This is a genomic window from Thiocapsa imhoffii (assembly GCF_016583985.1).
GTDB classification, from domain to species: domain Bacteria; phylum Pseudomonadota; class Gammaproteobacteria; order Chromatiales; family Chromatiaceae; genus Thiocapsa; species Thiocapsa imhoffii.
Genome location: NZ_NRSD01000010.1, coordinates 1 through 54,983, shown reverse-complemented (window position 1 = coordinate 54,983; position 54,983 = coordinate 1). Strand labels below are relative to the sequence as shown.

The following is a 54,983-nucleotide window of genomic DNA, read 5'->3' as shown; positions in this document are numbered from 1 at the left end:
GCGAGTTGTCCTGCCCGGTCAGCATGGCGTTCGTCGAGGTGTTTCACCGCTTGCCTAGCCCCCACTTCGTTGTTTAGAGCGATGCCTTGCGGCCATCTCATGGCCGCCCCAGTCTGGCTTGTGATCGATGCTGTGCGCAGCATACGCCCTTGATCCACGATTCAGGAGATCCGCATCATGATGAAGATGGCCAGTGCAGCAGCCATGGCAGAGTCGACCCACGAGGCGGTTGAGTCGTGCATCGCGCACATCTGCGCCGAGGGTGTGAGCGAGCCTGATTACCTCATGGCGCAAGCGGATGCCCGACATGATTTGCACGCGCTCGCGCAGGCCCTGCGCAATCACTGGCCGAACGCGCGATTGCATCTGGCCACCTCCTGTCATGGCAGTTTCACGGAGACCGCATTGGCGATGGGACCGCAGCCGGGCTTATGCCTGTTCGCCATTGCCGATGCCGAAGGTGACTATGGCACGGCTGGTGGCGAACTCGGTGGCGATGCTCGCGCTGCCGCTGCGACGCTCACGCGTGCAGCGCTTCGCGATGCCGGTCGATTCGGTGAAAGTCCGACGCTCGTATGGATGTCGAGCGCACCTGGCGAGGAAGAGGACCTCATCGCGGGGATTCAGGATGTGGTGTCCGATACCACGCCCATCGTGGGTGGGTCAGCGGCGGACAATGAGATTGCCGGGCAGTGGCGCATGTCCGATGGCGAGACGGTGGTGTCGCAGGGGCTGGTCTTGAGCGTGCTGTTTCCCAGTGGCAAGGTCGGCGCGGCCTTCCATTCTGGTTACATGCCAACGATGCACAGTGGTCGCATCACCGGCTGCGATGGACGCCGACTGCTTGAACTCGACCACCGCCCGGCGGCTCAGGTTTACGCTGAGTGGACCGAGGGTGCGATCGCGGTTCCGAGCACAGGGTCGGAGAATGTTCTCATGAGTACCTCGCTGTGGCCGCTTGGTCGTACCATGAGCACCCTCGGCGGGGCGGATGTCTACATCCTCTCGCACCCAGAGACCATCCGCGCGGACGGCTCGATGACCCTCTTCACCGGAGTCGCCGAGGGCGAGGAGATGGTGCTGATGCGGGGGACCATCGATGCCCTGGTCAATCGCCCGGTGCTGGTGGCGCAAGCCGCGGCTCGGGTCGGTGAGATCGCGCGTGAGGACATTGCCGGGATGATCCTGGTGTTCTGCGCCGGCTGTATGCTCACGGTGCAAGCGCGGATGGATCAAGTGCGTGCGGCGCTGGCGGAGGCGTTACCTGGGGTCCCGATCATCGCCGCCTTCACCTTCGGTGAGCAGGGACCGGCCGTGGCCAACCACAACCGCCACGGGAACCTGATGATCTCGTCGGTGGTGTTTTCGCGCTGATCCCGATCGCTCATGTCTCAGAACGAAGCGCTGCTCCTGGATGCCTTGGTCGAATTGGCCAATCTGCGTGAGCGTGATGAGCGCACGCGCAAGAGCAGCGACGCCATCGCGCTTGCCCTGCAGGATTTGGGGGAAAGCGATGATTGGGAGCACGGACCGGAGCGACTGCTCGGCCACCTGAGTCGGGCGCTGAACATTGAGGATCTGGTGCTTTGTTCGTTGAATGGGGCGTGCGAACCCTTGGCCGCTCCCGGGACCGGGCCTGGTTTGCGCGACTGCGTTCGCTCTGCCGCCTGGCTGGATTATTTGGCCCGGCGACCGTGGCGAGCACTCTCCGATCCGGAGGCCCTGAACGAGGCCCTGGGGCTGGCGCTGCCGTTGAGTGGAATGACCAGCCTGCTTTGTGGTCGCATTGGTGTGGGCGACGACGTCTTTGTGCTCTTGTGTGCCGAAACCACTGGTGATCGTCACCTGCTCTCGCCCGCGCAACAAGATCTGTTTCGTCGCTTTTTGCCGATCTTCGCCCAGGCTCTGCGACGGTGTGCCGATGGGTTACGGGCCCGTGAGAGCGCGATGCGCGAACGTGATTTGGCCATCGCCAAGGAAGCGGCCGAACAAGCCAGCCGCGCCAAATCGGGGTTCGTCTCGCGCATGAGCCACGAACTGCGCACGCCGCTGAACGCGGTGATCGGCTTTGCCGAACTCTTGCTGGCCGAGCCTCTGACCCCGTCGCAGCAGCATTATGTCGACCTGATTACCGTCTCGGGCAAGCATTTGATGGACCTCATCAACGCGGTGCTGGATCTCGCCAAGATCGAAGCCGGCGGTATGACGTTGGAGCACATTGCATTCGACCTCGACGAGACCCTCGAATCCGTGCGTGGCATGGTTCTCGAACGCGCCGCGGCGAAAGGTCTGGACTTCAGGATCGATCGCTCGCCCGAGGTCCCCCAATTCATCTTGGGCGATCCAACCCGATTGCGGCAGGTTCTGATCAATCTGATCAACAATGCCATCAAGTTCACCGAAACGGGCGAGGTTGAACTGCGGGTGACCCTGGACCGTTCGGAATTGGGGTTCCAGGTCCGTGATACCGGGATTGGCATGGATGCGGAGACCCTGGCGCGATTGTTCCAGCCGTTCACCCAAGCCGATGAGAGCATCACCCGTCAATACGGCGGGACGGGCTTGGGGCTGATGATTTCGAAGGAACTGGTGCACGCGATGAACGGACGCCTAGAGGTCGAAAGCGCGGTTGGCGAGGGGTCTTGCTTTCACTTCCAGCTTCCTCTGCGGGAGGCAACACAACCGCCTGCTCTCGCCAAGACCGCCGTCAGTGCCGAGCACCTTGAGCCTGTTCGATGTCCGTTGAACGAACTCGTTGGCGGGCGCGTCCTGCTGGTCGATGACAATCGCATCAATCAGCAGATTGGCGCGGCCATGCTCGGCCGCTTGGAATTGGACTTTGCACTGGCCGATCATGGTCGCCATGCGCTGGAGCGGCTCGCCGCGGAATCCTTTTCACTGATCTTGATGGATATGGAGATGCCCGAGCTCGATGGTCTGAACGCGACCCGTGCGATTCGTGAACGGGAACGCGAGTTGGGCCAGCCTCGTCTGCCCATCATTGCGATGACCGCCAACGCCCTGAGTGAGGATCGTGCCCGTTGTTTCGCGGCCGGGATGGATGGTTATGTCGCAAAACCCATGAGTCTCAATGCGCTGGAGTCCGAAATCCGGCGCTTGTTCGCGTCACCCCCGTCGTCTTGAGCGCCCTTGTGCTGATGGCCTCGCAAGCAAACAGCGGGACGGTTGCGCCGGGTTTCGAGGGGGGCAGGCGTGGTACCTTGACTGAACCCGTGCCCCTTCGCTAGCCTCCTCTCGCCAGTCAGACCGCTCCATCCCATGCCCCCGCGAACTAGCCTCAGTGGATTTCACGCGGTGGGCTCCAGATACAGTTGCAGTCCGTTGGGAGATCCCGTCCCAGTGCTGCTCCCGCCCTGGACCGCTCAACCAACCCGATATGAGGTGATCCCATGCGCACCACCACTGCTGCCCTGATCCTATGCGCCGCGGCCGTCGCGGCCCCGGTCTCCGCGCTCGCCGAAGTCCGCTCCGAGATGATCGAATATCTGTCCGATGAGGTGCCGCTCACCGGCTACCTCTACTGGGACGACAGCATCGAGGGACCACGACCGGGCGTGTTGGTCTTTCACGAGTGGTGGGGTTTGAACGATTACGCCAAGGCACGGGCACGGATGCTGGCGGAGTTGGGCTACGTCGCTTTTGCCGCCGACATGTATGGGAACGGACAGGTGACGGATGATCCAGGTCAGGCCCGGGATTGGATGCAGGAGGTGACCTCCGAGTCCGAGCTCTGGTTGGAGCGCATCGGGCTCGCGCTCAGCCAACTGCAGGATAGCGAGTTGGTAGACCCCGCCAAGATCGCCGCGATCGGTTACTGTTTCGGTGGTGGCACGGTATTGCAACTGGCCTATGCCGGTGGCGAGAACGTGCTCGGAGTGGTGAGCTTCCACGGTTCACTGCCCGCCGCACCGGAGGAGTCATTCGGTGCGATCGGCCCGAAGATTCTGGTGCTGCACGGTCAAGCGGACAGCTTCATCCCACCAGAGGTGGTCACCAATTTCCAGAACAAGCTCGAGGAGGCGGGCGCGAACTGGGAGATGGACATCTATGGTGGGGCGCGCCATGCCTTCACCAATCCTGATGTCGGGGCCTATGGGATCGAGAATCTCCAGTACGACGCACAGGCCGACGCCCGCTCCTGGGCACGGATGCAGGCCTTCTTCGACGAGCTGTTCTCGCACTGAACCGCATTCTCGTGGGCGAAACCGAAGGTGTCGCGATGGTCGGCGCGATGCCGTTCGGCCACGGCCAGTTGCTCCTCGGTCATGTCGACGCCGACCGCTCGAGCGCTCGCGCCCACGAGTTGCGACAGAACATAGATATCGCGACCGCAACCAGGGTGCGCCCAACTCGGATGGGCCAGATAGGAGCGAGACACGGATCTCGCCGGCGCACTTACGAGGCTCGCCATCACAGCGACCGGGCCATTACAGCCCCAGTCCAGGACAGCGCCTGCTCGTCGGCCGCGCGCTGATCCTCCGTCATCGGCCTTGACCCTCACTGCGGGATGCGAAGCACCTGACCGGGATAGATCTTGTCGGGATGGGTCAGCATTGGGCGGTTGGCCTCGAAGATCTCGTTGTAACGGTTGGCATGGCCCAGGGTCTTCTGGGCGATGGCCGAGAGCGTGTCCCCTTTGACCACGGTGTGAAAGACCGGCTCCGGGCCCTCGGTCACCTCTGCCTCGACCTCGGAGACGCCCTCGATGTTGCCGACTGCGAGGATGATCTTCTCCTTCATCTCGGCGCTGACGGCCTGGCCTTCGACGACCACTTTGTCACCCTCGACCTTGATCTCGACGCCGGTCGCGTCGAGGCCGAGATCCGCGACCTCCTGTTGCAATGCCGAGGGATCAGGCGAGGTGGCGGCTTGGGCGTTTCCACCGAACACTTTCTTGCCCGCCGATTTTGCAAATGACCAGAGTCCCATTGCGATGTCCTATTGATGAGTGATGAGGAGGCGTTGCCGAGAGCTCGACATGAGACCGAGCCAACTCAATCTTGACTTGGTTTCAGAAGGTTAGCCAGCACCCGTGGGTGGGTCAAGGCGCGAGACTGCCGTCTCGCGGCTCGGCGAGCCGGCAAGCAACCTTGGTCGATTCTGATTCGGTTCAGTTTGGCTGACCACTAACCACTAACCACTAACCACTAACCACTCGATCAGCTCTAGGCGCGCGGGGCGTCGCGGGCATGAGGTTGGTGACTCCCGCGCGCCCGGTGCGCGCCAAGCGCCTCCTCGGCGAGGCGTCGGCCGAGCTCGATCAGCTCGGTCGCCCGGTGGAACTCATGCGCCGCGCAGGCGTCGCGTGGCACATCGATCACGATGTCTGGTTGATAGGCGGCGAGCTTTACTGCCGCGATGGCGTTCTGCATGGTCTCGAACGAGCGGAGCGTGAGATCGAAGATCCCGACCTGATCCTCCTCGCGGCCGGTGAAATTCTCGCCGATGGCCTCCCAAAACTCGCGGATGCGGTCCTGGTAGCCCAATCTGTCCGCGCTCCCACCGTCCGCTTGCGGTGCTTTAGGCTCTTCCGTGCGCGCGTTCGGGCCGGGCGCCGAGGCGACGAACACGCGCGCTCGGGAGGTGTTCGCGTTCAGATTGACCGCGACCGTGAGGTCCGAGAAATCGCGGAAGGTCGGGGCGATCGGGACGGGATTGAGTAGGCCACCGTCGACCAAGGTCAACCCCCGATAGGGGTGCGGTGTAAACACGCCAGGCACGGCGATCGAGGCCCGGATGGCGTCGAAGAGCGGGCCTTGTGAGATCCAGATCTCGCGTTGTCGGTCAAGATCGGTGGCGACGGCGGTGTAGCTCATGTCGAGGTCTTCGATCGCATGCTCGCCGACCATGGCGCGCAAGGTCTCGATGATCCGATCCCCCTTGATCAGACCCGCGCCACTGAATGCAAGGTCCACGAAGCGCAGGACATCACCACGGCTCAGCGCGCACACCCATTGCTTGTAGGTTTCGAGTTCGCCGGCGGCATAGATCCCGCCCACCAAGGCACCCATGGAGGAGCCACTGATCGAGCTGATCCGATACCCCTGCTCGGTCAGCCACTCGATGATCCCGATATGGGCGATGCCACGGGCGCCACCGCTACCGAGTGCCAGGGAGAGAGTCGGAAGGTCGTGCTGAGCCATGCTGGATCACCGCTGTCGCAGTCGCTGCTGAGGATCAGGTTGAGAACAAGGTCCGGGCGCCATCCGGACCGTCAAGAAGGCAGGGTGCCTCTGTTCACGAAGGCTTCTCCCGGGAACGCGCCGGCTGCCGTGCGCAGGTGATGCGCGCGTGGCCCGCGAGGTCGGCGTGGGTGGTCACGGCCCGGAATCCCGCGGCGGCGAGGAGTTGGCGCACCGGTCGCGCTTGGTCCGCGCCATGCTCCAGGGCGATGAGGCCAGCGGGGCGCAGGCAGCGCCCGGCGTCCTGGAGCATGGCGCGATAGGCGTCGAGGCCGTCGCCACCGGGGGTCAGGGCAAGGGGTGGCTCGAACCGTAGGTCGCCTTGGGTGAGGTGTGGGTCCTGCGCGGGGATATAGGGTGGATTGCTGACAAGTGCATCGAGGCTCTGATTGGCGAACGGGCGCAGCCAGTCGCCCTGGACGAGGGCCACCTGGGTGAGGCCGAGACGCTGACAGTTGGAGCGAGCGACCGCGAGGGCCGCGGACGAGCGATCCGTGGCGATCAGCTGCCAGTGCGCTCGCTCGCTGGCGAGCGCCAAGGCCACCGCGCCGCTGCCGGTGCCCAGATCCGCCACGCACAGCGGGGCATCGGCAGGGAGTTCCGCCAGGGTGGTCTCGACCAGATGTTCGGTTTCGGGGCGCGGGATGAGTGTTGCCGGCGTCACCCTGAGTTCCAAGGTCCAGAAGCCTTGTCGTCCCAGCAGATAGGCGATGGGTTCACCCTGCAGCCGACGGGTGAGGAGCGCGACAAAGGCGGCGCGTGCGCGCGGCTCGAGGCACTGGTCCGGCCATGCGAGCAGGCGGGTCTGCGCCCAGCCGGTCGCTTCACTGAGCAAGCGGCACGCCTCCAGGTGGGGCGTGGCATCGGGACGGTGGGCGAGGGCGGCGGTGGCGTTGCGCAACAGCTCGCACACCCGCCAGCCGAGTGTGTCGGAAAGCCCCCGCGGGTCGCCGCTCGCCGGCAGGTCGGGCGCGGGCCGGGTCGATTCAGTCATGCATCATGGCGGTGAGCTGTTCCGCCTGATATTCCTGGATCAGTGGATCGATGACCTGGTCGAGTTGGCCGGTCATGATGTCGTCGAGCTTATAGAGCGTCAGATTGATGCGGTGATCGGTCAGACGATTTTGCGGAAAATTGTAGGTCCGAATGCGCTCGGAGCGATCGCCGCTGCCGACTTGGAGGCGCCGTGATTGGGACTGCTCCGATGCTTGACTGGCGCGTGCGTCCGACAGGAGTCGGGCCTGCAGCAACGACATGGCTCGGGCTCGGTTCTTATGCTGGGAGCGCTCTTCTTGGCATTCGACCACGATCCCGGACGGCAGATGGGTGATGCGAATGGCCGAGTCTGTCTTGTTGACATGCTGTCCGCCCGCGCCGGACGAGCGATAGGTGTCGATGCGCAACTCGGCCGAATTGATGGCGATCGAGTCGATGACGTCGGCCTCGGGCAGCACGGCGACCGTGCAGGCCGAGGTATGGACGCGGCCTTGGGATTCGGTTTCGGGGATCCGCTGTACCCGGTGAGCGCCCGGTTCGAACTTGAGACGCGAGAAGACCCCGGTTCCGGTGATGCGGACCACGATCTCCTTGTAGCCACCGAGATCGCCGGGGCTCTCGGAGATGGGCTCGACCTGCCAACGCATGAGTTCAGCATAGCGCAGGTACATCTTGATGAGATCGCCGGCAAACAGAGCGGCCTCGGCACCGCCGGTCCCGGCCCGGACCTCGAGGAAGACATTGCGTTGATCGTCCGGGTCGGGTGGGATGAGCAGCCGATAGACGTCCGGTTCGAGACGGTCACGCGTGGTGGTGGCCGCGTTGAGTTCCTCGCGCGCCAGCGCCGCCATCTCCGGGTCGCCTAGCATTTCCTCGGCGGCGGCGATATCACGCTCGGCGGCGCAAAAGCGCTGATAGACCTCGATGAGCGGTTCGAGCTGAGCGTATTCGCGGCTCAGTTCCCGGAAGCGATCTTGATCAGCCTGGGTTTCGGACTCGGCCAGCAAGGCCACGACTTCGCCGAAGCGCTCGGAGGCGCGCTCCATCTTGCGCCGAATCGACAGATTCATGGGTTGGCGTGAGTGCGACTCGGGTCGAGTTGGAAGAGTTCGTTCGCGGCCACCAGGATCTCCGCCTCGCCCTCGCGCGCGGCCTGACGCAGCCGTGAGCTGGGTGCGTGCAGTAACTTATTGGTGAGGGTATGCGCGAGATAGTTGAGCACTTCGGCGGGTGGTTTGCCGGCGTCGAGCTGGCGTTGTGCGCGGGCGAGGACGTCGTCGCGGAGTTCCTCGGCACGCTGGCGATAGTCCTGAATCAGACCGGCGGCATCGAGCGAGCGCAGCCAGGCCATGAATTCATCGGAATGGAAGGCGATGATGTCCTCGGCCTGGGCCGCGGCGGCTTGCCGGGAGCGCAGCCCTTCGTCGATGACACCCTGGAGGTCGTCGATGGTGTAGAGATAGACATCGTTCAGCTCGCGCACCTCTGGCTCGATGTCGCGTGGGACAGCAATGTCCACCATGAACATCGGGCGGTGTTTGCGTTTCTTCAGTGCCCGCTCGACGGTCCCTTTCCCGAGCACCGGCAGTGGGCTGGCGGTGGAGGCGATGACGATGTCGCCCTCGGCGAGGTGGTTGCCGATCTCGGCCAGGGAGATGGCGAAGCCATCGAACTGCGAGGCGAGTTCGTGCGCACGCTCGACGGTGCGGTTGGCCACGATGATGCGGCCAATCCCCGCGCGGTGCAGATGGCGCGCGGCCAGCTCGATGGTTTCCCCCGCGCCGATCAGCAAGGCGGTCTGCTCGGAGAGATCGCTAAAGATCTGACGCGCCAGATTGACCGCCGCGAAGGCTACGGAGACCGGACTGCTGCCGATCGCGGTCTCGGTACGCACGGTTTTGGCCACCGAGAAGGCATGCTGGAAGAGGCGTCCGAGTAATTTCCCCGTGGCCGTACAGTCGGTGGCGGTTTGGTACGCGGTTTTCACCTGACCGAGGATTTGCGGTTCTCCGAGGACCATCGAATCCAGTCCACTGCAGACGCGCAGCAGATGCACGACGGCATCGCGCCCGATGTAGGCGTAGAGGAACGGACTCACGCGTTCGTGCTCGATCCCGTGGAAGCGACTCAGCCAATGCCGGACCGCCTCCTCGGCGCAGTCCTGAACGGCGCAATAGATCTCGGTGCGGTTACACGTCGAGAGCACCACGCCCTCGGCGATCCCGTCGCAGTTCGTCAGATCGCGCAAGGCGCCGACGATGATATCGGGTCCGAATGCAAGCCGCTCGCGGACATCGACCGGCGCCGTCTTGTGATTGAGTCCAAGGATGAGCAGCTTCATAGTTCGCTGGATGTCAGTTGCCGTGGGAGGGGATTGTCCGACTTTCCTCGCTGGATGAAAACCCATGATGCGCGATCTCGTGCGTTTTCACGTGGTATTTGGGTGAGGAACTGCTTGGGTATACTAGGCTCTTACGATCAAACTGATCGTTTTATGTTGGCTCTTGCCGGATCATATTGACCATGCACCCCCGACGTTTCTCCCGTTTTCGCACCACAGCCTCTGTACCCGCTGGACTTCTGGTCCTAGCCCTCGTCGGCGGCATGGCTCCCGCGCAGTCCGAACCGGTCAGCGAGCGCGCCCCCCCCTCCGAGACGCCACCCGTGGAGATGGTGGGGCTGACCGCCGACCAGGTGTTCATGATCCTCGCCGCGGAACTCGCCGCCCGGCGCGGTGAGACCGAAGTGGCTTTCGCCTACTACATGGATGCGGCCGAACTCACCCAGGACGCACGCATTGCCGAGTTGGCGGTGCGCAGCGCGATCAGCGGTGATGACTCAGCGGCGATCGATAGCGGCGTTCAGCTGTGGCTGGAGCTCGATCCAAGCTCGCTTAGCGCGCATCAGGTGGGCGCCTTCTCGCGAATCAAGGCCTCGGATCACGAGGGGGCCTTGATTCATCTGATGCGGCTGGTCGATCTGACGCCGGATGATCCGGACGCGGCCTTCGCGCACGCCGCGGCCATCATCACGCGTGCCCCCACTGCCGAGACCCGCCTCGGTCTGATGCAGGCGCTGGCCGATCAATACCGCGAGAGCGCGCACGCGCAACACTCGCTGGCCATGGTTGCCGCGAGTGCCCGACAGATCGAGATCGCGGACGCCGCGGCGCGGCGCGCGCTCGAACTGAGTCCACAGTGGAACAAGCCGCGTTTATTCCTCGTCAAGCTCTTGATCTCGGAGGATCGCCGCGAGGAAGCCCGTCTCCTGCTCGAGGAATACCTCGGCGAGAATCCCGACGATCAGTCGCTGCGACTCCTGTACGGCCAGTTCCTCGTCGAGGAGGAGGAGTTTTCCAGCGCCCGGGATGTCTTCGAGCGGCTCTTGCGCAACCGGCCGAAGGAGCCGGATGTCCTCTTCGCGGTTGGGATCCTGTCCTTGCAACTCGATGATCTCGAGGGTGCGCGTCTCTATTTCACGCGTCTCTATGACACGGGCGAGCGTCGTGACGAGGCGGCCTACTACCTCGGGCAGACCGAGGAGCGCGCCGAGCAGACGGACCTCGCGCTGCAATGGTACGAGCGCGTGGAGGGCGTGAACGCGATTGACTCAGCGATTCGGATCGCCTTCCTGAAGGCGAGCAGTGGAGACATCGCCGGGTCGCGCGAGATTCTTCAGGGTCTGCGCAATCAGGGTCCGGAGAATGCCATCCTGCTTTATCTGATCGAAGCCGAGGTGCTCGAGTCCGTGGGGTCGGACGAGGATGCGATGGCGGTCTATGACCGGGCGTTGGCGACCTATCCCGACGACGAGACCCTGCTCTATGCCCGCGCCTTGGCTGCCGTGAAGCGTGATCGGATCGAGCAGGCGGAACGTGATCTTCGGCGCATCATCGAGATCGACCCGGATCATGCCGATGCGCTCAATGCGCTTGGCTACACGCTCGCGGATCGCACCGATCGCTATGAGGAGGCGCTGGTCTTGATCGAACGAGCCTACACCCTGAAGCCGGACGAACCGGCGATCCTCGACAGTATGGGGTGGGTGTATTTTCGCCTTGGCCAGTATGAGCTGGCCTTGGACTATCTCGAACGCGCCCTGGAGGCGATGAGTGATGGTGAGATTGCCGCGCATCTCGGCGAGGTGCTGTGGGCGATGGATCGTCACCCCGAGGCGCTCGCGGTGTGGAATGCCGCACTCCAGGAGCATCCTGAGCACCCCTATCTGAACGAGGTGATTCAGCGTTACCGGGCGCAGAGTGCCCCGGGCAGCGAGACGCGGGTGCAAGAGGCGGAGGGGCGACCATGACCGCGCCGGTATCGCCTGACGCGACCCCGCCGCAGCCCCAGGCGTGGCCCGCGCCCGCCAAGCTCAACCTGATGCTGCGGATCATCGGGCGTCGTCCCGATGGCTACCATGAGTTGCAGACGGTCTTTCAGTTCATCGATCGCTGCGACTGGTTATGGTTTTCCGTCCGCGATGACGGGCAGCTCAGGCTCCAGGAGCCGCTGCCAGGGGTCGCGACCGAGGAGGACCTGACGATGCGCGCCGCGCTGGCCTTGCAGCAGGCGACCGGATGCCCTCTCGGGGTAGAGATTCGGTGTCAGAAGCATCTTCCCATGGGGGGCGGTCTAGGGGGCGGGAGTTCGGATGCCGCAACCACCCTGGTGGCCTTGAACCACCTCTGGAAGACGGGCCTCGACGAGGATGCGCTCGCCGCCCTGGCCTTGCCGCTGGGTGCCGATGTTCCGGTGTTCATTCGCGGGCGGGCCGCTTGGGGCGAAGGGGTCGGCGAGCGATTAACGCCCGTGGATCTGCCGGAACCCTGGTACCTGGTGCTCTCGCCCCCCTGCTCGGTATCGACCCGAGAGGTTTTCTCGCATCCTGAGTTGACACGCGACTCGTCGCCCGCCACACTAGCTGACTTCATTGCAGGCGCGTCGCCGAATGACTGTTTTGATGTCGTTCGCCGCACCTATCCTCCTGTCGCGACCGCGCTCACCTGGCTTGATGGCTGGGGAGGTGGGCGGTTGACAGGGACAGGAGCCTGCGTGTTTGCGGTGTTCGAGAACGAAAAACTGGCACGAGAAGCACAGGCGCACTGCCCGACGTCCATGCGATCATTCGTTGCGCGTGGATTGAATCAATCGCCTTTGCTCGCGCGGGTGCATCAATGCGCGTAGTTCTTTTGTTGCCAGGACGATTCGGCCATGAATCGTCATGCGTGTGTTCACGAAAGCCAACGAGCGACTCATTTGGGGCGTAGCCAAGCGGTAAGGCACCGGGTTTTGATCCCGGCATCCCCAGGTTCGAATCCTGGCGCCCCAGCCACACCTCGCCAGCGCGTGCGTCATCCCGTCTGATGGCATGCGAAGAGGCTGCATGTCGTCCCGGCCCTCGACCACGTCGTTCATACCGAGGCCTGTTCATCGGCACCGACGTTAGGAGCGGTTGCCTGGTGACGCCGCGATGCCCGACCCTGCCTGTTCCGGCGCGTCGAGCAGATGTTCATCGGGCGGAGTTCGGTGCGCGACAGCGACGCAGGCTGGGCCTCGAGTGCTGGCCCGATCCGCCTCACAGATCCTGAGTCGACGCTAGGAAGATCCCGTGCCTGCAAGTCAGTTGATGGTCTTTTCCGGGAATGCGAATCCCGCCCTTTCCATCGAGATTGCCGGTTATCTGAGCGTCCCGCTCGGCAAGGCCGTCGTGGGTCAATTCAGTGACGGCGAGGTCATGGCCGAGATCCAGGAGAACGTGCGTGGCCGCGACGTCTTCGTTGTGCAACCCACGGGTGCGCCGACGAACGACAATCTCATGGAACTGTTGGTCATGATCGATGCCCTGCGCTGGGCGTCGGCAAAGCGAATCACCGCTGTCATCCCCTACTTCGGCTATGCCCGCCAGGATCGTCGACCACGCTCCGCGCGCGTGCCGATCACGGCGCGACTGGTGGCGAAGATGATCGGTCAGTCCGGCGCGAATCGGGTCCTCACCGTCGATTTGCACGCCGATCAGATTCAAGGGTTCTTCGACATTCCAGTCGACAACGTCTATGCCTCGCCCATCCTGCTCGGGGATGTCTGGCGCAAGAAATATGACGACCTCATGGTGGTTTCGCCCGACGTCGGTGGGGTGGTGCGGGCACGGGCGCTGGCCAAACGGCTCGATGACGCCGACCTCGCGATCATCGACAAGCGCCGTCCGCGGGCCAACGAAGCGAAGGTCATGAATATCATCGGGGACGTGCGTGATCGCACCTGCGTGATCATTGACGACCTAGTCGATACCGCGGGCACCCTGTGCCGTGCGGCCGCGGCGCTGAAGGATGCCGGCGCCTGTCGGGTGTTGGCCTATTGTACGCATGCCGTGTTATCTGGCCCGGCGGTTGACAATATCGCCGGGTCGCAGCTCGATGAGCTCGTGGTGACCAATACCATTCCGCTCCGTCCGGCCGCGCAAGCCTGTCCACGGATCCGTCAGCTCAGTATTGGCGAACTGCTCGCCGAGACGATGCGACGGGTCTCCAATGAAGAGTCGGTGAGCTCTCTCTTCATCGACTGACGCCCTGCATGGCGCGCCGACCCTGGTCGCGGGGTCCGAGTGCCATGTCCAAAAATCATCGAGTCAATCAGCAATCGGAGAACGCCCATGAGCGTCAATTTTGAGATCAAAGCGCAACCTCGCGCGGCGTCAGGTACGGGTGCGAGCCGCCGCCTGCGTCGTTCGGGTCAGGTTCCCGCCATCGTGTATGGCGGCCACCAAGAGCCCGAGATGATTTCGGTTGGGCACAACGAACTCCTCAAGCATTTGGAGCACGAGGCATTCTACTCTCATGTGTTGGATCTCGAGGTTGATGGGCGTTCCGTGAAGGTGGTGCTGAAGGATCTTCAGCGTCACCCCGCGAAGCCGTTCATCCAACATGTCGACTTCATGCGGATCACACAGGGTGAGAAACTGCGCATGATGGTGCCCTTGCACTTCCTCAACGAAGAGCGCTGCAAAGGCGTGAAGATGGGGGGGCAGGTCTCGCGCAACATCAACGAGATCGAAATTATCTGCCTGCCGCGAGATTTGCCCGAGTTCATCACGGTGGATATGGGCGATCTCGACATGGGTCAGATCATCCATTTGTCCGAGATCCAATTGCCCGAGGGAGTCAGTCTCGCCCATGCGCCGGATCCGGATGAACCTGTTGTCATGATCTACGGCCCGCGTGGTGGTGACGATGCGACGGAGTCCGAAGAGGACGAGTCCTAACGGGCGGGCAGGACGCAGTGGGCCTTCACAATCATCGGCCGCATTCGCTGGCGGCGGCGGGGCGCTTGGCCGTCCCGTCCCCCCACTGCGCCGCGTTCTCCCCCGCCACGATGCGCGCAGCCCTTCGCGAACAGGGCCGGACGTTACGGGTGCCCGGCGCTGAGATCGTCCCCCGAACCGGTCCCGCTTGGCGGACGCCCGCCTATTGGGAGTGGGGTGGTGCGCGGCGATGAGCGGGAGTGGGCGCGGGATCCGTCTCCTCGTGGGACTGGGTAACCCTGGGGATCAGTATGCGCTGACCCGGCATAACGTCGGGTTCTGGTTTGCCGACCGCGTGGCGGCCGAGGCGCGGGCAACCTTCCGGGCCGAGGCCAAATTCCAGGGGCAGCTGTGTCGCGTCACCATCGGCGGCGAGGATGTGCGCATCCTGAAGCCGTCGACTTACATGAATCGAAGTGGGCAGTCGATTGCCGCTGTCGCCCGCTTCTATTCGATTCCTGCCGAGGAGATCCTGGTTGCGCATGACGAACTTGATCATCCGGTCGGTCAGATCCGCTTGAAGCAAGGCGGAGGGCACGCGGGGCACAATGGGCTGCGTGATACCATCTCCGCACTCGGAACACGGGACTTTTGGCGGCTGCGAATCGGGATCGATCATCCTGGGGATCGTGCCCTGGTAACGGGGTATGTGCTGGGCCGTCCCTCGAAAGTGGATGGCGAACAGCTTTTGACCGCACTGGACGCGGCGCAGCGCGGTCTCGAGGATGTGGTCGCGGGCCGCTTCCAACTCGCGATGAATCGTCTGCATTCTTCGCCCTAGCGTGACCCCGCCACCTCGCGGAGACGGGCTTGTGTCGGTCCTGCGCGGACTCTGGCATCCCCCACCCATCGTGTTCTCCTCGCGCCTGTCCTCTGTCGATCAGGGTGCCCTAGGCGCTGTGTTTTGATTGACAAAACGCAATCATCCATCGAAGATCTGCGCCGTCGTCGGCGATGAACCTGGTCAACCATACCTCTGCGTCTTGCGCCTCCGCGTCATCGATTCGGTGCGTCAGTGTCCCTGACCGACCATTCCTTCGATTGAGATCGAGCCAACATTCCGATTGCATGCGTCGATTGCCGACGGTTGCGATCCCTTCGTTCCGCGTCTGTCCTGGCGCTTGAAGAAACCTGGCTCGAGGACGCTTGCAACGAACCGCTCCAGTGGCGCGGGTTAGCCTGAGCGCGGGGCGCTAGAGCCGCGCGCGCCGGATGGTGCTGTGAACGGGTTCCAGGGGGCGGCGATGGACCGACGGTAGACGCGAGATCACACAATAACGAGCCGGGTTTTCGGTTCACGATTGGAGGATGTCTTGACATGAATGTAGCCCTGAAATGGCCGTTAGCCGTCGCTGTGGCCGCCTGCGCATCCGTGCCGACGCTTGCCGTCGCGACGAACGGTTACTTCTCCCATGGCTGGGGAACCAAGTCGAAGGCCATGGCAGGGGTGGCGACCGCCTTGCCGCAGGATACGTTGGTGGCTGCAACCAATCCGGCGGGAATGGCATTCGTGGGGAATTCGCTGGATGTGGCGCTCGCCTTCTTTCGCCCGATCCCCCGTGGATACGAGGCCAATCAAGATTTTGCCGTCGACGGGACCTCAGGATTCCCACTCGGTCCCTTTATCACTCCGGGCCGCTATGACAGTGACGGCGACTGGTTTTTGATCCCGAGCTTTGGTTTCAACTATGAGATCGACGCACGCCAGACCATTGGCATCGCCGTGTTCGGCAATGGTGGGCTGAATACCGAGTATCGGTCGCGTCCGGTTTGGGAGAACTTTGCCGCGGCGCCGAATCAGGTCGGCATCGGTCCGGGGATGTCGCCCCCGCCGGGCACGATCGCGAGCCCACAGGGTCTTCTCTTCACCCAGACCAATCCGCCACAGCCGGTGACGGATCCCAACATGCCACCGCCACCGAATGGGGGGAATGCCAATCCGGGTGGTGTCCTGACCGCGACCACCCCAACCGGCGTAAGTCTGGAGCAGTTGTTCATTGAGATACCCTACACGCTGAAGATTGGTGATGGACGCCAATCCATCGGCATCGCGCCGGTCTTTGCGGTGCAGAGTTTCGAGGCGAAGGGGCTGCAACCATTCCGCGCCGCCTCCTTCTATCCCGATCAGGTCAGCAACAACGGGAAGAATTGGTCCTATGGCGGGGGGCTGCATCTGGGATGGTACGGTGAGATCAATGATCAGTGGGCGCTGGGGTTGTCGTATCGCACTAAGATGTGGATGACCGCGTTCGATGATTACAAGGGCCTCTTCGCTGACGGAGGCTCATTTGACATCCCGGCCATGCTCAACGTCGGGGTGGCCTGGAAGGCGCGGCCCGATCTGACCCTGGCCTTCGACTATCAGCGGATCTTCTACGATGAGATCGACGCGATCGCCAATTCGAACGACCAGGACCTCACTCCCTGCTTCACCCAGACACCCAAGCCGGTGTTCTGTCTCGGCGGCAAGGATGGGCTTGGTTTTGGCTGGAGCAGCATGGATGTCTTCAAGCTCGGCTTACGCTATGACGCCAGCGAGCAGTTGAGCTTGATGGCCGGGGCGAGTTACAACAGTGAATTCGCGACCAATCGCCAAGCCCTGTTGAATATCCTGGCGCCGGCCACGGTGCGCTGGCATCTCGCCCTCGGGGCCGCCTATCGCGTCACGGAGCGGGATGAATTTGCCTTCTCCTTCGCCTACATGCCTAGGGAAGAACTCAAGGGGACGAGCCCCAGCATCACGCAAACGCAGACTGGATCCATCTACATGGAGCAGATGGAGATCCAGATCGGCTGGAATCATCGTTTTTGAGGGCGTGACGCTCCACCCCGCTCGCCGGTGACCTGGGTCACCGGCGAGTGGTGACTTCAGGTGCTCGGTCGCATGGGTGCCCGCCCAATTGAGATATAGGTTAGTCCCGAGGCCGTTGCGAGGCGCCCGTCAAGGATATTGCGACCATCGAAGACGACTCTGTCCTTGAGTCTGGACTGGATGGCGTGAAAATCCGGGCTGCGGAACTCTGACCATTCGGTGAGCACGGCCAGGGCGTCAGCACCCTCGAGGGCGCTGTGTGCGTCATCGACGAGCACCAGATCGGGCCGCTCCCCGTAGATCCGCTGCGTCTCATGCATCGCGACCGGATCATAGGCGCGCACCGTGGCGCCCGCGGCCCACAGCGACTCGATCAACACGCGGCTCGAGGCCTCGCGCATGTCATCGGTATTGGGTTTGAAAGCAAGGCCCCAGATCGCGATCGTGCGCCCGGCGAGATCGTCGTTGAAATACGTCTTGATCTTATTGAAAATCAAATCCTTTTGTCTGAAATTGACCTCCTCGACCGCCTGGAGCAACTGCGGCTTGTAGCCGAGTCCGCGGGCCGTCCGCTCCAGCGCGCGCACATCCTTCGGGAAGCAGGAGCCGCCATATCCACAGCCGGGATAGATGAATTGGTAACCGATGCGGGGGTCCGACCCGATACCGATTCGGACCTTCTCGATGTCGGCACCGACCGCCTCGGCAATGTTCGAGAGTTCGTTCATGAAGCTGATCTTGGTAGCGAGCATGGCGTTCGCGGCATATTTCGTCAGCTCCGCGGAGCGTACGTCCATCAGCATCAGACGGTCATGACTGCGATTGAAGGGGGCGTAGAGCGCCCGCAAGAGTTCGCCGGTGCGGGGATTGTCGGTACCCACGATGATCCGATCGGGGCGCATGAAATCCTCAATCGCCGCGCCCTCCTTGAGGAATTCGGGATTCGACACGACGTCGAACTCGACCTCGGCGTCGCGCGCGCGCAGTGCCTCGGAGACGGCCGCGGCAACCTGGTCCGCGGTGCCGACCGGCACGGTCGACTTATTGACGATGATGCGATAGCCATCCATATGGCTACCGATACTGCGTGCGACGGCGAGGACATACTGGAGATCCGCCGAGCCGTCTTCGTCGGGTGGGGTGCCCACCGCGATGAACTGAAAGAGTCCATGCCGAACGCCTTCCGCGGCATCGGTGGAGAAGCTCAGGCGGCCCGCATCCCGGTTTTGTTTGATCATCTCTTCGAGCCCAGGCTCGTAGATCGGCACTCCGCCGCTGTTGAGTAGGTCGATCTTGCGGGGGTCGACGTCGATGCACAGGACCCGATTGCCCACTTCAGCCAGGCAGGCGCCCGTGACTAACCCGACATATCCACTACCAAAAATCGTTACATCCATTCTCGGCCCCCAGGCGCGTGTTCACGAGAGTTCGTTTGAGATGATGACAATCGCGGCCGGTCTCATGGCCGCAACCATCATTCAGATGGCTCGTCGGGTTCGTCGGCAAGCGGTCTGCGCGGCGCGAACGGGACCCGCGCACTGATTTTAGCCTCAGTGTATGACTTCTTTCAGAAGAAAACGCCAACCAGGTGCTGTGGAGACGGTCATCGCGTGGCGTGAACGAGATGCGCCTGCGTGTTGACGCTTGGGTGAGGACGCCCTATACTGCAGCGCTCTCTTGGAGGGGTTCCCGAGCGGTCAAAGGGATCAGACTGTAAATCTGACGGCTCAGCCTTCGGAGGTTCGAATCCTCCCCCCTCCACCAAAGATGAAAGACCGTGCGGGTGTAGTTCAATGGTAGAACCTCAGCCTTCCAAGCTGATGGTGTGGGTTCGATTCCCATCACCCGCTCCATTCGATAGCCCCGTTTCAGGCTTCGATCAGGAAGCGGGTACGATTTGGCTTCGGTTGCGTGATGAAGTTTGGTCATCGCGCTGATCTGGCCGATCAGGCCGCCGCACAGCGTTCGGTCATGCAGATCAGGCCCATGTAGCTCAGCTGGTAGAGCACACCCTTGGTAAGGGTGAGGTCACCGGTTCAATTCCGGTCATGGGCTCCAAATGCCTTGAGTTCGTGTAGTGTGTCGTCCAGCGTCGATCGTCCTCTTAACTAGCGTCCAGCGTGACGTGTCGAATTGAACCATGCGGGGAGACGTTCATGTCCAAAGCAAAATTCGAGCGTAGCAAGCCACACGTGAATGTGGGCACGATTGGTCATGTAGACCATGGTAAGACGACGTTGACGGCGGCGATCACGACGCATCAGGCGAAGAAGTTTGGTGGTGAGGCGCGGGCGTACGATCAGATTGACAATGCGCCGGAGGAGCGGGAGCGTGGGATCACGATTGCCACGGCGCATGTGGAGTACGAGACGGAGCAGCGTCATTACGCGCATGTGGACTGTCCTGGTCATGCGGACTACGTGAAGAACATGATCACGGGTGCGGCGCAGATGGATGGAGCGATTTTGGTGGTGTCGGCGGCGGATGGTCCGATGCCGCAGACGCGTGAGCACATTTTGCTGTCGCGTCAGGTGGGGGTTCCGTACATTGTGGTGTATTTGAACAAGGCGGACATGGTTGACGATGCGGAGTTGCTGGAGCTGGTGGAGATGGAAGTCCGCGAGCTGTTGGACAGTTATGACTTTCCGGGTGATGACACGCCGATTGTGACGGGTTCGGCGTTGAAGGCGCTGGAAGGGGATGAGAGTGAGATGGGTACGCCGTCGATTGATCGGTTGATGGCGGCGTTGGACAGTTACATTCCGCAGCCGGAGCGGGCGGTCGATGGTGCCTTCCTGATGCCGATTGAGGATGTGTTTTCGATTTCGGGTCGGGGCACGGTGGTGACGGGTCGGATTGAGCGTGGGGTGGTCAAGGTCGGCGAGGAGGTGTCGATTGTGGGCATTCGCGCGACGGTGAAGACGACCTGCACCGGTGTGGAGATGTTCCGCAAGTTGCTCGATCAAGGTCAGGCGGGTGATAACGTTGGGGTGTTGCTGCGCGGCACCAAGCGCGAGGATGTGGAGCGTGGTCAGGTGTTGGCGAAGCCGAACACGATCACGCCGCACACGCACTTCGAGGCCGAAGTCTATGTGTTGTCGAAGGAGGAGGGTGGTCGTCACACGCCGTTCTTCAACGGCTACCGTCCGCAGTTTTACTTCCGTACGACCGACGTGACCGGCGCCTGCGAGTTGCCGGAGGGCATCGAGATGGTGATGCCGGGTGACAATGTGAAGATGACGGTGAAGCTGATCGCGCCGATTGCGATGGAAGAGGGGCTGCGTTTTGCGGTGCGCGAAGGTGGGCGGACGGTCGGCGCCGGCGTCGTCGCAAAGATTATCGAGTAAGCTAGACCCTAAATGACCAGTGGGTGGTGCCTGGTGCGCTGCCCAACGGTCATAGTGAATAGAACGATCCTAGGCCAGTAGCTCAATTGGCAGAGCAGCGGTCTCCAAAACCGCAGGTTGGGGGTTCGAGTCCCTCCTGGCCTGCCAAATAACCCTTCGCTCAGGCGATATCCAAACCCATGAATTCACGTGCAGAGGCCCGCGGGTCCGGCTTGGATACCGCCAAGCTGTCGATTGCCGCGTTGCTCATCGTCGCTGGTATTCTCGCTTTCTATTTCTTCGAGGGCTACTCGGTCCTCCTTCGCGTGATCGGTTTGCTGGTGATCGTCGGCGCCGCAGTCGCTGTTGCGTACCGCACCGAGCCCGGCCGGACACTGTGGCAATTTGCCATGGATTCGCGCATGGAGGTCCGTAAGGTCGTGTGGCCGTCCCGTCAGGAGACGCTGCAAACAACCTTGATCGTGATCGTGATGGTCCTGATCGTTGGCCTCATCCTGTGGTTGTTCGATATGGTCCTGATGGCCATTTTGCGCTTCCTGACCGGCCAAGGGGGTTAGACACGTCATGCGGTGGTACGTCGTTCATGCGTACTCCGGCTTCGAGGGGCAGGTCAAGCGCTCGCTCGAGGATCGGATCAAGCGTGCGGGTCTGAGTGAGCGCTTCGGGCTCATCCTCGTTCCAACGGAAGAAGTCGTTGAGATGCGTGGTGGGCAGCAGCGCAAAAGCGAGCGGAAATTCTTCCCCGGTTACGTCCTGGTTCAGATGGAGATGACCGACGAGACCTGGCACCTCGTCAAAAGCATTCCGAAGGTGATGGGCTTTATCGGTGGCACCGGCGATCGTCCGGCACCGATCCCGGATGCGCAAGCCGATGCCATCCTCACCCGGTTGCAAGAAGGTGGCGAGAAGCCGCGTCCAAAGGTGCTCTATGAGCCGGGCGAGGTCGTTCGTGTCGTCGATGGACCCTTTACGGACTTCAATGGCGTCGTCGAGGATGTGGATTACGACAAGAGTCGAGTTAAGGTCTCGGTCCTGATCTTCGGTCGCGCGACGCCGGTCGAACTCGAGTTCGCGCAGGTCGAGAAGGCATAAGCAGGCCACTTGTCTCGGCAGCCCGATCACGGGTCGCGCCATGCGAGCCCTCGCGCACCGCACCACACGCTCGTCGCCTCTGCGCGACGATCATACCCTGTCCCTGCGGGGACCTTGACGCGGGGGAGCCAGGTCGCATGCCCTGGCGCGATGACCCCACTGGAGAAACATCGTGGCGAAAAAGATCAACGCCTACATCAAGCTGCAGGTGAAGGCGGGCGAGGCGAATCCCAGCCCTCCCGTCGGCCCTGCGCTTGGTCAGCACGGCGTCAACATCATGGAGTTCTGCAAGACGTTCAACGCGCGCACCCAGGAACTCGAGAAGGGGATGCCGATTCCGGTCGTGATCACCGTGTATTCAGATCGGAGTTTCACCTTCATCACCAAGACGCCGCCCGCGGCGGTTTTGTTGAAAAAGATCACAGGGATCCCGAAGGGCAGCCCAAATCCGAATACGAACAAGGTCGGGACTGTTACGCGCGAGCAGCTCGAGCAGATCGCCAATACCAAGATGCCCGATCTTACGGCGGCGGATCTCGACGCGGCAGTGCGGACTATCGCAGGCAGTGCGCGGGCCATGGGTCTTGATGTGGAAGGGGTAAACTGATGGCACGCATCTCTAAACGCATGCGCGAGATTCATGAACGGATCGAGCATGGGAGGCTGTACCCAGCCGAGGAGGCCTTCGCGCTTCTGCATGATCTCTCGCGTGTCAAATTTCCTGAGAGTGTCGATGTCGCCGTCAATCTTGGCGTTGACCCGCGCAAGTCCGATCAGGTGGTGCGTGGCTCCACCGTCTTACCACACGGGATCGGAAAAACCGTGCGCGTGGCCGTGTTCGCACAGGGCGCAGCAGCCGATGCCGCCACCGAGGCGGGCGCCGATCGTGTGGGGTTCGATGATCTCGCGGAGGATATCAAAGCGGGTCAACTCGACTTCGATGTCGTCGTTGCCTCACCGGACGCCATGCGGCTCGTCGGTCAGCTTGGGAAGATTCTGGGCCCGCGAGGCCTGATGCCCAATCCAAAAGTCGGCACCGTGACGCCCGATGTTGCCGAGGCCGTTCGCAATGCCAAGGCAGGCCAGGTTCGCTACCGCACCGATAAAGCAGGCATCATCCACTGCCCACTGGGTAAGGCCGATTTCGAGCCGGTGAAGCTGCGCGAGAACCTTGAGGCCTTGCTTGCCAACCTGATGCGAGCGAAGCCGAGCAGTTCGAAGGGCGTCTATATGCGTAAGGTGACGGTTTCGACCACCATGGGGCCCGGCGTGACGGTCGATCATGGTGCGTTGAGTTTCTAGTGCGCTGGCGGCCAGCATGGCTGCCTGATGCCCAACATCTTTGGGGTCCTGGTGCACGCCGGGAGCCGTCAAAGACCGCAGGTGTCTCGAGCGTGACAGGGCGTTGTGCGACGAGACTTAATGACCGGTGAGCCTGCGCAGACGGTGCTCCAGAATCAGTCATTCCGCTGATGACGGTGCACAGGTTTGTTGTCGAATGCGTGCCAGGACGGTGCGGGATTCGACAGCCCCGGTTCAGGCCGGGTCTCACGATAACAGGTGACGAACATGGCGCTGAATTTTGCGCAAAAGCAAGCAATCGTCGCCGAAGTCGCGGAAGTTGCCAAGAGTGCCTACTCGGCGATCGGAGCCGAGTACCGAGGGTTGACGGTCGAGCAGATGACCCGTCTGCGTGTGGAAGCACGCAAGGCGGATGTCTATGTTCGCGTCGTCAAGAATACCCTGGCCAGGCGCGCGCTGAAGGACACGGACTTCGAATGCATGAGTGCCGGTCTGACCGGCCCGCTCATGCTCGCATTCTCGCGGGAAGATCCGGGTTCGGCCGCGCGTGTCATGGAGGCCTTTGCAAAGGACCACAACAAGGTCGAGGTGCGCTTGGTCGCACTCGGCGGAAAGCTGCTCGATCCGTCGGAACTTGGCAATCTCGCCAAGATGCCGACTCGCGATCAGGCATTGAGTACGCTGATGGCCGTGATGAAGGCTCCGGTGCAAAAACTCGCGGCAACGATCAACGAGGTGCCGGGTAAGTTGGTCCGGACGATCGCCGCGATTCGCGATGCCAAAGAAGCCGCCTAGGCGGGATATATCGGCCCGCTATTCAACGATTTGATTGAGTTCAGGAGCATAACCATGTCCGTCTCGAAAGACGACATCCTTGAAGCCATTGGGAACATGACCGTGCTGGAGGTTGTCGACCTCATCAGCGCAATGGAAGAAAAGTTCGGTGTGACGGCCGCCGCCGCTGTTGCCGCTCCGGTTGCCGGGGCGGGTGCGGCAGACGCTGCGCCGGTCGAGGAGCAAACCGAATTTGACGTGATTCTTGCCTCGTTCGGTGCCAATAAGGTCGCGGTCATCAAAGCGGTTCGTTCGCTGACGGGCCTGGGCCTGAAGGAAGCGAAGGACGCGGTCGAAGGAGCTCCGACGACTCTGAAGGAGGCCATCTCCAAGGGTGAGGCCGAAGAGGCGAAGAAACTCCTCGAAGAGGCGGGTGCCACGGTCGAAGTGAAGTAACGGCGCTTTGCGTCGTCGCGAACTTGGTCGGATCATGGGGCTGGCGGCGAGATGCCGCCGGCCTTTCGCCGTTGTCTCGCTGGAGCGCTCGCGGTGATGGAACGGCACGCGTTCCTCGTAGGGCGTCGCCCCGGGGTGTTTCGAAATCCGTGGCTGCGGGTCTTGCGATGGCCGCGGCTGCGCGCACTGGACGCGACGTTGGTCGGGAGATGCCGGGATGCACGCGCCACGACGGATCTGGAGTCGCGAGGCGGCCCGGTGAACCCTGGATCCAATATCGTGTCGCCCTGTCGTGACGAGCGCTGATCCACCTCGCGCCTGGCGAGCATCCAAGGCAGCGCGGGACCAGATGACTCATCGTTGACGTGGACGCCAGATGCAGCATCACCTCGTCCTGGACACAAGCACGTACTCTTGAGGGTAAGGCATAATGGCTTATTCGTTCACCGAAAAAAAGCGCATTCGTAAAGACTTCGGCAAGCGTCCGAGCATCCTGGATGTCCCCTTCCTGCTAGCGACTCAAATCGAGTCCTACCGTGAATTTCTGCAGGCCGACCTGTCGCTCGCCGAGCGGCGCGACGTCGGGCTGCATGCCGCGTTCAAAACCGTCTTTCCGATTGAGAGCTACTCGGGTAACGCCGTCCTCGAGTATGTGCGGTATCGTCTCGGTGAGCCGGTCTTCGACGAGCGCGAATGCCACCTGCGCGGCGCGACCTTCGCCGCGCCCTTGCGCGTGCTGCTGCGATTGGTGATCTACGATCGTGACGCGCCCGCTGGCTCGAAGATCGTCAAGGACGTCCGTGAGCAAGAGGTCTACATGGGGGAATTGCCCCTGATGACCGGAACCGGCACCTTTATCATCAACGGAACCGAGCGGGTCATCGTCTCGCAGTTGCATCGCTCGCCCGGTGTCTTCTTCGATCACGACAAGGGGAAGACGCACTCCTCGGGAAAGCTTCTCTTCTCCGCACGGGTCATTCCTTACCGTGGGTCCTGGCTCGATTTCGAATTCGACCCCAAGGACAACGTGTTCGTGCGCATCGACCGGCGTCGCAAACTGCCGGCGACCATCCTGCTGCGTGCGCTCGGTTACGGCGTCGAGGACATCCTCGGGCATTTCTTCGAGACGGATACCTTCCGCATCCAGGACGGTTCGCTCACCCTCGATCTCGTGCCCGAGCGTTTGCGGGGCGAGACGGTCGGTTTCGATGTCATGCTGGGCGAGGAGGTGCTCGTCGAGGCGGGCCGACGTGTCACCGCGCGTCACATTCGTGAACTGCAGAAGGCCGGCATCGAACGATTGGATGTGCCGACCACCTTCTTGATCGGGCGCGTGCTGGCCCACCCGCAGGTCGATACCGAGACCGGCGAGATCATCGCCGAGGCCAATACCGAGATCACAGCCGAACTCCTCGAAGTCTTGCTCGACAAGGGTGTCGAGACCCTCGAAACCTTGTTCGTCAATGATCTCGACCATGGTCCCTACATCTCCGACACCCTGCGGATCGATCCGACCACCAGTGATCTCGAGGCACAGGTCGAGATCTATCGGATGATGCGCCCGGGCGAGCCGCCGACGAAGGAAGCGGCGCAAAATCTCTTCCACAATCTCTTCTTCACGCCAGATCGTTATGATCTCTCTGCCGTGGGACGGATGAAATTCAATCGCCGACTCGGCCGGGCCAGCGAAACGGGTCCGGGGGTGGTGTATGACGGTTGCTATTTCAGCAACCGCAATGACGAGTTCTCCAAGCGGCTCTACGAGGAGCATGGCACCTCGTCGGACATCATCGATGCCTTGAAGGTCTTGGTGGAGTTGCGCAATGGGCGTGGCAGCGTCGACGACATCGACCATCTCGGGAACCGCCGGATCCGCTGCGTCGGTGAAATGGCCGAGAATCAGTTCCGGATCGGTCTCGTCCGCGTCGAGCGCGCGGTCAAGGAGCGACTGTCCCTAGCCGAGTCAGAGGGGTTGATGCCGCAGGAGCTGATCAATGCCAAGCCGGTCTCCGCGGCCATCAAGGAGTTTTTTGGCTCGAGTCAGCTCTCTCAGTTCATGGATCAGAACAACCCGCTCTCGGAGGTCACGCACAAGCGTCGGGTCTCGGCCTTGGGGCCGGGCGGGCTCGCGCGGGAACGGGCAGGCTTCGAAGTGCGTGATGTGCACCCGACCCACTATGGCCGTGTCTGTCCGATTGAGACGCCCGAGGGACCGAATATCGGCTTGATCAATTCGCTCGCGGTCTATGCGCGGACCAATTCCTACGGGTTCCTGGAAACACCCTACCGCAAGGTCGAGGGTGGCCGGGTGACGTTTGAGATCCAGTATCTCTCGGCGATCGAGGAGGGCAATTACGTGATTGCCCAGGCTAACGCAACCCTCGACGGTGAAGGCAATCTGGCTGATGCCCTGGTGTCGTGCCGTCACGCCAATGAGTTCACGATGCGCGCGCCAGACGAGGTCCAGTTGATGGACGTCTCGCCACGTCAGATCGTCTCAGTTGCCGCCTCCTTGATCCCCTTCCTGGAACATGACGACGCGAACCGCGCGCTCATGGGATCGAACATGCAGCGCCAAGCCGTGCCGACGCTCCGGGCCGAGAAGCCGTTGGTGGGCACCGGCATGGAGCGCGTCGTGGCGAAGGATTCGGGGGTCTGTGTCCTGGCCCGCCGCGGCGGCGTGATCGAGTCGGTTGATGCCGCTCGCATCGTGGTCCGGGTCAACGATGACGAGGCGGTGGCGGGGGTGCCGGGTGTCGACATCTACAACCTGACGAAATACACGCGCTCGAATCAGAACACCTGTATCAATCAACGGCCATTGGTGCGTCCGGGTGATGTGGTTGCGTGCGACGACGTCCTGGCGGACGGACCCTCGACCGACATGGGCGAGCTGGCGCTGGGGCAAAATCTCCGCGTCGCCTTCATGCCCTGGAATGGTTATAACTTCGAGGATTCGATCCTGATTTCGGAGCGTCTCGTCCAGGAAGACCGCTTCACGAGCATCCATATCGAGGAACTCGCCTGTCTCGCGCGTGACACCAAGCTCGGTCCCGAGGAAATCACCAGTGATATTCCCAATGTGGGCGAGTCCGCGCTGGCGAAGCTCGACGAGTCGGGCATCGTCTATGTGGGCGCCGAGGTGCGTGACGGCGACATTCTGGTTGGCAAGGTGACACCCAAGGGCGAGACCCAACTCACCCCGGAGGAAAAGCTGCTGCGCGCCATCTTCGGTGAGAAGGCCTCCGACGTGAAGGACACCTCCCTGCGTTTGCCCTCGGGGATGAATGGGACGGTTGTCGACGTCCAGGTCTTCACCCGCGATGGCGTGGAGAAAGACAAGCGGGCACTCGAGATCGAGGACATGGAGCTCGACCGTGTTCGCAAGGACTTCGCCGATCAGCAGCGGATCATGGAGAACGACACCTTCCAACGGGTTGAGCGTCTGCTCGTCGGCAAGATCGCCGATGGGGGGCCGCGCAATCTGGCGCCTGGTGCGAAGGTCACGAAGGCCTATCTCCAGGATCTGGCCTCGCAGGGTTCACGTGATCAATGGTTCGAGATTCGGATGCGTTCCGAGGAGATCGCGCTGCAACTCGAAGCCGTTGCGACCCAGATCAAACAGCAACGCGAGGAGTTCCGCGATCGCTATGAGGTGAAGAAGCGGAAGATTTCCAGTGGCGATGATCTCGCCCCCGGAGTCCTGAAGATGGTGAAGGTGTATGTCGCCGTCAAGCGTCGGGTCCAGCCCGGGGACAAGATGGCGGGTCGTCATGGGAACAAGGGTGTGATCTCGAAGGTGGTCCCGATCGAGGATATGCCGTTCTCCGCGGATGGCGAGCCGGTCGACATCGTGCTGAATCCGCTCGGCGTGCCCTCGCGGATGAATGTCGGACAGGTGCTCGAGACCCACCTCGGCTGGGCCGCGCATGGGTTGGGGGTCAAGATCGACCAGATGCTGCGCTCGCACGTCGCGGTGCAGGAGCTACGGACCTTCTTAGACCAGATCTACAACGCCAGTGGCAAGACTGAGTCGCTCGGCGACTTTTCGGACGAGGAGATCCTCGAACTCGCCCGCCATCTCACGGCTGGGGTCCCACTCGCGACCCCCGTTTTCGATGGGGCGACGGAAGACGAGATCCGGGCGATGCTCAAGCTTGCCGATCGCGACAACTCCGACGTGGGCATTCCGAGTGGTCAGACTCAGTTGTACGACGGTCGCACCGGCGACCCGTTCGAGCGGCCGGTCACCGTCGGGTACATGTACATGATCAAGCTCAACCACCTTGTCGACGACAAGATGCACGCACGCTCGACCGGGCCTTACAGCCTCGTGACACAGCAGCCGCTGGGAGGCAAGGCGCAGTTCGGTGGTCAACGCTTCGGGGAGATGGAGGTGTGGGCGCTGGAGGCCTATGGCGCGGCCTATACCCTTCAGGAAATGCTCACAGTCAAATCCGACGACGTCAATGGGCGGACGAAGATGTACAAGAACATCGTCGATGGTGACCATCGCATGGAGGCCGGGATGCCCGAGTCCTTTAACGTGCTGGTCAAGGAAATCCGCTCCCTGGCTATCAACGTGGAACTCAAGCAGGACTGATCGGAACGCGAGCGCTGGGGCGGATGCCGTTGGATGCCAGCGGCCTGTCCCAATCCCAGCGCGACCGTGCAAGCGGGCTAGGCAAGATGGACTGGCGCTCATTACTGGGTTTGGCCCGGTGCGCCGAGCCGCCATGGGTTGATGCCGGACCATTCCGGTCGTGCCCGGCTGATCGCCGATAATTGTCATCGCAGGCAGGAGAAGAAGATCTTGAAAGATCTATTGAACATCATCAAGCAACAGGGCCAGGCACTGGAATTCGACGCGATCAAGATCGGACTCGCCTCCCCCGAGATGATCCGTTCCTGGTCCTACGGCGAGGTCAAGAAGCCAGAGACGATCAACTATCGCACCTTCAAGCCCGAGCGTGATGGGCTCTTCTGCGCGAAGATCTTCGGCCCCATCACCGACTACGAGTGCATCTGCGGCAAGTATAAGCGCCTGAAGCATCGCGGCGTCGTGTGCGAGAAATGCGGTGTTGAGGTCACCCTGGCAAAGGTGCGCCGTGAGCGTATGGGGCACATCGATCTCGCCAGCCCGGTGGCACACATCTGGTTCCTGAAGTCACTGCCCTCGCGGATCGGTCTGCTCCTCGATATGACGTTGCGCGACATCGAGCGCATTCTCTACTTCGAGTCCTTCGTCGTGGTCGAGCCGGGGTTGGTGCAAGAACTCGAGCGTGGTCAACTCCTGAACGACGAGCAGTATCTGGAGGTGCTCGAGGCGAACGGTGACGAATTCGACGCACGCATGGGCGCCGAAGCGGTCTATGAGTTGCTGCGCACCATTGATATGGAAGCCGAGATTCGGCGCATGCGCGAAGAGATCGAGAGCACCAACTCCGAGACCAAGATCAAAAAACTGTCGAAGCGGCTCAAATTGATGGAGTCGCTGCTGGCTTCGGGGAATCGTCCCGAGTGGATGATCCTTACGGTGCTGCCGGTCCTGCCGCCAGAGTTGCGCCCGCTCGTGCCGCTCGATGGCGGGCGGTTCGCCACCTCCGATCTCAATGATCTCTATCGGCGCGTGATCAATCGCAACAACCGGCTCAAGCGCTTGCTCGATCTGGTGGCGCCCGACATTATCGTGCGCAACGAGAAACGGATGCTGCAGGAATCGGTCGACGCGCTGCTCGATAACGGGCGGCGCGGTCGCGCGATCACCGGCACCAACAAGCGCCCGCTGAAATCCCTGGCCGACATGATCAAGGGGAAACAGGGCCGGTTCCGCCAGAACCTGTTGGGCAAGCGCGTCGATTATTCCGGCCGGTCGGTGATCGTGGTCGGCCCGACCCTGATGTTGCACCAGTGTGGTCTGCCCAAGCGGATGGCGCTCGAGCTCTTTAAGCCATTCATTTTCAGCAAGCTGCAATTGCGTGGACTCGCCGCGACCATCAAGGCCGCCAAGAAGATGGTCGAACGGGGTACGCCCGAGGTCTGGGACATCCTCGACGAGGTCATCCGCGAGCATCCGGTCATGCTCAACCGTGCTCCGACCCTCCATCGGCTTGGCATCCAGGCGTTCGAGCCGGTGCTGATCGAGGGCAAGGCGATCCAACTGCATCCGCTCGTCTGTACCGCATTCAATGCCGACTTCGACGGCGATCAGATGGCCGTGCATGTCCCGCTCTCGTTGGAGGCGCAGTTAGAGGCGCGCGCCCTGATGATGGCCTCCAACAACATCCTCTCGCCGGCTAATGGGGAGCCCATCATCGTTCCTTCACAGGACGTGGTCCTCGGGCTGTATTACATGACCCGCGAGCGCGTGAACGCCAAGGGCGAGGGCTCTGTGTTCGTCGACATCGACGAGGCGCGCCGCGCCTACGAGACCGGACACGCTGACCTCCACGCACGGTGCAAGGTTCGTATCCGCGAGGTGATCAAGCAGAAGGATGGCTCCATGGTGGAGGGCATCGCGATCCGTGAGACCACCGTCGGGCGCGCCCTGGTGTTTGCCATCGTGCCGGATGGCCTGCCCTTTGAGCTCGTTGATCAACCGCTGGGGAAGAAGCAGATCTCGCGCCTGATCAACACCTGCTACCGGCAGCTCGGTCTGAAGGATACGGTCGTGTTCGCGGACCAGGTCATGTATCTGGGGTTCCGCATGGCGACGCGCGCCGGTGTCTCGATTGGGTTGGAGGATATGGCGGTGCCCGACGAGAAGGCGACGATCCTGGCCGGCGCTGAGAAAGAGGTCAAGGAGATTCAGGACCAATATTCCTCCGGGTTGGTCACCAACGGTGAGCGGTATAACAAGGTCGTTGATATCTGGTCGCACACCAATGACCGCGTCGCCAAGTCGATGATGAGCAAGCTCGGCAAGGAAAGCGTCCTGGATCGCGATGGCAATGAGGTGACGCAGGATTCGTTCAACTCCATCTACATGATGGCGGACTCCGGTGCCCGCGGCTCCGCCGCTCAGATCCGCCAATTGGCCGGTATGCGTGGACTCATGGCCAAACCGGATGGCTCTATCATCGAGACCCCGATCACGGCCAACTTCCGTGAGGGTCTGAACGTCATCCAGTACTTCATCTCGACGCACGGCGCTCGCAAGGGACTGGCCGATACCGCGCTGAAGACAGCGAACTCGGGTTATCTGACCCGACGTCTCGTCGACGTGGCGCAGGATATGGTGGTTCTGGAGGAGGATTGTGGAACCGAAGGCGGCTTGATCATGACCCCGATCATCGAGGGTGGTGATGTCGTCGAACCATTGCGTGAGCGGATCCTGGGTCGGGTGACCGCGGTGGATATCTACCATCCGCGCACCGAGGAACTGGTCTGCTCGGCCGGAACCCTGCTTGATGAATCCTGGGTCGGTCGCTTCGAGGAGTTCGGGATCGACCAGGTGCGGGTGCGCTCACCCATCACCTGCGAGGCGCGTCTCGGCGTTTGCGCTCAGTGCTATGGGCGTGATCTGGCGCGCGGTCATCGCGTGAATCTCGGCGAGGCGGTTGGCGTCATCGCTGCCCAGTCGATCGGCGAGCCTGGCACCCAGTTGACGATGCGGACCTTCCATATCGGTGGGGCCGCCTCCCGTGCGGCGGCGGTCAACAGCATCGACATTAAGAATGCCGGCTCGGTGCGCCTGCACAACCTCAAGGTGGTCGACCACCACTCGGGCAAAAACCTGGTGGCCGTGTCGCGCTCCGGCGAACTGACGGTGGTCGATGATCGTGGCCTTGAGAAAGAGCGCTATAAAGTCCCGTACGGGGCGAGTCTTCACGTGCCCGATGGTGCATCCGTGCAGCCGGGCGATGTGGTGGCGAACTGGGATCCCCATACCCATCCAGTCGTCACCGAGGTGGCGGGCACGCTGGCGTTCGAAGACTTCATCGAGGGGGTGACGGTGCAGGCGCAGGTCGATGACCAGACGGGTCTGACTTCGCGTGTCGTCATCGATCCGAAACAGCGCCCGGCGGTTGGCAAGGATTTGCGACCCATGGTCAAGCTGCTCGACGATGAGGGCAACGAGCTGAAGATTTCAGGGACCGATTTGCCCGCGCGCTATGCCTTGCCCTCGGGCGCGATCGTGGGGGTGGAGGATGGGGCGAGTGTTGGCGTTGGCGACGTGCTTGCGCGCATCCCGCAGGAATCGACCAAAACGCGCGACATCACCGGCGGTCTGCCGCGGGTGGCCGACCTGTTCGAGGCACGGAAACCGAAGGAAGCGGCACTCCTCGCCGAGGCGAGCGGCACCATCGGATTTGGTAAGGATACCAAGGGCAAGCAACGTCTGATCATCACCAAGGACGATGGCGAGACGGTTGAGGAACTGATTCCGAAATGGCGGCATGTCAACGTGTTCGAGGGTGAGCGCGTGGAGCGCGGCGAGGTGATTGCCGACGGCGAACTGGCCTTGCATGACATTCTGCGTCTCAAGGGCGTGACCGCGCTGGCGGAATATCTGGTCAAGGAGATCCAGGACGTCTATCGACTGCAGGGCGTGAAGATCAACGACAAGCATATTGAAGTCATCGCGCGTCAGATGTTGCGCAAGGTCGAGGTGAGTTCGGCTGGCGACACCCGTTTGCTTCGTGGTGAGCAAGTGGAATACGCAGTGTTGCTTGACGAGAACAAGCGCGTTATGGCCGAGGACAAACAGCCTGCCCTCTTCGAGCCTTTGCTGCTGGGGATCACCAAGGCCTCTTTGGCAACCGAGTCCTTCATCTCGGCGGCATCGTTCCAGGAGACGACACGCGTGTTGACGGAAGCAGCCGTGCGCGGTTCGACTGACCGCCTGGTCGGACTGAAAGAAAACGTCATCGTCGGGCGGTTGATCCCGGCTGGCACCGGGCTGGCGCACCATCACGAGCGCCGCCGTCAGCGCCAGCTGGAGCTGACGAGTTCCGGGAAGATCGAGATGGCACCCGAGGACCTTGAGGAGGCGTTGAAGCAGGCGCTCAACACCTCCGAGGCGGAGTGAGTTCACTCGCCGGACCCCGCGGGTGTTGCTAACCGCTTGAGATCCTGTGGCCCGGTTGACACCACCGGGCTCGCTCCCTATACTGCTCGGTCTCAGCTAGCCGGCCTTGTGCCGGCTAGCCTCTTTTCCCTAGGTCTGGTTCCCCGGTCTGGGCGCATGTCAGCCTGGTCCCCGAGTCGATCGAGTGCCTTCGTGCGGATCATCCGGCTATCGAGGCGGTTGCTCTTCGCGCAGGAATCGCTTCGCTCGAGTTTTCGGCGCCGCGGCGCCTTTGGAGACTGATTGAATGGCAACGATCAACCAATTGGTGCGCAAGCCGCGTCGGCGCAATGTCGCGAAAAGCACGGTGCCCGCGCTTGAAGCCTGCCCGCAACGTCGTGGGGTCTGCACGCGCGTCTATACGACGACGCCGAAGAAACCGAACTCCGCACTTCGTAAAGTCGCTCGGGTTCGCCTGACTAACGGTTACGAGGTTGCGTCTTATATTGGTGGCGAGGGGCATAACCTCCAAGAGCACTCGGTGGTGCTCATCCGTGGCGGGCGTGTCAAGGACTTGCCGGGTGTTCGGTATCACACCGTTCGTGGAACGCTGGATACATCGGGTGTCGAGAAGCGTCGTCAAGGTCGATCTAAGTACGGCGCCAAGCGACCGAAGAGCTAGCGCCCGTTTCAAGGGTGCGTGCATGACATGGTCGGATCGCGCCTGGTGCGTGGGTCTGAATCCCATGCCTCGTCAGAAATGAGTTGAAGTCGGAGTCGAAACCAACATGCCGAGAAGACGCGTTGCAGCCCGTCGTCAGATCCTGCCTGATCCGAAGCACGGTAGCGAGCTGTTGACCAAGTTCATCAATATGATGATGGAAGACGGCAAGAAATCGGTCGCCGAGCGGATTATTTATCGGGCCCTTGATCAGGTGGCGGAAAAGAAGGGTGGGCGCCCGGTTGAGTTGCTTGAGCAGGCGATGGACAACGTGCGTCCGGCGGTGGAGGTCAAATCCCGGCGGGTTGGTGGGGCGACCTACCAGGTCCCGGTCGAAGTGCGCACGACGCGCCGCAATTCCCTTGCGATGCGCTGGTTGATCGACGCGGCGCGTAAGCGCTCCGAAAAGTCGATGTCGCAGCGCTTAGCGGGAGAGCTAATGGATGCGGCTGAGGCACGTGGGTCGGCCGTGAAGAAAAAGGAAGACACGCACCGGATGGCCGAAGCAAATAAGGCGTTTTCGCACTACCGCTGGTAACGGCGGGGACCGAGCTCCATTCAATCAAGGCGGATATAGTCGTGGCACGTAGCACCCCTATCGAGCGGTATCGAAATCTCGGCATTATGGCGCACATCGATGCCGGCAAGACAACGACCACCGAGCGCGTCCTGTTCTACACGGGTGTTTCGCACAAGCTCGGTGAGGTGCACGATGGCGCCGCGACCATGGACTGGATGGAGCAGGAGCAGGAGCGCGGGATCACCATCACCTCGGCCGCGACAACCTGTTTCTGGCGTGGCATGAGTCGTGAGCGCCCGGAACACCGTATCAACATCATCGATACCCCCGGGCATGTCGATTTCACCATCGAGGTCGAGCGCTCCTTGCGTGTTCTCGATGGTGCCTGCGCCGTATTCTGTGCCGTGGGTGGCGTTGAGCCGCAGTCTGAGACGGTCTGGCGGCAGGCTGACAAGTACGGTGTTCCGCGCATCGCCTTCGTGAACAAGATGGATCGTGTTGGGGCGAATTTTTTTCGTGTCGTCCAGCAGGTTAAGGACCGGCTGGGCGGCAATGCCGTACCGATCCAGGTGCCGATCGGAGCGGAGGAAAACTTTCAAGGCGTCATCGATCTGGTGAAGATGAAGGCCGTCTTCTGGGACGAGGCCTCGCGTGGAATGGAGTATGAGCTGCGCGATATTCCTGAGGATCTCGAGGAATTGTGCCAGAGCTGGCGCGAAACCCTCGTCGAGGCAGCCGCCGAGGCGAACGAGGAGCTCATGGAGAAATATCTCGAGGGCGAGGAGCTGAGTGAGGCCGAGATCATGGCGGGGCTGCGTGCGCGGACCCTCAAAAGTGAAATCGTGCCCATGATGTGCGGTTCGGCCTTCAAGAATAAGGGCGTGCAGGCGATGCTGGATGCCGTCATCGATTACATGCCATCGCCGGTCGATGTGCCGCCGATTACCGGTATTCTGGATGACAAGGATGAGTCGGAGGGGCAGCGGGCCTCGTCTGACGAGGAGCCCTTCGCGGCGCTGGCCTTCAAGATCGCGACCGACCCCTTCGTTGGGACGTTGACCTTCTTCCGGGTTTACTCCGGGGTGCTGAAGTCGGGCGACACCGTCTACAACCCGGTCAAGTCGAAGAAAGAGCGTGTCGGGCGGATCTTGCAGATGCACGCCAACGAGCGTCAAGAGATCAAAGAGGTGCGAGCGGGCGACATCGCCGCCGCCGTTGGTCTCAAGGATGTGACGACCGGCGATACCCTGTGCGATCTCAGTCAGGTCATCACGCTGGAGCGGATGGAATTTCCTGAGCCGGTGATTTCGGTCGCGGTCGAGCCAAAAACGAAGAGCGACCAAGAGAAAATGGGCGTTGCGCTCTCCAAGCTGGCGCAAGAGGATCCCTCTTTCCGTGTGCACACGGATGAAGAGTCGGGGCAGACCATCATCTCTGGCATGGGCGAGTTGCATCTCGAGATCATCGTTGATCGGATGCGGCGCGAATTCAAGGTCGAGGCAAATGTCGGTGCCCCGCAGGTTAGCTATCGCGAGACCATTCGAAAAGCGGTCGAGCAGGATACCAAATTCTCCCGTCAGACCGGCGGTCGCGGCCAATACGGTCATGTCTTGATCAAAATCGAGCCGCAGCCGGAGCAGGGCGTCGGTTATGAGTTCGTCAATGCCATCGTGGGGGGTACGGTACCCAAGGAATACATCCCGGCTGTTGACAAAGGCATCCAGGAAGCGATGAAGAATGGCGTGCTCGCCGGGTTTCCGATGGTCGACATCAAGGTCACGCTCTACGACGGCTCGTATCACGAGGTCGACTCGAGTGAAATGGCCTTCAAAATTGCCGGCTCCATGGCTTTCAAGGAGGGTTCGGCCAAGGCGAAGCCTGTGCTGCTCGAGCCGATCATGAAAGTCGAAGTCGTCACCCCCGAGGAAAACATGGGTGACGTGATGGGCGACCTCAACAGTCGACGCGGCATGATCCAGGGGATGGATGACGCGCCATCAGGAAAGATCATTCGTGCAGAGGTCCCCTTGTCCGAGATGTTCGGCTATGCCACGGACCTCCGGTCGGCCACCCAAGGGCGGGCGACGTACAGCATGGAGTTCTGTAAATACAACGAAGTCCCCGCCAGCATTGCCGAAGCGGTCTCCAAGAAACAGTAACGAGTGACAGGGGTAGAGTGGGATGTCCAAAGCAAAATTCGAGCGTAGCAAGCCACACGTGAATGTGGGCACGATTGGTCATGTAGACCATGGTAAGACGACGTTGACGGCGGCGATCACGACGCATCAGGCGAAGAAGTTTGGTGGTGAGGCGCGGGCGTACGATCAGATTGACAATGCGCCGGAGGAGCGGGAGCGTGGGATCACGATTGCCACGGCGCATGTGGAGTACGAGACGGAGCAGCGTCATTACGCGCATGTGGACTGTCCTGGTCATGCGGACTACGTGAAGAACATGATCACGGGTGCGGCGCAGATGGACGGAGCGATTTTGGTGGTGTCGGCGGCGGATGGTCCGATGCCGCAGACGCGTGAGCACATTTTGCTATCGCGTCAGGTGGGGGTTCCGTACATTGTGGTGTATTTGAACAAGGCGGACATGGTTGACGATGCGGAGTTGCTGGAGCTGGTGGAGATGGAAGTCCGCGAGCTGTTGGACAGTTATGACTTTCCGGGTGATGACACGCCGATTGTGACGGGTTCGGCGTTGAAGGCGCTGGAAGGGGATGAGAGTGAGATGGGTACGCCGTCGATTGATCGGTTGATGGCGGCGTTGGACAGTTACATTCCGCAGCCGGAGCGGGCGGTCGATGGTGCCTTCCTGATGCCGATTGAGGATGTGTTTTCGATTTCGGGTCGGGGCACGGTGGTGACGGGTCGGATCGAGCGTGGGGTGGTCAAGGTCGGCGAGGAGGTGTCGATTGTGGGCATTCGCGCGACGGTGAAGACGACCTGCACCGGTGTGGAGATGTTCCGCAAGTTGCTCGATCAAGGTCAGGCGGGTGATAACGTTGGGGTGTTGCTGCGCGGCACCAAGCGCGAGGATGTGGAGCGTGGTCAGGTGTTGGCGAAGCCGAACACGATCACGCCGCACACGCACTTCGAGGCCGAAGTCTATGTGTTGTCGAAGGAGGAGGGTGGTCGTCACACGCCGTTCTTCAACGGCTACCGTCCGCAGTTTTACTTCCGTACGACCGACGTGACCGGCGCCTGTGAGTTGCCGGAGGGCATCGAGATGGTGATGCCGGGTGACAATGTGAAGATGACGGTGAAGCTGATCGCGCCGATTGCGATGGAAGAGGGGCTGCGTTTTGCGGTGCGCGAAGGTGGGCGGACGGTCGGCGCCGGCGTCGTCGCAAAGATCATCGAGTAAGGGCATGAATAACCAAAGAATCCGTATTCGCTTGAAGGCTTTCGACCATCGCCTGATCGATCAGTCGGCGCGTGAGATCGTTGACACGGCCAAGCGCACCGGCGCTCAAGTCAGAGGTCCGGTGCCTCTGCCATCGAAGAAAGAGCGATTCACCGTGCTGATCTCGCCGCATGTCAACAAAGACGCGCGCGATCAGTACGAGCTGCGGACGCACAAGCGCTTGATGGATATCGTCGACCCGACAGATAAGACGGTCGACGCCCTGATGAAATTGGATCTGGCCGCGGGCGTTGACGTCCAGATCAAGTTGAGCTGAGGACGAGAACCCATGGCGATCGGAGTGATTGGGCGGAAGGCCGGAATGACCCGGCTGTTCACCGAGGACGGCAACAGTGTTCCTGTGACCGTTATCGAAGTTCAGCCGAATCGGGTCAGTCAGGTCAAGACCGTGGAAACAGACGGCTATAGCGCGATCCAGGTCGCCTTTGGGAATCGACGTGCGTCACGGGTCACGAAGCCGATGGCTGGGCACTACGCGAAAGCGGGAGTGGAGGCTGGCGAGTGTCTGCGCGAATTTCGCTTGGAGCAAGGTGAGGATACTGAGCTGTCGGTCGGCGGCGAGGTGACGGTGTCCATCTTCGCGCCAGGCCAGAAGGTCGATGTGCGTGGGGTCACCAAGGGACGCGGGTTCGCTGGGGCGATCAAGCGTCATCACTTTAGTGGTCAAGATGCGACGCATGGTAACTCCCTGTCACACCGCGCGCCCGGTTCGATCGGTCAGAACCAGACGCCGGGACGGGTCTTCAAGGGCAAGAAAATGGCGGGGCATCTGGGCGCTGCAAACCGTTGCACGCAAAACCTGGAGGTCGTGCGTGTGGATCCCGAGCGGCAGTTGTTGCTGGTGCGCGGCGGTGTGCCAGGTCCGACGGGTGGGCGGCTCGTGGTGTTGCCTTCGGTGAAGCAGAAGAACAAGGGTTAAGCAGTCATGGAGCTCACCATTCGAAAGAACGCCGGCGATGGCAGTCTGCAGGTTGCGGAATCCGTTTTTGGCGTTGAGTACAAACCTGGCCTGATCCATCAGGTGGTGACTGCCCATCTCGCCGGGGCGCGTGCAGGCACGCGGGCTCAAAAGTCACGTTCCGAGGTCTCGGGTGGCGGGGCAAAGCCGTGGCGTCAGAAGGGCACGGGACGTGCGCGCGCAGGAACCTCGCGCAGTCCGATCTGGCGCTCCGGTGGCGTCACGTTCGCCGCGAAACCGCAAAACTACAGTCAGAAAGTCAATCGCAAGATGCATCGCGGGGCGGTGCGCTCGATCCTGTCTGAACTGGTGCGGCAGGAGCGGCTGATGGTCGTCGACGACATCCAACTGACAGCGCCGAAGACCAAGGAATTGCTGGCTTGGCTGCGGCAGTACGACCTGACGAATGTGCTGATCTTGACCGACGGCTTCGACGATAACCTCTACCTCGCGTCCCGCAACATCGCGAACGTCGATGTCATGGCAGTGGAGGACGTCGATCCGGTTAGTCTGATTGCATTCGAACAGTTGGTCGCGACCGAGGCGGCGGTGAAGTACCTGGAGGAGCGTCTGGCATGAACGAAGAGCGGCTCATGAAGGTTTTATTGGCGCCTTTGATCTCGGAAAAGACCTCACGTGCGGCGGCGCAGGCGGGTCAGTATGGATTTCGTGTCGCGACCGACGCGAACAAACACGAGATCGCGAGCGCCGTTGAACTTCTATTCAACGTGAAGGTGTCAGGCGTTCAGGTGTTGAATGTCAAAGGCAAGAAAAAACGCCACGGTCAACGCTTAGGCAAGCGCAACGACTGGCGCAAGGCCTATGTGCGTCTCGCGGACGGGCAAGACATCGACTTTGGCGGCGGCGCCTGAGCAGGCCAGCCCATCGTAATGGATAGAGCAAAATGGCAATCGTAAAGACCAAACCGACGTCCGCCGGGCGGCGATTCGTCGTCAAGGTGCAAACGCCTGAGTTGCACAAAGGCGCCCCCTATGGGCCGCTGGTCGAGAAGAAGGCAAAGCACGGTGGGCGGAACAATCAGGGACGCATCACCGTCCGCCACCAAGGTGGCGGTCACAAGCAACGCTATCGGATCATTGACTTCAAGCGTAACAAGGAAGGGGTTCCGGCCGTCGTTGAGCGGCTCGAATATGACCCGAATCGCACGGCACATATCGCCCTGCTGAAATACGCTGACGGGGAGCGCGCCTATATCATCGCTCCCAAAGGTCTCGGGGTCGGATCGGTGGTCGAGGCTGGCGAAGCCGCGCCGATCAGTGTTGGCAATTGCATGCCGCTACGCAATGTCCCCGTTGGCTCGCAAATCCATTGCATCGAGATGCGCCCGGGTAAGGGGGCACAGATCGCGCGAGCGGCTGGCAGTTCGGTGCAATTGGTGGCGCGCGACGGGAAGAATGCAACCGTCCGGTTGCGTTCCGGTGAGATGCGCAAGATCCATGTCGATTGCCGTGCCGTCATCGGCGAAGTCGGCAATGCCGAGAACAGCCTGCGCAAGCTAGGCAAAGCCGGTGCGACGCGATGGCGGGGCGTTCGTCCAACGGTGCGTGGTGTCGTCATGAACCCGGTGGATCATCCACACGGCGGCGGTGAGGGCCGAACCTCGGGTGGTCGGCATCCGGTCACGCCATGGGGCGTCCCCACCAAAGGGTATAAGACACGCAATAACAAGCGGACTGACGCCATGATCGTGCGTCGACGCGGACGCAAGTAATTTAGACGAGGTTGAGCACGTGCCACGTTCGATTCGAAAAGGTCCCTTTGTCGACCACCATCTGATTAAAAAGGTCGAGGAGGCGGTAAGCCAAAATAGCAAGCGCCCGATCAAGACTTGGTCGCGTCGCTCCATGGTGCTTCCGGAGATGGTGGGTCTGACCATTGCGGTCCACAACGGGCGTCAGCACGTGCCGGTGCTCGTCAACGAGAATATGATCGGTCACAAACTCGGCGAGTTCGCATTGACTCGGACCTACCGAGGACACGCGGCCGACCGCAAGGCCAAGAAGCGCTAATCGGAGATTGGGATGCGAGCGGAAGCAACGTTTAAATACGCGCGAGTCTCGGCACAGAAGGCTCGGCTCATCGCCGATCTGATCCGCGGTCGCGATGTCGAAGAGGCCCTGAATACCTTGACCTATAGTCCGCAGAAGAGCGCGCGGATCATCAAGCAGGTCTTGCTGTCAGCCGTGGCGAATGCGGAGAACAACGAAGGTGCCGACATTGATGAATTGAAGGTCTCCGCCATCCAGGTCGATGAAGGGCCGACCATGAAGCGCGTTCGTCCGCGCGCGAAAGGGCGTGCGAATCGAATCATGAAACGGACCAGCCATATTCGGCTGACCGTCGCGGAAGGCTAGGGGAAGCAGCATGGGTCAAAAAGTTCATCCGAATGGCATCCGCCTCGGCATCGTTAAGGATTGGACATCCAAGTGGTTCGCAACCTCCAAGGATTATGCGAACTTCCTGAACACCGATCTTGAGGTTCGGAGTTTCCTCCGTAAAGAGCTTGCTAAGGCGTCGGTCAGCCGTATTCAGATCGATCGGCCCGCGAAGAACGCGCACATTACGATTCACACCGCCCGGCCAGGCGTGGTGATCGGCAAGAAAGGCGAAGACATCGACAAATTGCGCACCCGCGTCTCTCAGATGATGGGGATTCCCGTCCACATCAGCATCGAGGAGATCCGCAAGCCCGAATTGGATGCGCAGTTGGTCGCCGAGGGAATCGCGCAGCAACTCGAGCGGCGCATCATGTTTCGTCGTGCGATGAAGCGTGCGATTCAGAGCACGATGCGGCTGGGTGCGGAAGGGGTGCGAGTGAATGTCGCTGGTCGGCTGAATGGCGCCGAGATCGCCCGTACCGAATGGGCGCGGGAAGGCCGCGTTCCGCTTCATACCCTGCGGGCGGATATCGATTATGGATTCGCCGAAGCACGCACGACCTATGGTGTGATCGGCGTGAAGGTGTGGATCTTCAAGGGTGAGGTGTTCGGTGATCAGGTCCCCGAAGAGCCCGCACCGAAGGCGGCTGCTAGAAGGGGTTAAACCATGCTGCAACCAAAACGTACAAAATTTCGAAAGCAACACAAAGGTCGCAATCGCGGTCTTGCGCAAAGCGGAAATAAGGTGAGCTTTGGCGATTTTGGCCTAAAAGCGGTCGGACGTGGACGCCTGACGGCTCGCCAGATCGAGGCGGCGCGGCGGGCCATCACCCGCAAGGTCAAGCGCGGTGGGAAACTCTGGATTCGGGTTTTCCCCGACAAGCCGATCTCGAAGAAGCCGCTGGAAGTCCGGATGGGGAAAGGCAAGGGAAATGTCGAGTACTGGGTCGCGTTGGTGCAGCCGGGTCGCGTTCTCTACGAGATCGAGGGGGTCACCGAGGAATTGGCTCGGGAAGCCTTTGCCCTGGCGTCCGCGAAATTACCCGTACAGACCACCTTTGAACGACGGATGATTCTGTGATGAAGGCGAACGACCTCAGGAAGCAGACTCAAGAAGAGCTGCAAAAGGAACTGATGAATCTGCTGCGAGCGCAATTCAACTTGCGGATGCAGCGTGGGACGGGCCAGTTGTCGAAGCCGTCACAGATCAAGGCGGTTCGTCGGGACATCGCCCGCGTCAAGACAATCATGGCCGAGCAGAAGGCGGGCGCGACATCATGAGCGACGAAACGAAAAGTAATCGGACACTTGATGGGCGGGTGACCAGCCATGCCATGGACAAGACCATCACGGTGCTGGTTGAGCGCAAGGTGAAACATCCCTTGTACGGTAAGTTTATGCGCCGCTCGACGAAGATTCATGCGCACGACGAGGCCAACGAGTGTAACGAGGGTGATCTCGTTCGTGTCGAGCAATGTCGCCCCTTGTCGAAAACTAAGACGTGGCGCTTGATCGAGATTCTTGAGAAGGCGCGGTGATTGATTGGGCAGACAGCCAATCCAGGCGTGCCACGACACTCTAAGTACCTTGCATGACGGTGTATGCGCATGCACTCAGGGGAATCCCGCGACACAGGGGTCGTGATCGAGGCGGTGGCAGCGAGACAACACAGGTTTTTAGGTAAACAGCAATGATTCAGATGCAGACCGATCTCGGTGTGGCCGACAACAGTGGCGCGCGGCGGGTGCAATGCATCAAGGTGCTTGGCGGATCGCATCGGCGCTACGCAGGCATCGGCGATGTCATCAAGGTCACGGTGAAGGATGCAATCCCTCGCGGCAAGGTCAAGAAAGGTGATGTCTTCAACGCGGTGGTGGTTCGTACCCGTAAAGGCGTGCGCCGTCCGGATGGTTCCTGCGTGCGATTCGATGGGAATGCGGCGGTGCTTTTGAATAACCAGCTGCAGCCGATCGGGACCCGCATCTTCGGCCCCGTGACGCGAGAGCTGCGCGGTGAGCGCTTCATGAAAATCATCTCGCTTGCGCCAGAAGTGCTCTAGGGGGCCGTTCATGCTGAAGATCAAAAAAGGTGATGACGTGATCGTCATCACAGGCAAGGACAAGGGGAAACGTGGCACCGTGTTGCGGGTTGTCGACCAGGATCGCGTGGTCGTCGAGAATATCAACATCGCCCGCAAGCATCAGAAGGCGAACCCGCAAGCCGGTGAACCCGGCGGCATCATCGACAAAGCCATGCCGATCCAAGTCTCGAATGTCGCGCTTTACAATCCGAGAAAAGGCGGTCCGGACCGAGTGGGCTTTAAGTTCCTCGAAGACGGACGGAAAGTGCGTGTGTTCAAGTCGGACGGCGAAGTCGTCGACGTGTGACGGTTAGGATGACGAGATGCCCAGACTACAGAAAGATTATCAGGATCGGATCGTCGGATTGCTGCAGGAGCGCTTTCAGTTCAAGAGCGTCATGCAGGTTCCGCGCATCGAAAAGATCACGCTCAATATGGGCGTCGGTGAAGCGATTGCGGACAAGAAGGTCATGGACAACGCGGTTGCCGATCTCCGACTGATCTCCGGCCAGCAGCCAATCGTGACCTTCGCCCGGAAATCCGTTGCGGGTTTCAAGATTCGTGAGGGTTGGCCGATCGGGTGCAAGGTGACCCTGCGCCGGGTGCGTATGTATGAATTTCTTGATCGCCTGGTCTCGGTCGCGATTCCGCGAATTCGCGACTTCCGGGGTTTGAGCGTGAAATCCTTTGACGGGCGTGGCAACTACTCGATGGGTGTTCGGGAGCAGATCATTTTCCCGGAGATCGATTACGACAAGGTCGATGCTCTGCGAGGGCTGGACATTACCATTACGACGTCGGCGCGGACGGATGAAGAAGGGCGTGCGCTGCTTGAGGCGTTCAACTTTCCATTTCGAACCTGAGGTCGAAACAATGGCGAAGAAGAGTATGATCGCACGCGATCACAAGCGCACCCTAATTGCCGCGCGCTACGCCGCGAAACGGGCGGCTTTGAAATTGGTGATCAACGATCGTTCCGCGAGTGGTGAGCAGATCGAGGAGGCGCTGGCGAAACTGCACCGCCTGCCGCGCGACGCCAGTCCGAGCCGTCAACAACGGCGCTGCCGGGTCAGTGGACGTCCGCATGCCGTTTATCGCAAGTTTGGTCTGTCGCGCAATAAGCTGCGCGAGGCGGTGATGCGCGGTGATACCCCCGGGGTCGTTAAGGCCAGTTGGTAGACCCTCGCTTCGGGTCAGTCCGTCATGCCCTCTGGCGGCTGCCGGCCTGACCCCGAATTTGAATTCAGTACGCGCCAACCGAAGGGTTGGCGTGGATCATTGGTACGACAGGGTATCGCGTCGCAAAGGCGGTCTGACCCACGGAGAAGCTCATGAGTATGTCGGATCCGATTGCGGATATGCTGACGCGTATCCGCAACGGTCAACAGCGTGGCAAGATCACCATCGCAATGCCGTCCTCGAAGCAGAAGGTCGCCATCGCGCAGCTTCTGAAGGCCGAGGGTTACATCGCGGATGCCTCGGTGGAAGCGAATGGCAACAAGCCGATCCTGGTCATCAAGCTCAAGTATTTCCGCGGTAAGCCGGTGATTGAGCAACTGACTCGCGTGTCGCGTCCGGGTCTGCGGATCTATCGCGGCAAGGATCAACTGCCGAAGGTCTGGGCTGGGCTCGGGGTTGCGATCGTGTCGACCTCCAAAGGTCTGATGACGGACCGTGCCGCGCGTGAAGCCGGTCATGGTGGCGAGATCATCGCCTACGTCGCATAGGGGTCAGGATCATGTCACGAGTCGCAAAAGCACCGATCAGTGTCCCCAAGGGGGTCACGATCGAGATTGCCGGACAGGATGTTACGGCGAAAGGAAGCAAAGGGACGCTGAGCTGGAGTGTACATCCGAGTGTGGTCGTTGAGCAGGTCGACGGCGAGTTGCGCGTCAAGCCACTCGACGGACACGACAACGGCTGGGCTATGGCCGGGACCACGCGCGCGCTGCTCAACAATATGGTGATCGGCTGTGGCACGGGTTTCGTGCGCAAACTGTCCCTGGTTGGTGTCGGCTATCGTGCGCAGGCGAAGGGTGATGTTCTTACTCTGAGCCTGGGTTTTTCGCATCCGATCGACTATCCAGTGCCGGACGGAATCACCATCGAAACGCCCACCCAGACGGAAATCGTTGTCACCGGCGCCGACAAACAACGAGTCGGTCAGGTTGCCTCGGAGATCCGGGGATTCCGGCCACCGGAGCCCTACAAGGGTAAAGGTGTGCGCTACGCGGACGAAAACGTCCTGCGTAAGGAAGCCAAGAAGAAATAAGGGTCTCAGAGCATGGATAAGAAACAAGCGCGTTTGCGTCGTGCGACGCGGGCACGGGCCAAGATCCGCGAACTCGGTGTCTATCGGCTCTGCGTTCATCGGACGCCTCGCCACATCTATGCGCAGGTCATCGCACCTGAAGGGAATCGGGTGGTTGCCAGCGCATCAACCGTTGAACAGGCATTTCGGGAGTCGATCCCAGGGCATAAGGGGAATATCGGTGCGGCCAAGTTGATCGGTCAAGCCATTGCCGAGCGCGCCCGTTCTGCCGGCGTCGAGAGCGTTGCCTTCGATCGTTCCGGATTTCGCTATCACGGTCGCCTCAAGGCGCTGGCGGATGCCGCGCGTGAAGGCGGACTGAAATTCTAGGGGAAAGGGTATGGCGAACTTCAATCCGAAAAACGACGGGGATGACCTCCTCGAGAAACTGGTCGCGGTCAATCGGGTCGCGAAAGTCGTGAAGGGCGGCCGTCAGTTCGGCTTTGCCGCACTCACCGTGGTCGGTGATGGGAAAGGCCGAGTTGGCTTTGGTCGTGGCAAGGCGCGCGAGGTTCCCGTGGCCATCCAAAAGGCGATGGAGAACGCGCGCAAAAACATGATCGAGGTGAAGCTAAACGGCACCACCTTGCAGTATCCGCTCAATGGTCGTCACGGCGCGGCGAAGGTCTTCATGCAGCCGGCCTCTGAAGGAACCGGGATCATTGCGGGCGGGGCGATGCGCGCGGTGTTCGAGGTTCTCGGCGTTCAGAACGTTCTGGCGAAATGCATCGGGACCAACAATCCAATCAATGTCGTGCGGGCAACGGTTCAGGGTCTGCGCGCGATGAATGATCCCGAAACCATCGCTGCCAAGCGTGGCAAAACGGTTGCGGAGATCTTGGGGTAGAGCATGTCCGAGAAGAAGATGATGAAAGTGAAGCTGGTTCGCAGCTTTCACGGGCGGCTTGCCAATCACAAGGCGTGCGTACGCGGGCTTGGCCTGCGCCGGATGCATCAGGTGGTCGAGGTCGAGGACACCCCCTGCACGCGCGGCATGGTGAATCAGGTCTCATACATGGTCAAGGTCGTGGAGGACTCTCGCGATGCGGCTCAATGATCTTAAGCCCGATCCAGGCAGTCGCCCGAGCGCGAAACGTGTTGGTCGCGGGATCGGAAGTGGACTCGGTAAGACCTGTGGTCGCGGCCACAAGGGGCAGAAGTCTCGCAAAGGCGGCTTCCATAAGGTCGGTTTCGAAGGCGGTCAAATGCCGTTACAGCGGCGGTTGCCCAAGGTCGGCTTCCGTTCGCGCAAGGCGGCGAGCCGGGCTGAAGTTCGGTTGAGCGAACTGAGCCTTGTGCAAGGCGAGACCATTGATCTGCGCTCGCTCGTCGAGGCCCGGGTCATCGGTCAGTCGATCAAGGTCGCGAAGATCATCGCCTCGGGCGAGATCGACCGGGCTGTGATCGTTCGTGGGATTGGCGTGACCAAGGGGGCTCGGACTGCAATCGAGGCGGCCGGTGGCCGGATCGAAGACCTCGCCCAGTAGAGACCTCGCAGAGCAAAGGCGCGATACGGATGGCTAAAAACGTCGGATCAATGGGTCAGGCCATAGGTGGCATGGGTCGGCTGACCGAATTGCGAGCACGCTTGTTATTCGTGCTCGGCGCCCTCCTGGTGTACCGCATCGGAACCTTTATCCCGGTCCCCGGGGTGAACCCCGAGGCACTGGCGATCTTATTCGATCAACACCAGGGCTCCATCCTCGACATGTTCAACATGTTCTCGGGTGGTGCACTGGAGCGCGCCAGTCTGTTCGCGCTGGGCATCATGCCGTACATCTCGGCGTCCATCATCATGCAGTTGATGACGGCGGTGGTGCCGAAACTGGAGCAGTTGAAGAAGGAAGGTGAATCGGGTCGTCGCAAGATCACCCAATACACGCGTTATGGCACAGTGGTCCTCGCCACGTTCCAAGCTGTGGGGATTTCGATGGCCTTGCAAGGCCAGACGGCGGGCGGTTCCGCGCTCGTGACTCAGGCTGGCTTTGGGTTCGTCTTCACCGCGACGGTCTCACTGGTCACGGGCACCATGTTCCTTATGTGGCTCGGGGAGCAAATCACCGAGCGCGGCATTGGTAACGGCATCTCGCTGATCATCTTCGCGGGGATCGTGGCCGGGCTGCCCTCCGCGCTGGGTGGGACGCTGGAGTTGGCCCGAACCGGTGAGATGAACTCATTGGCGGTATTGGCCTTGTTTGCCATGGCGCTGGCTGTCACGGCCTTCGTGGTCTTTGTCGAGCGTGGTCAACGGCGAATCACCGTGAACTACGCCCGGCGACAGCAGGGCCGAAAGATGATGCAGGCACAAAGTACACATCTGCCACTGAAGCTGAACATGGCGGGAGTGATCCCTCCCATCTTTGCCTCCAGTATTATCTTGTTTCCTGGCACCCTCGGGCAGTGGTTCGGCAGCAGTGAGGACATGCGTTGGCTCGCGGATCTCACGGCGAAACTCTCACCCGGCGAGCCGGTTTACGTGATGCTGTATGCCGCGGCCATCATCTTCTTCTGTTTCTTCTACACGGCCCTGGTCTTCAACGCGAAGGATACGGCCGACAATTTGAAGCGGTCCGGAGCCTTCATTCCTGGGATTCGTCCTGGGGAGCAGACCGCCCGTTACATTGATACGGTGATGACGCGGTTGACCGCGGCAGGGGCCATCTACATCACGGGCGTCTGCTTATTGCCGGAATTCTTGATCGTGGGCTACAACGTACCGTTTTATTTTGGCGGAACTTCGTTGCTGATCGTGGTGATCGTGGTCATGGATTTCATGGCTCAGATTCAAGCCCACCTGATGTCGCATCAATACGAAGGTCTGATGCGGAAGGCCAATTTGAAGTCGCCGGGCGCCGGCATGTTGCGCTGAGTAGCGCTCGAGCCTGAGGGAAGAGAACAATGAAAGTGCGTGCATCCGTGAAGAAACTGTGCCGGAACTGCAAGATCATCCGACGCAATGGTGTCGTTCGGGTCATCTGTAAGGATCCGCGCCATAAGCAACGCCAGGGCTGACCCTTGGGGTTGACGGATCATCTTGGTTTGTTAAACTGCGCGGTTTACCCGCTTGGCAACTTAGATTTTAGGGGTTTTTAAGTTATGGCCCGTATCGCCGGCGTCAACATCCCGGATAAGAAGCACGCCGTCATCGCGTTGACTTCCATTTATGGTATCGGCCGCGTGCGCGCCGCTTCGATCTGTGATGCCGCGGGCGTGCCGCGCGACACAAAGATCCAGAACCTCACCGAGGAAGAAGTCGATAAGATTCGCGCAGAGGTCGGTAAGTTCACGGTCGAAGGTGATCTGCGGCGCGAAGTTTCCATGAACATCAAGCGGTTGATGGATCTCGGGTGCAATCGAGGTATCCGGCATCGGCGTGGACTGCCGCTGCGTGGGCAGCGGACACGTACCAACGCGCGGACTCGCAAGGGTCCTCGTCGTCCCATCAAACGTTAAGCGCCTGGGCGCAGTGACAGGGCTGGATTACCTCGAATGGCAAAACCGACTCGTAACGTCAAGAAGAAAGTTAAGAAGCAGGTCGCGGATGGGATCGCACACGTCCATGCCTCCTTCAACAACACGATCATCACGATCACTGATCGGCAGGGCAACGTCCTCTCCTGGGCGACCGCTGGCGGCTCAGGTTTCCGCGGATCGCGCAAGAGTACGCCATTCGCTGCTCAGGTTGCGGCGGATCGGGCAGGGCAGGCCGTCAAGGATTACGGACTGCGGAATCTCGATGTGAATGTGAAGGGTCCCGGGCCAGGGCGTGAATCGGCTGTTCGTGCCCTCAATAACGCCGGATTCAAGATCACGAGCATCACCGACGTGACTCCGATTCCGCACAACGGCTGCCGTCCGCCTAAGAAGCGGCGCGTCTGATACAGGAACAGGTAGAGACATGGCACGTTACACAGGCCCAACCTGCAAACTCGCCCGGCGCGAAGGAACCGACCTCTCACTGAAGAGCCGGGCCCGGTCGCTCGATACGAAGTGTAACCTCGAGAAACAGCCGGGGCAGACGACGGATCGCCGTCGCCGCCTGTCGGACTACGGGGTGCAGCTGCGTGAGAAGCAGAAGGTCAGGCGAATCTATGGGTTGATGGAACGTCAGTTCCGCAACTACTACAAGAAAGCTGCGCAGGCCAAGGGCGCGACCGGCGAGAACCTCCTGCAGTTGCTCGAGCGCAGACTCGACAATGTCGTCTATCGCATGGGGTTCGGTGCAACCCGGGCGGAAGCGCGCCAATTGGTCAGTCACAAGGGTATCCTGGTGAACGGTCGGGTGGTCAACATCGCCTCCTACCAGGTCGGCGTCGATGACCATGTCGAGGTCAGAGAGCCCGCGAAGAAACAGGTTCGGGTGCAAAATGCGCTCGCGCTGGCCGAGCAGTACGGGTTTCCGGACTGGGTGGAGGTCGATACAAAGGGGCTTCGTGGCGTCTTCAAGCGGGTTCCCGATCGCTCAGATCTTCCGGCCGACATCAACGAATCACTGATCGTCGAGCTGTACTCCAAGTGAGGCGCGTCCTGAGAGGCATTGCATGACTGACGCTACTGGCGAATTCCTCAAGCCGCGCATCGTCCGTGTCGAGGAAGTCGACGATACTCCAACGCGGGCTCGGGTCTCTCTTGAGCCACTTGAGCGTGGCTTTGGGCATACGCTCGGGAACGCATTGCGCCGGATCCTTTTATCCTCGATGGATGGATTCGCTGTGACCGAGGTCGAGATTCAGGGTGTGCTGCACGAATACACCACGATCCCGGGCGTGCAGGAGGATGTGCTCGAAATCCTGCTCAACCTCAAACAGCTAGCCATCACCCTGCGCGGTAAGGACGAGGCGACTTTCACCCTGTCTAAGACCGGCCCCGGAGTGGTGACCGCGGCTGATATCGCGATCGATCACACGGCCGTCATTGCTAACCCCGATCTGGTGATCGCAAATCTCACCGAAGGTGCGTTGAGCATGACCATGACGATCCGACGCGGTTGCGGGTATGAGCCTGCAACGCAACGGGAACTCGAAGACAGCGAGGATCGCCCAATTGGTCGGCTTCCACTGGATGCCTCCTATAGTCCGGTGAGGCGCGTGGCGATCGAGGTTCAGTCAGCGCGCGTTGAGCAGCGCACCGACCTCGACCGTCTGGTGATCGATCTGGAGACCAACGGAACGATCGATCCGCGCGATGCGATTCAACGTGCGGCCGGTATCCTGCGAGATCAGTTGTCGAGCTTTGTGGCACTCGAAGGGTCATCACAGCCTGATTCTCCGACCACCGACAAGCCTGTGGAGTCGCCCTATGACCCCATTTTGTTGCGTCCGGTTGATGACTTGGAATTGACCGTTCGTTCGGCGAACTGTTTGAAGGCAGAGAATATCTACTTGATCGGTGACCTCATTCAGCGGACCGAGGTCGAATTGCTGAAGACCCCGAATCTTGGCAAGAAGTCCCTGACAGAGATCAAAGACGTGCTCGCGACTCGCGGCCTATCGCTCGGCATGCGGCTTGAAAACTGGCCGCCCGAGAATATTGCCGAACTCGGGATTCGCTGACACTCTTGCACCCCAGAACATATCGGAAATAGGACCATGCGCCATCGCAATGCCGGAAGGCAGCTCAATCGTACCAGTTCGCACCGTGAGGCCATGTTCCGCAACATGGCGTCGTCCCTGTTTCGGCATGAATTGATCAAGACGACTCTGCCGAAGGCAAAGGAATTGCGTCGTGTTGCAGAGCCACTGATCACCTTAGCGAAATCAGACTCAGTCCACGCACGCCGCCTCGCCTTCGCGCGTCTGCGCGATAAAGAGGCCGTCGGGAAGCTGTTCGTCGAGCTGGGACCACGCTATCAGGCCCGTCCTGGTGGCTATCTGCGCATCCTGAAGTGTGGTTTTCGCCCCGGCGACGCGGCGCCCATGGCGTACGTCGAACTCGTCGATCGTCCAGTCAAGGCGGTTGAAATCGATGATGATGACGAGGATTGATCGAACAGATCGGATCCTTGACACGAAAACCGGCCACTTGGCCGGTTTTTTTATCTCGATCAAAAAGGATCTGCTGTCGCAGACAATCACAAGCTCGCACGGCTCGGTTCTGGAATTGATTCGACTGAAACCGCTACGCTGTCGATGTGGCCATGAGCAATCCGCAATTTTGAAACACGTCCAGGCTCAAACTGGAAAGGACTGCGTCCGGGAACTTCTTTGCCATTCGATGGAGGAAAAGACGGTTCGCGTGCGGAGCATGATGTCTTGCGGCGCTATCCGACGGTCGCGCCGGCGCGCAGGTGCAGCAGGTCGAGGATGGCGGGCGGGATGGCCAGCATCACCGAGCCGCCGACCTTTCGCAGAGTGGTCTGATGCATGTTGCACCTCCGCTGGTGAGGTTATATCAACATATCACTTTTGATCGCCCGAACCGCAAGCCCGCGCCTCTCGGAAAGACGACTGCTTTTCTGGTTGGGGGACGACAGACCAGTCCCTTATAGACCGGCCGGATTCACGTCTTGATCGGTCGAGCCACCAATTTGACGCCCAGCGCATGACAGACGCGGTTGATCGTCTCGAAGCGCGGCTGTGCGTCGGGGCGCAATGCCTTGTAGAGCGCCTCGCGCGCGATCCCGCTCGCCTTGGCAATCTCGGTCATGCCGCGTGCCCGCGCGGCGGTGCCGAGTGCCTGCGCCAGGGCCGCCGGGTCGTTTTCTTCCAGCACAATGGACAAATACTCGGCAATCGCCTGGTCGTCTTCCAGGTGCTCGGTGATGTCGAATTCGGACAGATCGGCGATTCGGATGTTCTCGCTCATGACTCACTCCTCCAGGGTAGACGCCAGCGCAATGGCACGGGCGATGTCGGCCTGCTGAGTCGACTTCTCGCCGCCGCCCAGCATCAGGATCAGCACCGGGCCGTGTTGGACGTCATACATCCGCCAACCGGGGCCAAAGAATTCGCGCATCTCATAGACCCCGCCGCCGACGGGCTTCACGTCGCCTAGGTTGCCGAGCTGAGCCTTTTCAAGGCGGCGCGCGAGACGCCGGCGCGTTATTCCGTCCTTTATGCCGGACAGCCAAGTCGCGAACTCAGCGGTTTGTTTGATCGTGAACATGGGAAAAATGTAATCGAACGATTACATAAAGGCAAGCTCAGAAGCACGCATTGCTGAAGCCGGGTCTGGTGCGGTCAGCGCGCTGATCCGCCTATTCTGTCGGCAAGGGTCCCGACCTCGAATACACCCGATCCGCGGCGACGTCATCCGCCGGGCGGTGATATCCTCGCCCCCCTGTGTCCGCACAAAGCCACCCCGCCGACCCGGATCTCCGATGCGTTCACGACTCTCCTCATTGCGCCACAGCATCGACCTCGGCTTGTTCCTGCCCACGGCCGGGCTGTTGCTCATCGGCCTGATGGTCGTCGGCTCGCTGAGACTCAGCGACCTTGACCCCGTGGACGCGTGGAAGTCGACCTTGGTCTGGGGTCATCTCGTGCGCACCGCTATTGCACTGGTCCTGATGGTCGGTGTGATGTCGGTCCCCCTCGAACGCATTCAGCGCGTCGGGCTGTTGTTGTGTCTGCTCGTGCTCGGCGTCCCGATCATCTCTGAATTCAACGCCTTCCATTGGATCGGGATCGCCGTGTGGCGACCGACCTGGTTGTATGTCGATCTCCCGCTGTTCGGGGGGCGCAGCGTCAACTGGCTGCACTGGGTCCTCTTGGCCATCCCGCTCGCCTTGGCCTCCTGGATGGCCTGGGTCGAGCGGGAACGCTGGCCCATCGCCCTGGTCACCGCCGTCGGTCTCTTGGTCCCGGTCTTCCTCATTCTTGCAGATCGCGGCGCGCGCGCAGGGCTTCGCGCGCTTCGCGGCGGTCGGACTATCGGTCACGCTGTTCGGTGCGGCCTTCCTGCACATCGCGAGCGTGACCCATCTGCTCGACGCGAGTGTGCTCGGGGGTCACTGGAGCCCGCGCGGCCTGCCCCTGCCGCTGGTCGGCGTCGGCGGCAACGCCATGGCGATCAACCTGATCGCCATCGGGCTGCTCTATCGATTCGGGCGTACCGCGCCGCCGCCCGCGCCCGGTCGCACCGCGCCGGCGGCGACGCGCAACCGGGCCCTGCCGGTGGTCGCGGGCCTGGAGATCGCCAGCCTGCCCCGACACGGCGGCTCCCGTCTGGTCGCGGTCGCCTTTCCGGACACTGGCCCGGACACCAGCCCGACCTGCGGCGACGGCGCTTGCCGTACCCCGACACTCCTGTATCGCGTGACCACCGCGCCCGATGGACAGGAGACGCCGACGCTGATCCTGATCTCGACGCAGGATTGGTTTGAAATCGGATCCTGGTCCATCGGCAGGTTCGACCTGTTCGCCTACGGCCAACGACCCGACGGGGTCGATGCGCAGATCGACAGCGTCGAGGTCTACCGGTGCGATCAGGTCTGCTGGCCGAGGTGCAATTCGCCACCGCGTCCAGAGCGAGATGCTGAATGGTCGACGCGGAGGGCGACCTCGGCGTGGCGGATTGAACGGGAGGATGACGCCAAGACAACGCTGGCCAATGGCGAGGCTGCCGCGCCGGTCGTCGGCGGGGTCCGGCGCGGCGGGCGACCAACCACGGTGCTATGCTCCCCCTAGCCCTGCTGCCGACGAGTCCGCCCGATGCGCTTCTTCAACACCGAAGGCCCGGTCCGCGCCGACGACCACTACAGCCTACCGCCCCTGTCGCGCTGGGATCTCGACGAGATCCTCTCCCTCATCGACCAGAAGAAGAACTTCCTGCTGCATGCGCCCCGCCAGACCGGCAAGACCACCTGCCTGCTAGCGCTGATGGAGCATCTGAATCGGGAGGGGCGCTATCGGGCGGTCTATGCCAATCTGGAAGGTGCGCAAGCCTGGCGCGAGCGCATCGCCGACGCCATGGCAACCATCGTCACCGATATTGCCAACTCGGCCCAGGTCTGGCTCGGCGACGACGCACGTCCCAGCCATCGGGGACGGCCCTGGGTGACGTCCCCGACGACGACATCCAATAATACCTGCTCGACCTGGGTCTGCTGCGCCAGATCGGCGGCAGCGGCCTGGTGGTGGCCAATCCCCTCTACCGCGAGGTGCTGCCGCGCATGCTCGCCTTCACCCCCCAGGCCTCCCTCCCGCGGATCAGCCCCACCTGGCTCAACACCGATGGAACGCTCAACCCATCTGCGTTGCTGGACGCCTTCCTCGCCTTCTGGCGCCGGCACGGTCAGCCGCTGCTGGGCAGCGCCCCCTATCACGAGATCGCC

At 61.2% G+C, this 54,983-nt stretch carries 61 protein-coding genes, 5 tRNA genes and 1 pseudogene; 57 read left to right on the top strand and 10 right to left on the bottom strand.

Going from position 1 to position 54,983, the window contains the following annotated elements; genetic code table 11:
* The first annotated feature begins 177 nt into the window (after window positions 1-177).
* The 3 genes from CKO25_RS10950 (at window position 178) to CKO25_RS10940 (ending at window position 4,205) form a co-directional block, all read left to right on the top strand.
* Window positions 178-1,374, top strand: coding sequence for an FIST signal transduction protein (locus CKO25_RS10950; protein WP_200387974.1), 1,197 nt, complete (start codon window positions 178-180; stop codon window positions 1,372-1,374).
* 12 nt (window positions 1,375-1,386) lie between these two features.
* Complete coding sequence (locus CKO25_RS10945; protein WP_200387973.1) at window positions 1,387-3,144, top strand: ATP-binding protein; 1,758 nt, start codon at window positions 1,387-1,389, stop codon at window positions 3,142-3,144.
* A 266-nt stretch (window positions 3,145-3,410) separates the two neighbouring features.
* Window positions 3,411-4,205: a dienelactone hydrolase family protein gene (locus CKO25_RS10940; RefSeq protein ID WP_200387972.1), complete on the top strand. Its 795-nt coding sequence runs from the start codon at window positions 3,411-3,413 to the stop codon at window positions 4,203-4,205.
* 313 nt (window positions 4,206-4,518) lie between these two features.
* On the opposite strand, the gene lysM is transcribed toward CKO25_RS10940, so the two are convergent.
* The 5 genes from lysM to hemA all read right to left on the bottom strand — a co-directional run bounded on the left by lysM (window position 4,519) and on the right by hemA (window position 9,540).
* Complete coding sequence (gene lysM / locus CKO25_RS10935) at window positions 4,519-4,950, bottom strand: peptidoglycan-binding protein LysM (RefSeq protein WP_200387971.1); 432 nt, start codon at window positions 4,948-4,950, stop codon at window positions 4,519-4,521.
* A 236-nt stretch (window positions 4,951-5,186) separates the two neighbouring features.
* On the bottom strand, window positions 5,187-6,164 hold the full coding sequence (locus CKO25_RS10930; RefSeq protein ID WP_200387970.1) for a patatin-like phospholipase family protein: 978 nt from the start codon (window positions 6,162-6,164) through the stop codon (window positions 5,187-5,189).
* A 94-nt stretch (window positions 6,165-6,258) separates the two neighbouring features.
* Window positions 6,259-7,197: a peptide chain release factor N(5)-glutamine methyltransferase gene (prmC, locus tag CKO25_RS10925; RefSeq protein ID WP_200387969.1), complete on the bottom strand. Its 939-nt coding sequence runs from the start codon at window positions 7,195-7,197 to the stop codon at window positions 6,259-6,261.
* Window positions 7,190-8,269, bottom strand: a complete 1,080-nt coding sequence (gene prfA / locus CKO25_RS10920; RefSeq protein WP_200387968.1) for a peptide chain release factor 1 — start codon at window positions 8,267-8,269, stop codon at window positions 7,190-7,192. The genes prmC and prfA overlap by 8 nt, the downstream gene beginning before the upstream one ends.
* Window positions 8,266-9,540, bottom strand: a complete 1,275-nt coding sequence (hemA, locus tag CKO25_RS10915; protein WP_200387967.1) for a glutamyl-tRNA reductase — start codon at window positions 9,538-9,540, stop codon at window positions 8,266-8,268. The genes prfA and hemA overlap by 4 nt, the downstream gene beginning before the upstream one ends.
* Before the next feature lie 182 nt (window positions 9,541-9,722).
* Here hemA and CKO25_RS10910 point away from each other — a divergent pair, with 182 nt between their 5' ends.
* The 7 genes from CKO25_RS10910 to CKO25_RS10880 all read left to right on the top strand — a co-directional run bounded on the left by CKO25_RS10910 (window position 9,723) and on the right by CKO25_RS10880 (window position 17,307).
* The gene (locus tag CKO25_RS10910; protein WP_200387966.1) at window positions 9,723-11,507 is read left to right on the top strand and encodes a tetratricopeptide repeat protein; all 1,785 of its coding nucleotides are present in this window, start codon (window positions 9,723-9,725) and stop codon (window positions 11,505-11,507) included.
* Window positions 11,504-12,382, top strand: coding sequence for a 4-(cytidine 5'-diphospho)-2-C-methyl-D-erythritol kinase (ispE, locus tag CKO25_RS10905; RefSeq protein ID WP_200387965.1), 879 nt, complete (start codon window positions 11,504-11,506; stop codon window positions 12,380-12,382). Before CKO25_RS10910 ends, ispE begins: the two co-directional genes overlap by 4 nt.
* A gap of 73 nt (window positions 12,383-12,455) precedes the next feature.
* Window positions 12,456-12,530 (top strand) — tRNA-Gln (locus tag CKO25_RS10900).
* A gap of 276 nt (window positions 12,531-12,806) precedes the next feature.
* A complete protein-coding gene (locus CKO25_RS10895; protein ID WP_338115107.1) occupies window positions 12,807-13,760 on the top strand; it encodes a ribose-phosphate diphosphokinase in 954 nt (317 codons plus the stop codon).
* 87 nt (window positions 13,761-13,847) lie between these two features.
* Complete coding sequence (locus CKO25_RS10890) at window positions 13,848-14,456, top strand: 50S ribosomal protein L25/general stress protein Ctc (protein WP_200387964.1); 609 nt, start codon at window positions 13,848-13,850, stop codon at window positions 14,454-14,456.
* 229 nt (window positions 14,457-14,685) lie between these two features.
* The gene (gene pth / locus CKO25_RS10885; RefSeq protein ID WP_200387963.1) at window positions 14,686-15,276 is read left to right on the top strand and encodes an aminoacyl-tRNA hydrolase; all 591 of its coding nucleotides are present in this window, start codon (window positions 14,686-14,688) and stop codon (window positions 15,274-15,276) included.
* Between the two features lie 537 nt (window positions 15,277-15,813).
* Entirely contained in the window at window positions 15,814-17,307 is a 1,494-nt protein-coding gene (locus CKO25_RS10880; protein WP_200387962.1) for an OmpP1/FadL family transporter, read from the top strand.
* Between the two features lie 56 nt (window positions 17,308-17,363).
* Here CKO25_RS10880 and CKO25_RS10875 read toward each other — a convergent pair whose 3' ends face one another.
* The gene (locus CKO25_RS10875) at window positions 17,364-18,704 is read right to left on the bottom strand and encodes a UDP-glucose dehydrogenase family protein (protein WP_200387961.1); all 1,341 of its coding nucleotides are present in this window, start codon (window positions 18,702-18,704) and stop codon (window positions 17,364-17,366) included.
* Window positions 18,705-18,986: 282 nt separating this feature from the next.
* Here CKO25_RS10875 and CKO25_RS10870 point away from each other — a divergent pair.
* The 45 genes from CKO25_RS10870 to rplQ all read left to right on the top strand — a co-directional run bounded on the left by CKO25_RS10870 (window position 18,987) and on the right by rplQ (window position 51,693).
* Window positions 18,987-19,071, top strand: a tRNA-Tyr gene (locus CKO25_RS10870).
* Between the two features lie 15 nt (window positions 19,072-19,086).
* Window positions 19,087-19,160: transfer RNA gene (locus CKO25_RS10865), tRNA-Gly, on the top strand.
* 129 nt (window positions 19,161-19,289) lie between these two features.
* Window positions 19,290-19,365, top strand: a tRNA-Thr gene (locus CKO25_RS10860).
* A 98-nt stretch (window positions 19,366-19,463) separates the two neighbouring features.
* Complete coding sequence (gene tuf, locus CKO25_RS10855) at window positions 19,464-20,654, top strand: elongation factor Tu (RefSeq protein ID WP_200387949.1); 1,191 nt, start codon at window positions 19,464-19,466, stop codon at window positions 20,652-20,654.
* A gap of 71 nt (window positions 20,655-20,725) precedes the next feature.
* Window positions 20,726-20,801, top strand: a tRNA-Trp gene (locus CKO25_RS10850).
* Window positions 20,802-20,833: 32 nt separating this feature from the next.
* Window positions 20,834-21,211: a preprotein translocase subunit SecE gene (gene secE, locus CKO25_RS10845; protein ID WP_200387960.1), complete on the top strand. Its 378-nt coding sequence runs from the start codon at window positions 20,834-20,836 to the stop codon at window positions 21,209-21,211.
* 7 nt (window positions 21,212-21,218) lie between these two features.
* Window positions 21,219-21,746, top strand: a complete 528-nt coding sequence (nusG, locus tag CKO25_RS10840) for a transcription termination/antitermination protein NusG (protein WP_200387959.1) — start codon at window positions 21,219-21,221, stop codon at window positions 21,744-21,746.
* A 172-nt stretch (window positions 21,747-21,918) separates the two neighbouring features.
* Window positions 21,919-22,353 (top strand): 50S ribosomal protein L11, encoded by a 435-nt coding sequence (rplK, locus tag CKO25_RS10835; RefSeq protein ID WP_200387958.1) that lies wholly within the window; start codon window positions 21,919-21,921, stop codon window positions 22,351-22,353.
* Window positions 22,353-23,048 (top strand): 50S ribosomal protein L1, encoded by a 696-nt coding sequence (gene rplA / locus CKO25_RS10830; RefSeq protein ID WP_200387957.1) that lies wholly within the window; start codon window positions 22,353-22,355, stop codon window positions 23,046-23,048. Before rplK ends, rplA begins: the two co-directional genes overlap by 1 nt.
* Before the next feature lie 267 nt (window positions 23,049-23,315).
* Entirely contained in the window at window positions 23,316-23,843 is a 528-nt protein-coding gene (gene rplJ, locus CKO25_RS10825; RefSeq protein ID WP_200387956.1) for a 50S ribosomal protein L10, read from the top strand.
* Window positions 23,844-23,897: 54 nt separating this feature from the next.
* A complete protein-coding gene (rplL, locus tag CKO25_RS10820; RefSeq protein ID WP_200387955.1) occupies window positions 23,898-24,278 on the top strand; it encodes a 50S ribosomal protein L7/L12 in 381 nt (126 codons plus the stop codon).
* Between the two features lie 430 nt (window positions 24,279-24,708).
* Window positions 24,709-28,881: a DNA-directed RNA polymerase subunit beta gene (gene rpoB / locus CKO25_RS10815; protein ID WP_200387954.1), complete on the top strand. Its 4,173-nt coding sequence runs from the start codon at window positions 24,709-24,711 to the stop codon at window positions 28,879-28,881.
* Window positions 28,882-29,091: 210 nt separating this feature from the next.
* Window positions 29,092-33,309: a DNA-directed RNA polymerase subunit beta' gene (gene rpoC, locus CKO25_RS10810; protein WP_200387953.1), complete on the top strand. Its 4,218-nt coding sequence runs from the start codon at window positions 29,092-29,094 to the stop codon at window positions 33,307-33,309.
* A gap of 286 nt (window positions 33,310-33,595) precedes the next feature.
* Entirely contained in the window at window positions 33,596-33,970 is a 375-nt protein-coding gene (gene rpsL / locus CKO25_RS10805; RefSeq protein ID WP_200387952.1) for a 30S ribosomal protein S12, read from the top strand.
* Window positions 33,971-34,076: 106 nt separating this feature from the next.
* The gene (gene rpsG / locus CKO25_RS10800) at window positions 34,077-34,547 is read left to right on the top strand and encodes a 30S ribosomal protein S7 (RefSeq protein WP_200387951.1); all 471 of its coding nucleotides are present in this window, start codon (window positions 34,077-34,079) and stop codon (window positions 34,545-34,547) included.
* Between the two features lie 41 nt (window positions 34,548-34,588).
* A complete protein-coding gene (gene fusA / locus CKO25_RS10795) occupies window positions 34,589-36,688 on the top strand; it encodes an elongation factor G (RefSeq protein ID WP_200387950.1) in 2,100 nt (699 codons plus the stop codon).
* 22 nt (window positions 36,689-36,710) lie between these two features.
* On the top strand, window positions 36,711-37,901 hold the full coding sequence (tuf, locus tag CKO25_RS10790) for an elongation factor Tu (protein ID WP_200387949.1): 1,191 nt from the start codon (window positions 36,711-36,713) through the stop codon (window positions 37,899-37,901).
* Between the two features lie 4 nt (window positions 37,902-37,905).
* Window positions 37,906-38,217, top strand: coding sequence for a 30S ribosomal protein S10 (gene rpsJ / locus CKO25_RS10785; protein WP_200387948.1), 312 nt, complete (start codon window positions 37,906-37,908; stop codon window positions 38,215-38,217).
* Window positions 38,218-38,229: 12 nt separating this feature from the next.
* Entirely contained in the window at window positions 38,230-38,880 is a 651-nt protein-coding gene (rplC, locus tag CKO25_RS10780) for a 50S ribosomal protein L3 (RefSeq protein ID WP_200387947.1), read from the top strand.
* Window positions 38,881-38,886: 6 nt separating this feature from the next.
* Entirely contained in the window at window positions 38,887-39,498 is a 612-nt protein-coding gene (rplD, locus tag CKO25_RS10775) for a 50S ribosomal protein L4 (RefSeq protein WP_200387946.1), read from the top strand.
* Entirely contained in the window at window positions 39,495-39,791 is a 297-nt protein-coding gene (gene rplW, locus CKO25_RS10770; protein WP_200387945.1) for a 50S ribosomal protein L23, read from the top strand. The genes rplD and rplW overlap by 4 nt, the downstream gene beginning before the upstream one ends.
* 32 nt (window positions 39,792-39,823) lie before the next feature.
* Complete coding sequence (gene rplB, locus CKO25_RS10765; protein ID WP_200387944.1) at window positions 39,824-40,651, top strand: 50S ribosomal protein L2; 828 nt, start codon at window positions 39,824-39,826, stop codon at window positions 40,649-40,651.
* A 19-nt stretch (window positions 40,652-40,670) separates the two neighbouring features.
* A complete protein-coding gene (rpsS, locus tag CKO25_RS10760; RefSeq protein WP_200387943.1) occupies window positions 40,671-40,949 on the top strand; it encodes a 30S ribosomal protein S19 in 279 nt (92 codons plus the stop codon).
* Window positions 40,950-40,961: 12 nt separating this feature from the next.
* Window positions 40,962-41,294 (top strand): 50S ribosomal protein L22, encoded by a 333-nt coding sequence (rplV, locus tag CKO25_RS10755; protein WP_200387942.1) that lies wholly within the window; start codon window positions 40,962-40,964, stop codon window positions 41,292-41,294.
* Between the two features lie 10 nt (window positions 41,295-41,304).
* Window positions 41,305-41,982: a 30S ribosomal protein S3 gene (gene rpsC / locus CKO25_RS10750; protein WP_200387941.1), complete on the top strand. Its 678-nt coding sequence runs from the start codon at window positions 41,305-41,307 to the stop codon at window positions 41,980-41,982.
* 3 nt (window positions 41,983-41,985) lie between these two features.
* A complete protein-coding gene (gene rplP, locus CKO25_RS10745) occupies window positions 41,986-42,399 on the top strand; it encodes a 50S ribosomal protein L16 (RefSeq protein ID WP_200387940.1) in 414 nt (137 codons plus the stop codon).
* The gene (gene rpmC, locus CKO25_RS10740; protein WP_200387939.1) at window positions 42,399-42,599 is read left to right on the top strand and encodes a 50S ribosomal protein L29; all 201 of its coding nucleotides are present in this window, start codon (window positions 42,399-42,401) and stop codon (window positions 42,597-42,599) included. Before rplP ends, rpmC begins: the two co-directional genes overlap by 1 nt.
* Window positions 42,596-42,856 (top strand): 30S ribosomal protein S17, encoded by a 261-nt coding sequence (rpsQ, locus tag CKO25_RS10735; RefSeq protein WP_200387938.1) that lies wholly within the window; start codon window positions 42,596-42,598, stop codon window positions 42,854-42,856. The genes rpmC and rpsQ overlap by 4 nt, the downstream gene beginning before the upstream one ends.
* 152 nt (window positions 42,857-43,008) lie before the next feature.
* Entirely contained in the window at window positions 43,009-43,377 is a 369-nt protein-coding gene (gene rplN / locus CKO25_RS10730; RefSeq protein ID WP_200387937.1) for a 50S ribosomal protein L14, read from the top strand.
* Window positions 43,378-43,387: 10 nt separating this feature from the next.
* Complete coding sequence (gene rplX, locus CKO25_RS10725; RefSeq protein ID WP_200387936.1) at window positions 43,388-43,705, top strand: 50S ribosomal protein L24; 318 nt, start codon at window positions 43,388-43,390, stop codon at window positions 43,703-43,705.
* Between the two features lie 16 nt (window positions 43,706-43,721).
* Window positions 43,722-44,261 carry a 50S ribosomal protein L5 gene (gene rplE / locus CKO25_RS10720; protein ID WP_200387935.1) on the top strand — a complete coding sequence of 180 codons (540 nt, stop codon included), beginning with the start codon at window positions 43,722-43,724 and terminating at the stop codon, window positions 44,259-44,261.
* 10 nt (window positions 44,262-44,271) lie between these two features.
* Window positions 44,272-44,577 carry a 30S ribosomal protein S14 gene (rpsN, locus tag CKO25_RS10715; protein WP_200387934.1) on the top strand — a complete coding sequence of 102 codons (306 nt, stop codon included), beginning with the start codon at window positions 44,272-44,274 and terminating at the stop codon, window positions 44,575-44,577.
* Between the two features lie 152 nt (window positions 44,578-44,729).
* Window positions 44,730-45,125: a 30S ribosomal protein S8 gene (rpsH, locus tag CKO25_RS10710; RefSeq protein WP_200387933.1), complete on the top strand. Its 396-nt coding sequence runs from the start codon at window positions 44,730-44,732 to the stop codon at window positions 45,123-45,125.
* Window positions 45,126-45,136: 11 nt separating this feature from the next.
* Window positions 45,137-45,670, top strand: coding sequence for a 50S ribosomal protein L6 (gene rplF / locus CKO25_RS10705; protein WP_200387932.1), 534 nt, complete (start codon window positions 45,137-45,139; stop codon window positions 45,668-45,670).
* Between the two features lie 12 nt (window positions 45,671-45,682).
* Window positions 45,683-46,039, top strand: a complete 357-nt coding sequence (gene rplR, locus CKO25_RS10700) for a 50S ribosomal protein L18 (protein ID WP_200387931.1) — start codon at window positions 45,683-45,685, stop codon at window positions 46,037-46,039.
* 10 nt (window positions 46,040-46,049) lie between these two features.
* Window positions 46,050-46,556: a 30S ribosomal protein S5 gene (rpsE, locus tag CKO25_RS10695; RefSeq protein WP_200387930.1), complete on the top strand. Its 507-nt coding sequence runs from the start codon at window positions 46,050-46,052 to the stop codon at window positions 46,554-46,556.
* Window positions 46,557-46,559: 3 nt separating this feature from the next.
* A complete protein-coding gene (rpmD, locus tag CKO25_RS10690) occupies window positions 46,560-46,766 on the top strand; it encodes a 50S ribosomal protein L30 (RefSeq protein WP_200387929.1) in 207 nt (68 codons plus the stop codon).
* Entirely contained in the window at window positions 46,753-47,196 is a 444-nt protein-coding gene (gene rplO / locus CKO25_RS10685; protein WP_200387928.1) for a 50S ribosomal protein L15, read from the top strand. The genes rpmD and rplO overlap by 14 nt, the downstream gene beginning before the upstream one ends.
* A gap of 29 nt (window positions 47,197-47,225) precedes the next feature.
* On the top strand, window positions 47,226-48,578 hold the full coding sequence (gene secY, locus CKO25_RS10680; RefSeq protein WP_200387927.1) for a preprotein translocase subunit SecY: 1,353 nt from the start codon (window positions 47,226-47,228) through the stop codon (window positions 48,576-48,578).
* Window positions 48,579-48,607: 29 nt separating this feature from the next.
* Window positions 48,608-48,721, top strand: coding sequence for a 50S ribosomal protein L36 (gene rpmJ / locus CKO25_RS10675; protein WP_200387926.1), 114 nt, complete (start codon window positions 48,608-48,610; stop codon window positions 48,719-48,721).
* Window positions 48,722-48,805: 84 nt separating this feature from the next.
* Window positions 48,806-49,162, top strand: coding sequence for a 30S ribosomal protein S13 (gene rpsM, locus CKO25_RS10670; RefSeq protein ID WP_200387925.1), 357 nt, complete (start codon window positions 48,806-48,808; stop codon window positions 49,160-49,162).
* Window positions 49,163-49,198: 36 nt separating this feature from the next.
* Window positions 49,199-49,588 carry a 30S ribosomal protein S11 gene (gene rpsK / locus CKO25_RS10665; protein ID WP_200387924.1) on the top strand — a complete coding sequence of 130 codons (390 nt, stop codon included), beginning with the start codon at window positions 49,199-49,201 and terminating at the stop codon, window positions 49,586-49,588.
* A 19-nt stretch (window positions 49,589-49,607) separates the two neighbouring features.
* Entirely contained in the window at window positions 49,608-50,228 is a 621-nt protein-coding gene (gene rpsD / locus CKO25_RS10660; protein ID WP_200387923.1) for a 30S ribosomal protein S4, read from the top strand.
* A gap of 22 nt (window positions 50,229-50,250) precedes the next feature.
* Window positions 50,251-51,261, top strand: coding sequence for a DNA-directed RNA polymerase subunit alpha (locus CKO25_RS10655; RefSeq protein ID WP_200387922.1), 1,011 nt, complete (start codon window positions 50,251-50,253; stop codon window positions 51,259-51,261).
* Between the two features lie 36 nt (window positions 51,262-51,297).
* Window positions 51,298-51,693, top strand: coding sequence for a 50S ribosomal protein L17 (gene rplQ / locus CKO25_RS10650; RefSeq protein WP_200387921.1), 396 nt, complete (start codon window positions 51,298-51,300; stop codon window positions 51,691-51,693).
* 275 nt (window positions 51,694-51,968) lie between these two features.
* Here the strand turns inward: rplQ and CKO25_RS22145 are convergent, their stop codons facing one another.
* The 4 genes from CKO25_RS22145 to CKO25_RS10630 all read right to left on the bottom strand — a co-directional run bounded on the left by CKO25_RS22145 (window position 51,969) and on the right by CKO25_RS10630 (window position 53,324).
* Entirely contained in the window at window positions 51,969-52,073 is a 105-nt protein-coding gene (locus CKO25_RS22145; RefSeq protein WP_443080755.1) for an AbrB/MazE/SpoVT family DNA-binding domain-containing protein, read from the bottom strand.
* A gap of 134 nt (window positions 52,074-52,207) precedes the next feature.
* Window positions 52,208-52,513, bottom strand: a complete 306-nt coding sequence (locus CKO25_RS10640; RefSeq protein WP_200387920.1) for an addiction module antidote protein — start codon at window positions 52,511-52,513, stop codon at window positions 52,208-52,210.
* A 3-nt stretch (window positions 52,514-52,516) separates the two neighbouring features.
* Complete coding sequence (locus CKO25_RS10635; protein ID WP_200387919.1) at window positions 52,517-52,813, bottom strand: type II toxin-antitoxin system RelE/ParE family toxin; 297 nt, start codon at window positions 52,811-52,813, stop codon at window positions 52,517-52,519.
* Window positions 52,814-53,045: 232 nt separating this feature from the next.
* Window positions 53,046-53,324 (bottom strand): hypothetical protein, encoded by a 279-nt coding sequence (locus CKO25_RS10630; protein ID WP_200387918.1) that lies wholly within the window; start codon window positions 53,322-53,324, stop codon window positions 53,046-53,048.
* A 202-nt stretch (window positions 53,325-53,526) separates the two neighbouring features.
* Between CKO25_RS10630 and CKO25_RS10625 the strand changes: the two genes are divergently transcribed.
* Both CKO25_RS10625 and CKO25_RS21165 read left to right on the top strand, forming a co-directional pair.
* Window positions 53,527-54,336, top strand: a complete 810-nt coding sequence (locus tag CKO25_RS10625) for a hypothetical protein (RefSeq protein WP_200387917.1) — start codon at window positions 53,527-53,529, stop codon at window positions 54,334-54,336.
* 446 nt (window positions 54,337-54,782) lie between these two features.
* Window positions 54,783-54,983: pseudogene (locus CKO25_RS21165) on the top strand (ATP-binding protein); the annotation flags it as partial.

Coding starts and splice junctions, on each gene's coding strand:
- secE (WP_200387960.1), top strand. CDS start 20,834: ATGAATTCACGTGCAGAGGCCCGCGGGTCCGGCTTGGATACCGCCAAG.
- nusG (WP_200387959.1), top strand. CDS start 21,219: ATGCGGTGGTACGTCGTTCATGCGTACTCCGGCTTCGAGGGGCAGGTC.
- CKO25_RS10890 (WP_200387964.1), top strand. CDS start 13,848: ATGAGCGTCAATTTTGAGATCAAAGCGCAACCTCGCGCGGCGTCAGGT.
- CKO25_RS10945 (WP_200387973.1), top strand. CDS start 1,387: ATGTCTCAGAACGAAGCGCTGCTCCTGGATGCCTTGGTCGAATTGGCC.
- rplR (WP_200387931.1), top strand. CDS start 45,683: ATGGATAAGAAACAAGCGCGTTTGCGTCGTGCGACGCGGGCACGGGCC.
- rplA (WP_200387957.1), top strand. CDS start 22,353: ATGGCACGCATCTCTAAACGCATGCGCGAGATTCATGAACGGATCGAG.
- rplJ (WP_200387956.1), top strand. CDS start 23,316: ATGGCGCTGAATTTTGCGCAAAAGCAAGCAATCGTCGCCGAAGTCGCG.
- CKO25_RS10655 (WP_200387922.1), top strand. CDS start 50,251: ATGACTGACGCTACTGGCGAATTCCTCAAGCCGCGCATCGTCCGTGTC.
- hemA (WP_200387967.1), bottom strand. CDS start 9,540: ATGAAGCTGCTCATCCTTGGACTCAATCACAAGACGGCGCCGGTCGAT.
- rplD (WP_200387946.1), top strand. CDS start 38,887: ATGGAGCTCACCATTCGAAAGAACGCCGGCGATGGCAGTCTGCAGGTT.
- rplW (WP_200387945.1), top strand. CDS start 39,495: ATGAACGAAGAGCGGCTCATGAAGGTTTTATTGGCGCCTTTGATCTCG.
- CKO25_RS10880 (WP_200387962.1), top strand. CDS start 15,814: ATGAATGTAGCCCTGAAATGGCCGTTAGCCGTCGCTGTGGCCGCCTGC.
- rpoB (WP_200387954.1), top strand. CDS start 24,709: ATGGCTTATTCGTTCACCGAAAAAAAGCGCATTCGTAAAGACTTCGGC.
- rpmC (WP_200387939.1), top strand. CDS start 42,399: ATGAAGGCGAACGACCTCAGGAAGCAGACTCAAGAAGAGCTGCAAAAG.
- rplX (WP_200387936.1), top strand. CDS start 43,388: ATGCTGAAGATCAAAAAAGGTGATGACGTGATCGTCATCACAGGCAAG.
- rplE (WP_200387935.1), top strand. CDS start 43,722: ATGCCCAGACTACAGAAAGATTATCAGGATCGGATCGTCGGATTGCTG.
- ispE (WP_200387965.1), top strand. CDS start 11,504: ATGACCGCGCCGGTATCGCCTGACGCGACCCCGCCGCAGCCCCAGGCG.
- rpmD (WP_200387929.1), top strand. CDS start 46,560: ATGTCCGAGAAGAAGATGATGAAAGTGAAGCTGGTTCGCAGCTTTCAC.
- rplB (WP_200387944.1), top strand. CDS start 39,824: ATGGCAATCGTAAAGACCAAACCGACGTCCGCCGGGCGGCGATTCGTC.
- CKO25_RS10875 (WP_200387961.1), bottom strand. CDS start 18,704: ATGGATGTAACGATTTTTGGTAGTGGATATGTCGGGTTAGTCACGGGC.
- CKO25_RS10640 (WP_200387920.1), bottom strand. CDS start 52,513: ATGAGCGAGAACATCCGAATCGCCGATCTGTCCGAATTCGACATCACC.
- rpsG (WP_200387951.1), top strand. CDS start 34,077: ATGCCGAGAAGACGCGTTGCAGCCCGTCGTCAGATCCTGCCTGATCCG.
- CKO25_RS10950 (WP_200387974.1), top strand. CDS start 178: ATGATGAAGATGGCCAGTGCAGCAGCCATGGCAGAGTCGACCCACGAG.
- rpsC (WP_200387941.1), top strand. CDS start 41,305: ATGGGTCAAAAAGTTCATCCGAATGGCATCCGCCTCGGCATCGTTAAG.
- rplC (WP_200387947.1), top strand. CDS start 38,230: ATGGCGATCGGAGTGATTGGGCGGAAGGCCGGAATGACCCGGCTGTTC.
- rpsQ (WP_200387938.1), top strand. CDS start 42,596: ATGAGCGACGAAACGAAAAGTAATCGGACACTTGATGGGCGGGTGACC.
- rplN (WP_200387937.1), top strand. CDS start 43,009: ATGATTCAGATGCAGACCGATCTCGGTGTGGCCGACAACAGTGGCGCG.
- rpsD (WP_200387923.1), top strand. CDS start 49,608: ATGGCACGTTACACAGGCCCAACCTGCAAACTCGCCCGGCGCGAAGGA.
- tuf (WP_200387949.1), top strand. CDS start 36,711: ATGTCCAAAGCAAAATTCGAGCGTAGCAAGCCACACGTGAATGTGGGC.
- rplF (WP_200387932.1), top strand. CDS start 45,137: ATGTCACGAGTCGCAAAAGCACCGATCAGTGTCCCCAAGGGGGTCACG.
- secY (WP_200387927.1), top strand. CDS start 47,226: ATGGCTAAAAACGTCGGATCAATGGGTCAGGCCATAGGTGGCATGGGT.
- CKO25_RS10635 (WP_200387919.1), bottom strand. CDS start 52,813: ATGTTCACGATCAAACAAACCGCTGAGTTCGCGACTTGGCTGTCCGGC.
- CKO25_RS10630 (WP_200387918.1), bottom strand. CDS start 53,324: ATGGAAGGCGTTGAATTCAGAGATGATCGGGACGCCGAGCACGAGCAG.
- rpsH (WP_200387933.1), top strand. CDS start 44,730: ATGAGTATGTCGGATCCGATTGCGGATATGCTGACGCGTATCCGCAAC.
- lysM (WP_200387971.1), bottom strand. CDS start 4,950: ATGGGACTCTGGTCATTTGCAAAATCGGCGGGCAAGAAAGTGTTCGGT.
- prmC (WP_200387969.1), bottom strand. CDS start 7,197: ATGACTGAATCGACCCGGCCCGCGCCCGACCTGCCGGCGAGCGGCGAC.
- tuf (WP_200387949.1), top strand. CDS start 19,464: ATGTCCAAAGCAAAATTCGAGCGTAGCAAGCCACACGTGAATGTGGGC.
- CKO25_RS10940 (WP_200387972.1), top strand. CDS start 3,411: ATGCGCACCACCACTGCTGCCCTGATCCTATGCGCCGCGGCCGTCGCG.
- rpsE (WP_200387930.1), top strand. CDS start 46,050: ATGGCGAACTTCAATCCGAAAAACGACGGGGATGACCTCCTCGAGAAA.
- rplP (WP_200387940.1), top strand. CDS start 41,986: ATGCTGCAACCAAAACGTACAAAATTTCGAAAGCAACACAAAGGTCGC.
- CKO25_RS10930 (WP_200387970.1), bottom strand. CDS start 6,164: ATGGCTCAGCACGACCTTCCGACTCTCTCCCTGGCACTCGGTAGCGGT.
- rplL (WP_200387955.1), top strand. CDS start 23,898: ATGTCCGTCTCGAAAGACGACATCCTTGAAGCCATTGGGAACATGACC.
- pth (WP_200387963.1), top strand. CDS start 14,686: ATGAGCGGGAGTGGGCGCGGGATCCGTCTCCTCGTGGGACTGGGTAAC.
- rpsN (WP_200387934.1), top strand. CDS start 44,272: ATGGCGAAGAAGAGTATGATCGCACGCGATCACAAGCGCACCCTAATT.
- rpsL (WP_200387952.1), top strand. CDS start 33,596: ATGGCAACGATCAACCAATTGGTGCGCAAGCCGCGTCGGCGCAATGTC.
- rplQ (WP_200387921.1), top strand. CDS start 51,298: ATGCGCCATCGCAATGCCGGAAGGCAGCTCAATCGTACCAGTTCGCAC.
- CKO25_RS22145 (WP_443080755.1), bottom strand. CDS start 52,073: ATGCATCAGACCACTCTGCGAAAGGTCGGCGGCTCGGTGATGCTGGCC.
- CKO25_RS10910 (WP_200387966.1), top strand. CDS start 9,723: ATGCACCCCCGACGTTTCTCCCGTTTTCGCACCACAGCCTCTGTACCC.
- rpmJ (WP_200387926.1), top strand. CDS start 48,608: ATGAAAGTGCGTGCATCCGTGAAGAAACTGTGCCGGAACTGCAAGATC.
- rplO (WP_200387928.1), top strand. CDS start 46,753: ATGCGGCTCAATGATCTTAAGCCCGATCCAGGCAGTCGCCCGAGCGCG.
- rplV (WP_200387942.1), top strand. CDS start 40,962: ATGCGAGCGGAAGCAACGTTTAAATACGCGCGAGTCTCGGCACAGAAG.
- rpsJ (WP_200387948.1), top strand. CDS start 37,906: ATGAATAACCAAAGAATCCGTATTCGCTTGAAGGCTTTCGACCATCGC.
- rpsM (WP_200387925.1), top strand. CDS start 48,806: ATGGCCCGTATCGCCGGCGTCAACATCCCGGATAAGAAGCACGCCGTC.
- rpsK (WP_200387924.1), top strand. CDS start 49,199: ATGGCAAAACCGACTCGTAACGTCAAGAAGAAAGTTAAGAAGCAGGTC.
- prfA (WP_200387968.1), bottom strand. CDS start 8,269: ATGAATCTGTCGATTCGGCGCAAGATGGAGCGCGCCTCCGAGCGCTTC.